The following is a 57,671-nucleotide window of genomic DNA, read 5'->3' as shown; positions in this document are numbered from 1 at the left end:
GGCGACGTACCGTCTGCTCACCGAGGAACGGCAGGTCGGCGGAGAGCACCACCACCAGCTCCGCCGTCGTGCGCCGCAGCCCCGCGTCGAGCGCGGCCAGCGGCCCGCCGCCCGGTGGGTCCTCGCACGCCCACACCACAGGCCGCGCGGTCGGCCTCGGCGCGGCCACGACGACGGTGGTCCCAGCGCCGGAACAGGCGGCCAGGACCCGGTCGATCAGCGCCCGGCCGCCCACGCGCACGCCGGGCTTGTCGGCGCCGCCGAGCCGCGCGGCGCCACCACCGGCGAGCACCACGGCGTCATAGGGGGCACCCTCATTCGCGGTCACCCCCCGAGTATGGGCATACGGGGGATCATTGCCACCCCCGCGAAGGGCCCACCGGGCAGCGGACTTACATCGCCCCCACCCCCATCTCCCCCGTCACACCGACCGCAGCAGCACCGCCGGGTGCTCGACGCAGTCCGCCACGTACCGCAGGAAGCCGCCCGCCGTGCCGCCGTCGCACACCCGGTGGTCGAAGGTGAGCGACAACTGCACCACGTGCCGCACGGCCAACTCCCCCTGGTGCACCCATGGCTTGGGGACGATGCGGCCGACGCCGAGCATGGCCGCCTCGGGGTGGTTGATGATCGGCGTGGAGCCGTCGACCCCGAACACGCCGTAGTTGTTCAGCGTGAAGGTGCCCCCGGTCAGCTCGCCGGGGGTCAGCGTCCCGGACCGCCCCGCCTCCGTGAGCCGCAACAGCTCGGCGTTGATCGACGCGGTCGTCCTCGACTGCGCGTGCCGTACGACAGGGACGACAAGCCCACGATCCGTCTGCGCGGCGAACCCGAGGTGGACGTCGGCGAACCGGCGCACCTCGCGCGCCTCCATGTCCACACTGGAGTTGAGCTCCGGGTACCGGGCCAGCGCGGCCACGGTGATGCGGGCGAACAGCGCGAGCAGCGACACCTTCTGACCGTCCCGCTCCGCCGTCGCCCCGTTCGTCGCGCCGTTCATCGCACCGTTCGTCGCGCCGTCGTTCATCGCGGCGCGGGCCGCGAGGAGTTCGGTCGCGTCGGCGTCGACCCAGCAGGTGGCCTCGGGGATCTCGCGCCTACTGCGGGACATCTTGTCCGCGACGAGGCCCCGGATGCCGGTCAGCGCGTGCCGGGACTCGACGCCCGCGCGCGTGGGCTCCTGCCCCGCCTCGCCCTGGCGGCGCACCTCGGTCGGCACCTCGGCGGGCACCCCGGACGCCGCCCCGATGGCCGCCTCGACGTCGGCCCGCGTGATGAGACCGTCCGGGCCCGACCCCGCGAGCTCCCGCAGCTCCACCCCGTGCTCCCGCGCCAGCCTGCGCACGAGAGGGGAGATCACCGGGACAGGACCGTCCCCGCGCGCGGGAGGCCGCTGCGGGCCGCGTCCCCCGGGAGCCGCGGCAGGCGCCGGCGAGGCGGCCCGCGTCGGCCGCACCCTCCTGCGGCGGGCGGGGGCCGCCCCCGTGCCGTAACCGACCAGGACGTTCCCGGAGGACTCCTCCGCCGCCGCCTGGAGGGCACGCTCGGCGGGCTCCTCAGGGGCGTGCGCCTCGGCCGGGGCGCCCACGGCGACCGTCAACAGGGGTGCCCCTACCGGCAGTTCCGCGCCCTCCTCGCCGAAGCGGGCGGTGACCACGCCTCCGTAGGGGCAGGGCACCTCGACCATCGCCTTGGCCGTCTCGACCTCGACGACCGGTTGGTCCACGGCGACGACGTCCCCGACCTCGACGAGCCAGCGGACGATCTCGGCCTCGGTCAGACCTTCACCGAGGTCGGGCAGTTTGAACTCCATACTGTTCACATCAAAAGCAGGCGCCATCAGTTCTCCGCCTCCCACTGCAAGCGCGCGACCGCGTCCAGGATCCGGTCCACGCCCGGCAGGTGGTGCTTCTCCAGCATCGGCGGCGGATACGGGATGTCGAACCCGGCGACCCGCAGCACCGGCGCCTCCAGGTGATGGAAGCACCGCTCGGTGACCCGCGCGGCGATCTCCCCGCCGGGGCCGCCGAAGCCGCCCGACTCGTGCACGACGACCGCTCGCCCCGTGCGTCGTACGGACGCGGCGACCGTCTCGTCGTCGAAGGGCACCAGCGAGCGCAGGTCGACCACTTCGAGGTCCCAGCCCTCGGCGCGCGCGGCCTCGGCCGCCTCCAGGCAGATGGGCACGGACGGGCCGTACGTGATGAGCGTGGCACTGCGCCCGGAGCGCCGCACCACCGCGCGTCCGATCGGTTCAACGCTCTGCGGGGCGTCCGGGTTCCAGTCGGCCTTGGACCAGTACAGCCGCTTGGGCTCCAGGAAGACGACCGGGTCGTCGGAGGCGATGGAGGCCCGCAGCAAACCGTAGGCGTCGGCGACCGTGGCGGGCGTGACGACCTGGAGCCCCGGAGTCGCCATGTAGTACGCCTCGGAGGAGTCGCTGTGGTGCTCGACGCCGCCGATCCCGCCGCCGTAGGGCACGCGCACGGTGAGGGGCATCGGCATCGCGCCCCTGGTGCGGTTGCGCATCCGCGCCACGTGTGAGATCAGCTGCTCGAAGGCGGGGTAGGCGAAGGCGTCGAACTGCATCTCGACGACGGGCCGCAGGCCGTACATGGCCATGCCGACCGCCGTGCCGAGGATGCCCGCCTCGGCCAGCGGCGTGTCCGTACAGCGGTCCTCACCGAACTCCTTGGCGAGCCCGTCGGTGACCCGGAAGACACCGCCGAGCGCACCGACGTCCTCCCCGAGGACGTGCACGGAGGGGTCCTCTGCCAGGGAGTCACGCAGCGCCCGTCCGAGCGCCTGTGCCATGGTGGCCGGTTTGGTGGCCGGCTTCGCCGCGACCGTGGTCATCGCGTCCCGCCCTCCGATGCGTCCGGCTCTTCCGAGGCCACTTCGAGCTCCGCCCGCAACTGCGCGGCCTGCTCCCGCAGTTGCGTGGTCTGCTCGGCGTACACGTGCGTGAAGAGGTCCATGGGGTCGAGCAAGGGGTCTTGGTTCATGCGCTCGCGCAGGTCGGCGGCCATGGTCTCGGCGTCCTCGGCCGTCCGCCGCCTGCCGTCGTCGTCCAGCAGTCCGCGCTCCGTCAACTCCCGCTCCAAGAGGAGGATCGGGTCATGATCGCGCCAGGCATCCACCTCGGCGTCGGGGCGGTAGCGGGCGGCGTCGTCGGCGTTCGTGTGGGCTTCCATGCGGTAGGTGACCGCCTCCACCAGCGTCGGGCCGCCGCCCTCACGCGCGCGGGCCACCGCTTCGCTCAGGACCTCGTGCATCGCCGCCGCGTCGTTGCCGTCCACCAGGCGGCCCGGCATGCCGTAGCCGACGGCCTTGTGGGCGAGGGAGGGGGCCGCGGTCTGCTTGGCGAGCGGCACGGAGATCGCGAAGCCGTTGTTCTGCACGAGGAAGACCACGGGGGCCTGCCACACGGCGGCGAAGTTCAGTGCCTCGTGGAAGTCGCCCTCGCTGGTTCCGCCGTCCCCGACCATGGCGAGCGCCACCACGTCGTCACCCTTGAGCCGGGCGGCGTGCGCGAGGCCCACGGCGTGCGGGAGCTGCGTGGCCAGCGGGGTGCACAGGGGCGCGATGCGGTGCTCGCGCGGGTCGTACCCGGTGTGCCAGTCGCCGCGCAGCAGCGTCAGGGCGCTCACGGGGTCGAGACCGCGGGCGACCACGGCGAGGGTGTCCCGATAGCTGGGGAAGAGCCAGTCCCGCTCCTGGAGGGCCAGCGCGGCGGCGACCTCGCAGGCCTCCTGTCCGGTGCTGGAGGGATAGACCGCGAGCCTGCCCTGCCTGGTCAGCGCGGTCGCCTGCGTGTTGTAGCGGCGGCCTCGCACCAGCTCGGCGTAGAGGCGGCGCAGGAGCCCCGGATCGGCCTTCGCGGCGGCTTCGGTGCCAAGGACGCGGTAGGGCTCCGCGTCCGGCAGCAGCGGCGCCGGGTCGGTCCTGGGCTGCCAAGCGGGGGGCGGGGTGGGCCGGTAGGCGCCCCGCTGCTCCATGACCGTCATCACGGCACCTCCTGGGGAAGCGGACTCCTCGTGGGAGCGGCAAAAGAGGCGCAGCGATGTGAGGCGCCTCACCTACCGATTGTTCGGTCGTCGGCACATTTTGGCTACAGGCACCGCCAGGCTGTGGACAAACGGTTCTCCACAGCCTGGGATGGATGCAGTACGTCCATGGTAGGGAGGCGGGGGGACATGGCATCTGAACGAATGGCCGACCAGCATGCCGACGACCGGCCGGAGCCCGAGCTTCCGGAACCGCAGCGACCGGAATCCCGGCTACCGGAGCCACGACTCCCGGAACCCCGGCTCCCGGAGCCGCGGCCCCTGGACGCCATCGACCGCGACATCCTCCAGATCCTGCACACGGACGGTCGCGCCTCGATACGCGCCGTGGCCGAGCGGGTGCATGTGTCACGGGCCAACGCGTACGCCCGCATCAACCGCTTGATCGACGACGGCGTCATCCGCGGATTCGGGGCGCGCATCAACCACGAGCGGGCCGGACAGGGCGCGTCCGCGTACATCACGCTCAAGATCGTGCAGAACACCTGGCGCACGGTGCGCGAGCATCTGCGCGCACTGCCCGGCGCCTCGCACATCGCGCTGGTCAGCGGCGACTTCGACGTACTGCTCCTGGTGCACACGCCGGACAACCGCGCCCTGCGGGAGCTGGTGCTGACCCGTCTACAGTCCATCCCCGAAGTCCTCAGCACGCGCACCTTGCTGGTCTTCGAGGAGGAGGACTTGAAGAGCCCCGCGAGCCCCGAACCAGAGCGCTGAGGCGGGCGGTACGGACCCGGGCTCAGCGGTCGGTGCGCAGCCCCGCGAAGGCCAGCTGCACCACGGCGTCGGCGATCTGTGAGCCGTTGGCCGCGCCCCGGCTCTCCGGGCGGTACCACTCCACGATGGAGTTGATCATTCCGAAGAGCAGCCGGGTGGCGAGGCGCAGCTCGACGTCGGAGCGCAGGTCGCCGTCCGCGACGGCCTCCTTGAGCAGCTCGGCCACCTGCTGGTCGAACTCCCTGCGCCGCTCCAGGGCCCACCGCTCGGTGCCGGTGTTGCCGCGCACCCGCAGCAGCAGCGTCACATAGGGCAGCTCGGCGACCAGGACCTCCACCGTGCGGCGCGTGACGTACTCCAGGCGCTCGACGGCGCTGCCCACGCGCGCGTGCTCCTCGGCGAGGATCCCGAAGAGGCCGTCGATCGCCCGGCTCACCGCGCGGCGCAGCAGCTCCTCCTTGCCCGTCACGTGGTGGTAGATCGACGACTTGGAGATGCCGGCCGCCTTGGAGAGGTGCTCCATGGACGTGCCGTCGTAGCCGCGCTCGTTGAAGACGCGGACGGCGACGCTCAGCAGCGTCTCGGGGGTGTACGTGTCCCGCCGGGCGGTGGTCATGAGTACTCCTCTCGCACGGCCTGGCGCCGCAGTGCCTGGGAGGGCGCGTAACGCCCGGTGGGGTACTCGTCGTGCAGGAGGTCCAGCGCCTCGGCGACGCGGTACGCGGTGAGGCGGCGGCCCCATTCGACGGGCCCGAGCGGGTAGTTGACGCCCAGGCGCATGGCGGTGTCGACGTCCTCGGCGTCCGCCACCTCGCGCCCCACGGCGTCCAGGGCGGCATCGACGAGCATCCACACGGTACGGGCGACGACCATTCCCGGCGCGGGGCCGATGACGCTGACCTTTTTGCCGAGCGCCTGGAAGAGGCCGATCGCCTCCTTGAGGGCCGGTTCGCCCACCCTGCTGGAGGGGGCGAGGGCGATGCGGGTCGCGGCGCGGTAGTCCAGGGCCAGGTCGAAGTGGATCGTGGGCTCCGCCGCGGCGTCGGGGGACATCCCGTCGGCAAGCTCCAACCGGGCGCCGCCGGGCAGCTCGATGGAGCCGGGGTGGCTCGGGGTGTCCGTCCCGCGTCCGACCTGGATGCCGGCCTCCCGCATGAGGCCGGGCAGGGCGTCCGCCGCGAACAGGTCGCCGTGGACGGTGACGGACTGCGGGGCCTGCTCGGGGCCGGCGGTGTGCGGCTCCGCGCGCGGGGCGTCGTCCCCGTAGGCGTACCAGCCCTGGCCCGATTTGCGGCCGAGGCGGCGTGACTCGACGAGCCGGCGCTGGGCCAGTGAGGGCGTGAACTTGGGATCCTGGAAGAACGACTCCCACACGGAGCGCGTAACGGCTTCGTTGACGTCCTGGCCGATGAGGTCGGTGAGCTCGAAGGGGCCCATCTTGAAGCCGCCGCACTCGCGCAGCACCGCGTCGATGGTGGCCGGGTCGGCGACCCGCTCCTCGTACAGGCGCAGCGCCTCGGCGTAGAAGGGCCTGGCGACGCGGTTGACGATGAAGCCCGGGGTGTCCGCGCAGCGCACCGGTGTCTTGCCCCAGGCCTGCGCGGTCTCATACGCGCGCGTGGCCGCCGCCTCCTCGGTCGCGAAGCCGCTGACGACCTCGACGAGGGGGAGCAGCGGGGCGGGGTTGAAGAAGTGCAGGCCCACGAAGCGGCCCGGTGCGCGCAGGGCGCCCGCGATGGCGGTCACGGAGAGGGAGGAGGTATTGGTGGCCAGCAGACAGTCCTCGGCGACGACGTCCTCCAGGTCCTGGAACAGCCTTTGCTTGACGTCCAGTTGTTCCAGTACCGCCTCGACGACGAGGCCGCAGCCGGCGAGCTCGGCGAGGTTCTCGGCGGGCGTCAGCCTGGCCGCGGCAACGCGGTCGTCGGCGGTGAGCCTGCCCTTCTCGACGAGCCGGTCCAGGCGGGCACCGATCGCGTCCGCCGCCGCCTTGGCCCGGCCGGGGGCCGCGTCGTACAGCCGCACGGGGTGGCCGGCCACCAGGGCGACCTGTGCGATGCCCTGCCCCATGGTTCCGGTGCCGACCACGGCAACGGCGCTGCTGAGATCGAGTGCTGTCATGTTCGCGATCCTCCCGCACGGTCCGTCGGCCGGAGGTTTCGGGGTGGCCCCGGAGGGCCCGTGGATGGCCGCGATGAAAGTTGTCCACAGGTTTGGCGGACCCTCTTGTCCCGACCGATCGTTCGGTTACTCTAGCTCTGTCAGCCAGTCCCTGCCCACTGGTTCCCACCCGCTGTTCCCGCCCACTCGCCAGCTCGATGGAGAGCTGACCGACGAGGAGTTGGTCCTGTCATGGCCGCCGAACTCACCGCGCACCAGCTGATCGCCAAGCACCGGCCCACCCTCGACCAGGCGCTGGAGACGATCCGCACGCGCGCGTACTGGTCACCCCACCCCGAGCACCCGAAGGCCTACGGGGAGGACGGCAGCCTGAGCCTCTCCGAGGGCAAAGCCGCCTTCGACGCCCTCCAGGGCACCCGCTTCGACCTCGGCCAGCCCGGCACGGACGACTGGGTCGGCGGCGAAGTCTCGCCGTACGGCCTGGAGTTGGGGATCACATACCCCCACCCCGACATCGACACCCTGCTGCCCGCCATGCGCGCCGGAATGCGTGCCTGGCGCGACGCGGGCGCGGAAGCGCGCGCGATGGTCAGCCTGGAGATCCTGGCCCGCATCAGCGCCCGCACGCACGAGCTCGCGCACGCGGTCATGCACACCAGCGGCCAGGCCTTCATGATGGCCTTCCAGGCGGGTGGCCCACACGCCCAGGACCGCGGCCTGGAAGCGATCGCGTACGCCTACGCCGAGCAGGCCCGCACCCCCGACACCGCCGAGTGGCACAAGCCCCAGGGCAAGCGAGACCCGCTCACCCTGAGCAAGCGGTTCACGCCCGTGGCACGCGGCATCTCGCTCCTGATCGGCTGCAACACCTTCCCGACGTGGAACGGCTACCCGGGCCTCTTCGCCTCGCTCGCCACCGGCAACCCCGTCCTGGTCAAGCCCCACCCGCGCGCGGTGCTGCCGCTCGCGCTCACGGTGCGGATCGCCCGCGAGGTCCTCGCGGAAGCGGGCTTCGACCCGAACCTGGTCTGTCTGGCCGCCGAGCGGCCCGGCGAGGGCATCGCCAAGACCCTCGCGGTGCGCCCCGAGATCAAGATCATCGACTACACGGGCTCGTCGTCCTTCGGCGACTGGCTGGAGACCCACGCCCGCCAGGCGCAGGTCTACACGGAAAAGGCCGGGGTCAACACCGTCGTCGTCGACTCGACGGACAACTACAAGGGAATGCTGGCCAACCTCGCCTTCTCCCTGTCCCTCTACAGCGGCCAGATGTGCACCACCCCGCAGAACCTCCTCATCCCGCGTGACGGCATCCGGACGGACGCCGGAGCCAAGTCGTACGACGAGGTGGTGGCCGACCTCGCCGCTTCGGTGAGCGGCCTGCTCGGCGACGACGCCCGGGCGAACGGCATCCTGGGCGCGCTGGTCAACCCCGACGTGAAGGGCCGCCTGGAGGCCGCCGCCGGGCTCGGCGAAGTGGCGCTGGCGTCACGGCAGGTCACCAACCCCGAGTTCCCCGACGCCGTGGTGCGCACCCCGGTGATCGTCAAGCTGGACGGCGCGAAGCCGGACGCCGAGGCGGCCTACCTCAGCGAGTGCTTCGGCCCGGTCTCCTTCGCGGTCGCGGTCGACTCGGCGACGGACGCGGTGGAGCTGCTGCGCCGCACGGTGCGCGACAAGGGAGCGATGACCGTCGGGGCGTACACCACCTCCGAAGAGGTCTCCGCGGCCGTCGAGGAGGCCTGCCTGGAGGAGTGCGCCCAGCTGTCCCTGAACCTCACGGGCGGCGTCTATGTGAACCAGACGGCGGCGTTCTCGGACTTCCACGGCTCGGGCGGCAACCCCGCGGCGAACGCCGCGCTGTGCGACGGCGCGTTCGTGGCCAACCGCTTCCGCGTGGTGGAGATCCGCAAGGACGCGTGACCCGCGCGCGGGAGACGGCTCGGCGGGTTCAGGCCTCCAGGCCCGGAGGTCTGCCCGCCGACCAGTGGAAGAGTGCCATGCCGACGCTCGTCGCCAGGTTGTAGCTGGAGACCTGGGGCCGCATCGGCAGGGACACCAGGTGGTCGGCCCGTTCGCGCAGGGCGGCCGACAGGCCGCTGCGTTCGGACCCGAAGGCGAGCACGGCGTCGTCCGGGAGCTCCAGCCCCCGGATGTCGACGCCCTCCGCGTCGAGCGCGAACACCGGCCCGGGCGGCAGCTCCGCGACCTCCATCCGCTCCACGGCCGTCGCGAAGTGCAGGCCGGCCCCACCGCGTACGACCGTGGGGTGCCAGGGGTCGAGCGTCCCGGTCGTGACGACACCGGTCGCACCGAACCCGGCGGCGAGCCGGATCACCGCCCCGGCGTTGCCGAGATTGCGGGGGTCGTCGAGCACGACGACCGGCGCGGACCTCGGCATGCGCCCCAGCGCTTCGAGGTGGGCCGCCCGCGAAGGACGTACCGCCAAGGCGGCCGTCGCGGTGGGGTGCAGGCGGGGCACCAGGGCGCGCAGCCGCTCCTCGGGGACCTCCACCAAAAGCGTGTCCAGCGCGTCTCTCACATCGGGCGCCAGCTCGTCGGCGAGGGCCAGCGCGCCCGCGCGGTCGCCGGTCAGCGCGACCGGCACCCGCGCGTCGAAACGCAACGCGTGCTTGATCGCGTGGAAGCCGTCGAGCAACACCGAGGTGTCGACAAGCCCGCGCCAGGCGCGCACGGCGTCGTCGGGGTGCGTCGCGTCCGCCCTGGTCATTCGGGGCCCGCCGCAGCCGTCCTGTTCATGGAGTGAAGCCTACGCGCGCGTCCTCGACGGTCTCCTCGTCCCGCCGCGGGCCCCCGGCGGGCCGTCGTGCCAGAGGGCCACGGCGCGTCCGGTGGGAGAGCGGCACGCGCGAGAACGGCACACGGGAGAACGGCACACGGGTTAGCGGGATGCGGGTTAGCGGGATGCGGGAAACCACCGCTCCACGCGCGCGTGCCGCCCATCCGCCCAGGCGCAGCAGGAACGCCGTCGGCAGGAAGACCGCGTCGGCCGTGATCATCGCGAGCGAGAAGAACGGCAGTCCCAGGACGACGGCGATCACGGCGTGCTCGAAGATCATCGCCGCCAGCAGGATGTTCTTCACCCGGCGGTTGATGAGCGTGAAAGGGAAGGCCACCTGCACGGCGACCGTCCCGTATGTCACCAGCATCAGCATCACGCCGTTGGACGACAGCAGGTCGGAGAGGGCGGGCCACGGCGAGAAGTAGTCGAGGTTCAGCGGGTAGTACACGGCCGTGCCGTCCTGCCAGCGGCTGCCTTGGATCTTGTACCAGCCCGCGGTGGCGTAGATCAGGCAGGCCTCGACCATGATCACGAGAAGTCCCGCGTTGTGGACGAGATTGGCGATGACGTCCAGCAGCTTGCGCAGTTCGCTGTGCCGGGCGCGCCGGCCCACCGCCCCCCACAGGCCGTGCACGAGCCACAGCCCCCAGAAGATCACCAGCCACCAGCGGCTGAGCTCCCCCATGAACGTCACGACGGACAGAGCGAGGCCGAGCACCCACCAGAGCGCGAGCCCGACCCGGTCGACCGGCGGGTCGACCGGTGGGGCCACCGGGGGGGCCACCGGTGGGGCGGGGCGGGGTTCGACCGCTCCCCCTTCGCCGACGCGGGCCGCTTCCGCACGCGCACGCGCGCGTGCCGCACGCCGCGCGTCCAGCGACCAGACCTGGCCGCACCGGGTCAACACCAGGTAGGTCGCCATCAGATGGATGACGTTGTCGCCACCGTCGCCGATGAAGATGCTGCGGTTCTGGAGCGACAGCACGCCGATCATGAACAGCACGGACATCGTGCGCGTGCGCCAGCCCAGCATCAACAGGGCACTGCTCAGGATCGCCAGCGCGTAGACGATCTCGAACCAGACCCGTCCGTCCGACCACATCAGAACCGTGAAGGCGTGGTTGCCCGTGATGAGCTGCTGGGCCATGTCCCAGGCCCAGGGGCCGTCCGGCCCGTACATCTCGTGACGGTGCGGCAGCTCCCGCAGCAGGAAGAACAGCCAGGTGGCGGCGAATCCTATGCGGACCACCGCGGTCTGGTACGGGCCGAGGGCCGCGCCCGTGACGTTGCTGATCCCCCGCGTCAGCGGGCGTTCGATGCGGGTCACCGGGCAGTCACCTCGGTGTTCGGACGCGTATCGCTTTCCGAACCGCTTCCTGAGCCGCTTCTCGAACCGCTTTCCGAACCGCTTTCCGAACCGCTTCCCGAGGCGAGCGGGAGGTCGTCGGGCGTCACGGACCACCAGGGGAGAACCCGGTGGATCGGCTTGGGGGACACCTTCTCCTCGCTCCACTTGGGCGGCCGCACGTTCGTGGTCCTGGAACGCAGCTGTACGCGCACCATCTCGTCGCCCTTGTCACCGGGCCGCTCACGGTCGAGCCGCATGTACGCGATGCGGCGGATGTAGCGCTCTGAGAGCTGGCCCCGCAGGCCGACGGGACGATTCTGCGCGTCGTGCGAGCCGACGTAGAAGTCCCAGGCGCGCCGCAACTCGTTCTGCTGCGTGTGGCTGGGCAACAGGTTGCCGTCGATGTCGGCGCCGTCCTGTGCGGAGAGGTCATACCAGTCGGTGGTCCGCACCCCTCCCTCGGCGGTACGGAGCTCCGCCCGGGCCTGCACCGCGACGTTCTGCTGGAGGGGGTTGGGCGCGAAGAGCTTCCAGTTCTGCTCGAACTCGGGGTAGACCCAGGCGTCGACCACGTCGCCGTGCTGCTTGGTCAGGGTGTTCGATGGAGCGACATGCAGGAAGAGCATCCCGATGTGGACGCATGCGGCCACGGCCACGAGCGCGAGGGCACAGGCCGCGGCGATCTGATAGCCGAGCTTCAGACCGGCGATGCCGGGGGGCGGGTTCTCGGGCATGGCCGACGGCGGGGCGCCGGGCGCCGGGTGTATGGCTGCCGGGGCGGGCGGCAGGGGGGCGTCGTCCGAGGCGGGCTGCGGGCGATCCGGGGCAGGCTGCGGCTCGTCCGGGCCGGGCCGTGAAGCATCCGAGGCGGGCCGTGGGGCGTTCGGGACAGGCGGGGAGGCATCCGGGGCAGGCCGTGGGGTGTCCGGGACAGGCTGGGAGGCATCCGGGGCAGGCCGTGGGGTGCCCGGGACAGGCGGGGAGGCATCCGGGGCAGGCCGTGGGGTGTCCGGGACGGGTCCGGCAGGCCTTTCGGGCCCCCCGCCACAGCCCTTGTCGTTCCCGTCCATTCCGCCCCGTTCCCCGATCCCGCTCGACCCCTGCCGCCGGAACGGTACTCAGGCCTGCCCGCCGCGCACAGCGTCCGCGAAGTTATCCACAGGGTTGACACCTTATGGCCAGGCGCCGCACCATTGAATCCAACGAACCGAACGATCGGTCGGTCGGTTGGCTCAGGTCGAGGGGGACCGAGATGGCGACAGCAGCCGCACACAAGGCGGCGAGGACGGAGCCGGGCGAGGCAGCGTCCTCGGCGGTCTCGGCGTCCTCGGCCGCGCGCACGGCCGAGCAGCAGGCCGCCTTCGACGAGGCGGTCGCCGCTGACGAGCGCATCGAGCCGCGCGACTGGATGCCGGACGCGTATCGCACGTCCCTGGTCCGGCAGATCGCGCAGCACGCGCACTCCGAGATCATCGGCATGCAGCCGGAGGCCAACTGGATCACGCGCGCCCCCTCCCTGCGGCGCAAGGCGATCCTCATGGCCAAGGTGCAGGACGAGGCGGGTCACGGCCTGTATCTCTACAGCGCCGCCGAGACGCTCGGCACCAGCCGCGACGAGCTGCTCGACAAGCTGCACTCGGGCCGCCAGAAGTATTCGTCGATCTTCAATTACCCAACGCTGACCTGGGCGGACGTCGGCGCGATCGGCTGGCTCGTGGACGGCGCCGCGATCACCAACCAGGTCCCCCTCTGCCGCTGTTCGTACGGCCCCTATGCCCGCGCGATGGTTCGCGTCTGCAAGGAGGAGTCCTTCCACCAGCGCCAGGGGTACGAGTCCTTGCTCGCCCTCAGCCGCGGCACCCAGGCGCAGCACGAGATGGCGCAGGACGCGGTGAACCGCTGGTGGTGGCCCTCGCTGATGATGTTCGGGCCGCCCGACGACGAGTCCTCGCACTCCGAGCAGTCGATGGCCTGGAAGATCAAGCGCCATTCGAACGACGAGCTGCGCCAGCGCTTCGTGGACATCTGCGTCCCCCAGGCCGAGTCACTCGGCCTGACGCTCCCCGACCCGGACCTCGTGTGGAACGAGGCACGGGGCCACTACGACTTCGGCCCGATCGACTGGACGGAGTTCTGGGACGTTCTCAAGGGGAACGGCCCCTGCAACGAACAGCGCATCACCCAGCGCAGGCGCGCCCACGAGGAGGGTGCCTGGGTCAGAGAGGCCGCGGCGGCCTACGCCGAGAAGCAGGCGGCCGTGCCCCGCACGGACAGTCCGCCCAGCACGCACGCGACCGACACCGCGCGACAGGACACCGCCGCACAGCACGGAGAGGCGACCGCATGAGCAGCTCGACCGACTGGCCACTGTGGGAGGTCTTCGTCCGCTCCCGCCGCGGGCTCTCCCACACCCACGCCGGCAGCCTGCACGCGCCCGACGCGGAGATGGCCCTGCGCAACGCCCGCGACCTGTACACCCGCAGGAGCGAGGGCGTCTCCCTCTGGGTCGTGCCCTCCACAGCGATCACCGCCTCCTCGCCGGACGAGAAGGACTCCTTCTTCGAACCGGCCGGTGACAAGCCCTACCGCCACCCGACGTTCTATGAGATCCCGGAGGGGGTGAAGCACCTGTGACCGCCACCTCGCCTTCGCCCACTGCCACTGCCTCGGCTCAGGCCTCGCCCGCCCTCGCCCTGGGGGACGACGCCCTGGTGCTCTCGCACCGCCTGGGGGAGTGGGCGGGCCACGCCCCCGTCCTCGAAGAGGAGGTCGCCCTGGCCAACATCGCCCTCGACCTGCTCGGCCAGGCCCGCGTCCTGCTCTCCCTGGTCGGCGACGAGGACGAGTTGGCGTACCTCCGCGAGGAGCGTGCCTTCCGCAACCTCCAACTGGTCGAGCAGCCGAACGGCGACTTCGCGCACACCATCGCCCGCCAGCTCTACTTCTCCACCTACCAGGCCTTGCTGTACGGCCAGTTGGCCCCGGGTGACGGCGAGCTCGCGCCCTTGGCGGCAAAGGCCGTCAAGGAGGTGGCCTACCACCAGGACCATGCCGAGCAGTGGACGCTCCGGCTCGGCGACGGGACGGCCGAGAGCCGCGCGCGCATGCAGCGCGGGCTCGACGCGCTGTGGCGCTTCACCGGCGAGATGTTCCAGCCGGTGGGCGGCCTCGACGTCGACTGCCAGGCCCTTCAGGACAGTTGGACGGCGTCGGTGACGGCCGTCGTGGAGCGGGCCACTCTCACCGTGCCCGGCGGGCCCCGGACCGGCGCGTGGACGGCGGGCGCCGGACGCCAGGGCCTGCACACCGAACCGTTCGGACGGATGCTCGCCGAGATGCAGCACCTGCACCGCAGCCACCCGGGGGCGTCATGGTGACGACCGCGCCCACCGCGCTGGAGGCGGAGCTCCTGGCCCTCGCGGGCTCGGTGCCCGACCCGGAGCTGCCGGTGCTGACCCTGGCCGACCTCGGTGTGGTGCGCGGCGTGCGGCTCGTCGCCCCCGGCAAGGTCGATGTCGAGCTGACGCCCACGTACACCGGCTGTCCGGCGATCGAGGCCATGACGTCCGACATAGAGCAGGTGCTGCACGAGCGCGGCATGGCCGAGGTCTCGGTGCGCACGGTGCTCTCCCCCGCCTGGTCGACGGACGACATCAGCGCCGAAGGCCGCCGCAAGCTCGCCGAGTTCGGCATAGCGCCCCCGCGCTCCCACCCGACGGACGGCCCGGTTCCGCTGAGCCTCGCGATCCGCTGCCCGCACTGCGGCTCGACCGACACGGAGCTGCTCAGCCGCTTCTCCTCCACGGCCTGCAAGGCGTTGCGCCGCTGCGTCTCCTGCCGTGAACCCTTCGACCACTTCAAGGAGTTGTGATGGCCCGCTTCCACCCGCTCCGGGTAGCGGCGGTCGACCGGCTCACCGACGACTCCGTGACGCTGACCTTCGACGTGCCGCCCGCGCTGCGCGAGGAGTACCGCTTCGCCCCGGGTCAGCACCTCGCCATCCGCCGCTTCGCCGACGGCACCGAGATCCGGCGTACGTACTCGATCTGCTCCCCCGCTCCACGCCCCGACACTCCGGGCGAGCCCCGGACGCTGCGGGTCGGGGTGCGCCTCGTCGAGGACGGCGCCTTCTCGACGTACGCCTTCAAGGAGCTCGCTGTCGGGGACGAGCTGGAGGTGATGACCCCGGCCGGCCGTTTCACCCTGGAGCCCGCACCCGGACGCTACGCGGCGGTGGTCGGCGGCAGCGGGATCACCCCGGTGCTCTCCATCGTCACGACGCTCCTGGAGCGCGAGCCGCTGGCGGATTTCTGCCTCATCCGCAGCGACCGCACCGCCGCCTCGACGATGTTCCTGGAGGAGGTCGCCGACCTCAAGGACCGCTGGCCGGACCGGTTCCAGCTGGTGACCGTGCTCTCCCGCGAGGAGCAGCAGGCGGGCCTCGACTCCGGGCGTCTCGACGAGGAGCGGCTGACCCGGCTCCTGCCGGCGTTGCTGCCGGTGGCGGAGATAGAGGGCTGGTTCCTGTGCGGCCCGTTCGGCCTGGTGCAGGGCGCGGAGCGGTCCTTGCGCGCGCTCGGCGTGCCCCGGAGACGCATCCACGAGGAGATCTTCCACGTGGACGGCGGTGTCGCCACCGTGACCTCGGCCGCGGCGACCCCGGCCCCGGCCCCGGCCCCGGGGGCCACCGTCTCGAACGGCAGGGTGACGGCCACCCTCGACGGGCGCTCGGGCACCTGGGCCGTCCTGGACGGCGAGACGTTGCTGGAGACGGTGCTGCGCAACCGCGCGGACGCGCCCTACGCCTGCAAGGGCGGGGTGTGCGGGACCTGCCGCGCCTTCCGGGTCTCGGGCGAGGTCCGGATGGACCGGAACTTCGCGCTGGAACCGGAGGAGACGGAGGCCGGTTATGTGCTGGCGTGCCAGTCGCATCCGGTGACGGACACGGTGGAGTTGGACTTCGACCGCTGAGCCGTCCTGGCCGGGCGGCACCACGCGGGGCTCGCCTGTTCCCTTTTTCTAGAACCTGTTCTATCTTGGCGCACCGTCACGCGCCGTCGGGTGCGAGCCGCCGGATACGAACCGGCGGATGCCAGCCGACGGATGCGAAGAGGCCGGCGCACGGGAGGACAGGGGGACAGGCAGTGGACTTCACCTTCACCGAGGAACAGCAGGCCGTGGTCGAGGCGGCCAAGGCGCTCTTCGCCGACGTCGTGCCGGACGGGGTGCCGAGCCCGGCCCTCACGTCCGGCGCCGTCGCCGAGGACTTCGACCGCGCCCTGTGGTCCAGGCTCGCCGACGCCGACCTCCTCGGCGTGCTCATCGGCACCGAGCACGGCGGCGTGGGCCTTGACGCCATCGCCCTGTGCCTGGTGCTCCGCGAGTCCGCGAAGGTCCTCGCCCGGGTGCCGCTCCTGGAGAACAGCGCCGCCACCTGGGCTGTACAGGCCTACGGAAGCGCGGAGTTGAGGCGGCGGGTGCTCCCCCGGGCCGGGCGCGGGGGGCTCGTCCTGACCGTCGCCGCCAACGGCCGGACCGGCCACGACGCCGCCGAGCTGGCCGTCACCGCGCAGCGCGACGGCGACACCTGGCTCCTGGACGGGCTCCAGACGGCCGTCCCCTGGGCGCAGAACGCCGACCTGGCCGTCATACCCGCCCACACACCTGACGGGCGCACCGTCCTGGCTCTCGTCCCGCGGGACCACGAGGGCATCACCCTCGCCGAGCAGTACGCCACCAGTGGGGAGCGTCTCGCCGAGCTGCGTCTGGAGGGCGTTCGCGTCGCCGCGTCCGACGTCATCGAGGCAGACGGTGCCTGGGACCGGCTGCGGGACCTGCTCGCCACCGGCACCTGTGCGCTCGCGCTGGGTCTCGGGGAGGGGGTCCTCCGTATGACCGGTGAATACACCAGCAAGCGGGAGCAGTTCGGCCACCCCGTGGCCACGTTCCAGGCCGTGGCCGTGCAGGCCGCCGACCGCTACATCGATCTGCGCGCCATGGAGGTCACCCTCTGGCAGGCCGCCTGGCGGATCAGCACCGGCGCGGACGGCGCGCTGCCCACCGCCGGGGACGTGTCCGTAGCCAAGATCTGGGCGTCCGACGGCGTACGGAGGGTCGTGCAGACGGCCCAGCATCTGCACGGCGGCTTCGGCGCCGACACCGATTACCCGCTGCACCGCTACCACGCCTGGGCCAAGCAGCTGGAGCTCTCCCTCGGCCCGGCAGCGGCACACGAGGGAGCACTGGGCGACCTGCTCGCCGCCCACGCCCTCGGCTGAGACGCCCGCCAGGGGGAGGCTCAGATGACGGAGCCCGGCTCGCCCTTGTCGTCGACGACGGGGCGGCCCGCGGCGTCCCAGGCCTCCATGCCACCGGCGACGTTCACCGCGTCGATGCCCTGCTGTCCGAGATACATCGTGACCTGGGCGGAGCGTCCGCCGGACCGGCAGATGACGTTGACCTTGCCGTCCTGCGGCGCGGCCTCGATCAATTCGCCGTACCGGGAGACGAATTCGCTCATCGGAATGTGCAGCGCACCCGCCGCGTGGCCGGCCTGCCACTCGTCGTCCTCCCGGACGTCCAGCAGAAAGTCGCCGCTCGTGAGTTCGTCGACACCGACCGTGGGCACATGAGTTCCGAAAGCCATGTCCCCGACGCTACCCGACCTGCGCGGGACCTCGGACACACCCGGCATGATCAGGCCGTCAGGCGAGCAGGCGGACGCGCGAACCGGCGGATATGCGGATACGCGGTCAGGCGATCAGGCGATCAGACCGTCAGGCGATCAGGCGAACAGGCCGTCAGGCGGTCAGGCGGTCAGGCGGTCCAGTTCGGCCTCGCGCTCGGCGACCTGCGCGAGCAGCTGCTCGGCGATCTCGTCGAGCAGCGTGTCCGGGTCGTCGGGCGCCAGGCGCAGCATGCCGCCGATCGCGCTCTCCTCCAGCTCCTTGGCGAGGACCGAGAGGAGCTCCTTGCGCTGGGCGAGCCATTCGAGCCTCGCGTACAGCTCCTCGCTGCGGGTGAGCCGCTGCTCCTCGGGGACCGGCCCCGCGGCCCACTCCTCGGAGAGCTCGCGCAGCAGTGCTTCGTCGCCGCGGGCGTACGCGGCGTTGACGCGCGTGATGAATTCCTCGCGCCGCTGCCGTTCGCTCTCCTCCTGTGCCAGGTCGGGGTGCGCCTTGCGGGCCAGCTCGCGGTAGAGCTTGCGGGCCTCCTCGCCGGGCCGCACCCGCTGCGGGGGCCGCACCGACTGGTCGGTGAGCATCGCGGCGGCTTCGGGGTAGAGCCCCTCGTCGTCCATCCAGCCGTGGAACAGCTCCTCGACGCCCGGCATCGGCATCACCCGCGCCCGCGCCTCTTCCGCCTTGCGGAGGTCCTCGGGGTCGCCGGTGCGGGCGGCGGTGGCCTCGGCGATCCGCGCGTCCAGTTCATCGAGGCGCGCGTACATCGGGCCGAGCTTCTGGTGGTGCAGGCGGGAGAAGTTCTCGACCTCCACCCGGAAGGTCTCCAACGCGATCTCGTACTCGATCAGCGCCTGCTCGGCGGCGCGCACGGCCCTCTCAAGCCGCTCCTCGGGCCGAGCGACCGGCTCCTCGGGCCGAGCGACCGGCTCCTCACGAGGTGCTTCGCTCGCGTCTTCGCCTTCCGCCCCCGCCTCACGACCGCCTTCGGACCGCGCCCTGAGCCGCTCCTTCAGCTGGTCCTTGAGCCGCCCTCCGGAACCCGGCCGCTGCGCCCCCTGACCGGGGGCCTCGGAAGACGGAGGAGCCTCGGCAGACCCGGGGGGCTCAGGGGACTCGGGCGGCGTCGGCTCGGCTTCCGGGATCGTCACTCGTCCAGCGTAGGCCACCCGGCGCCCCGCTCCGGAAGCACGCCGCGAGCGCGGCCGTCACACCCCCGCCTCGGCGGCTGTCCGTCCCTCCTTGACAGCCCGCACCAGCAGCGCGTGATCGGCCTCCGTACGGTCCGCGTACGCCGTGGCGAACCGTGCCATCGCCTCGTCCAACTCCTCGTTCTTGCCGCAGTACCCCGCTATGAGGCGTGGATCGGCGCTGTGCGCGTGGGCGCGGGCCAGCAGGGCGCCGGTCATGCGGCCGTAGTCGTCGAGCTGGTCGGGGCTCAGCGCCGCCGGGTCCACGCTGCCCTTGCGGTTCCTGAACTGGCGTACCTGGAAAGGGCGTCCGTCGACCGTCGTCCACCCGAGGAGGAAGTCGCTGACGACCTGCATCCGCTTCTGGCCGGAGACCACCCGCCGCCCCTCGTGCACGGTGTCGGGCGCCTTGAAGCCCGCCCCGGGCAGCTGCGGCAGGAGAGCGGAGGGCCTCGCCTCCTTGACCTGGAGCACCAGTGGCTCGCCCCGGTGGTCGAGCAGCAGCACCACGTACGACCGCAGGCCGACGCTGCCCGTGCCCACCACCCGGAACGCCACGTCCTGGATCGCGTACCGCCCGAGGAGCGGCAGGCGGTCCTCGGCGAGCGTCTCCCGGTACTCCCCGAGGGAAGCGGCCACCGCGGCCGCCTCCGCGTCCGGTACGCGCCGCAGCACGGGCGGGGCGTCGACGAAGCGACGCCCCTCGGAACCGTCGCCGCCCTCGACCCGCTCCGTCGACTTCGCGGCGAACCGGGCGCTCGTGTTCTGCCGGGCCTTCTCGGAGACGCGCTCCAGCGTGCCCATGAGGTCACGCGCGTCCGTGTGCGAGACCAACTCCTCGTCCGCGATGGCGTTCCACGCGTCAAGGACCGGAAGCTTGGCGAGCAGCCGCATGGTGCGGCGGTAGGCCCCCGCGGCGTCCAGCGCGGCGGCCGCGCAGACGTCCTCGCCCGCGCCCGCCTCGCGTCCCGCCAGCACCAGAGAGGTGGCCAGCCGCTTGAGGTCCCACTCCCAGGGGCCGTGCACCGTCTCGTCGAAGTCGTTGAGGTCGATGACGAGGCCGCCGCGCGCGTCCCCGTAGAGCCCGAAGTTCGCCGCGTGGGCGTCTCCGCAGATCTGCGCGCCGATACCGGTCAGCGGGGCATGCGCGAGGTCGTACGCCATGAGCCCCGCGGAGCCCCGCAGGAAGGCGAAGGGGGAGGCGGCCATCCTGCCCACCCGGATCGGCGCGAGTTCCGGGAGCCGGCTGCGGTTGGTCTCCTCCACCGCGGCCACGGGGTCGGGACGCCCGACGTCCACCGTGAACTCGCCGTGCGAGGCCCGGGGCACGCGCCGACGCAGCGCCTTGCCCTCCCTTTTGGGCGAGCTCTTGGGTGAGCTCTTGGGTGAGCTCTTGGGTGAGCTCCGTGCGGGCCACTCGACGAAGCCCGGCACCCGAGGTATCCGCTGCTCCTGCTGCTCCTGGCGCCCCTGCCGGTCAGAAATCTTGCCGTCGTGCTCCGCCATGCTCATCGCCCCACCCCGTCGGCCACCGGTCAACCCCGATCCGACTTCGACGGTACCGCCACACGCCGACCGCCCTCAGAGCCTGTGGATAACTTCGCCTCCGAGTCGTAGGTCGCCGATCTGGTCGAGAATCCTCTCCGACGACGCCATGTGGTGGCCGGCGGTGAGGACATCGCGCAGGCACCGGTCGAGCGGGGTGCGCCCGGTGTACACCGCGGCCGATCCCACGACGTCGTACAGGAGTTGGACCGCCTCCCGACAGGACCGGTGTGCGAACTGGCGGGCGAGCGCGGTCGTCCCGGGTTCGGGGGCGCGGCCCGCCGCCTGTGCGGCCCAGGCGTCGTTCAGCGTGGCGTATACGTAGGCGTCCGCCGCACCGATCAGCGACTCGGCGAGCGCGAGGTCGGCCGGGGCGCCCGGCCGGGGCAACGCGGTCCGCCTGTCGGTGAGGATCTCCCTGGCGGCGTTCAGCGCGGACCTGCCGATACCCAAGGGCACGCCCGCCATCTTGAGGGCGAGGTTGTCGGCCCGCAGGTGGAGCGGCTCCTGCCGGGAGCCGGGCGGCACGAGTTCGAACGTGTGCCGCTCCGGGACGAACAGGTCGGTGACCTCGAAGTCGTGGGAGCCCGTGCCGCGCAGCCCCGTGGTGTGCCAGGTGTCGAGCACCCGTACGTGCGCGGCGTCGAACACGGCGATCCGCGAGGTGCCTTCCGGAGTCTGGAATCCGGCCACCACGCGGTCGGCGTGGGTGATGCCGCTGCCGTAGGTCCAACGGCCGGAGAGGACGTAACCGCCCTCCCGCCGGACCGCCCGGCCGGCCGACGGCAGCACCGTCGCGGTGATCAGGTCCGGGTCCGGGAACAGCTCGGTGAAGACCTCCTCGGGCAGCGAGACCACAGCGAGCGAAGCGTTCAGCGCGACGGCCGCGCACCAGGCGACCGAGGCGTCCCCCTCCGCCAGCACATCGACCGCCCGCGTGATGTCCGGCACGGTCATCTCGACACCGCCGAGGGCCGGTGGCAGTGCGGCGCGCAGCAGGCCGGTGGTCTTCAGGCCGTCGAGTACGGCACGGGGGAGGCGGCCTGTCCGCTCGATTTCCGGTGCGGCCGCCGGGAGGCCCGAGGCGTACGCCCGTACCCGGTCCATGACCGTGGTGGCGGTGAGGCACGTCTCCGCCCGGATCGGCAGTTCTATGGTGGTCATCCGGTCCTCCGGCGTCGGTTGTCTCGTGCTCCGGCTTGCTTCTCTTGGTCCTGCGCGTACGGCAGATCCTGCGCGTACGACAGGTCCTGCGCGTACGGCAGATCCTCCAGGGCCTTGCCGAGTTCGGCCGCCAGCGTCTGGAGGTGCGGGGGGCGCATGACGCTGTAGTGGTCGCCGGGTATGTCAACGCTCTCGGCGCCGTCACCGAGGAGGTCCAGCCACTGCCGGGTGGTCGCGGGGGTGGCCCCGTCCATGGCGCGCAGGAGCCGGACCCGGCCCCGGTACGGGGTGGGTTCGTGGTCGGCCAGCGCGCGGCTGAGGCGCAGGAACCGGCCCGCGAGCCGTTCCAGGGTGGCGGCGTCGATGTCCGGCAGGACGCCCGCCTGCCGGGCCCGCGTCAGCAGTTCTTCGGCCGTGGAGTGGTCGTCCGTGGGTTCGAACTCGGCGGGCTCGGGGTTCCCCTCACCACCCGAGAGGCCGGTCAGGTCGCGGGTGAACCGGGCCAACAGCGCGGCGTCGGAGGCCGGTTCAGCCCGGCCGGGCGGTTCGAGCAGGTCCACAGCCGCGACCAGCTCGACTGTGCCGCCCCGCGCGGTGAGCAGGCGGGCGATCTCCAGGGCGATGACGCCGCCCATGGACCAGCCACCGAGCCGGTACGGGCCCGCCGGGAACCGTTCGGTGATGGCGTCGGCGTAATGCGCGGCCAGGTCCGCGACGGTCACCGGCGCCGGTCCGAGCAGGTCGTCCGGATCTCCGAGGTCCGCATATCCGCGGTCCGGGTACCGGAGGGCGTGGAACGGCTGGTCGTCGTCCAGGAGGGCGGCGAGTCCGGCGTAGCAGAGCACGTTGCCGCCGACCGGGTGGACGAAGAACAGCGGCGGCCGGGTTCCGGACGCTCTGAGTGTGACCAAGCCCGTCCGGTCCGCGTCGTCGGGCTGATCGCGCAGCGACCCGGCGGGTACGTCGGCAAGGACCTCGGCGGGTGCCTCGGCAGGCACCGCGGCCGGCACCTCGGCAAGCGCTTTGGCCAGCGATTCGATGGTCGGCCGGGCGAGCAGCGTGGCCACCGACAGCGACCGGCCGGTGCGCTGCCGGATGCGGGCCATCATCCGCACCGCGATCAGCGAGTCGCCTCCGAGGTCGAAGAAGTTGGCCGTGACGCCCGCGCCGAAGCCGACCGGTTCGACCGGTTCGACTGGTTCGACTGGTTCGACCGGTTCGACCGGGCCGTCCGGGCCGTCCGGGCCGTCCGGACCGTCGGCAGGCGCGAAGAATTCGGACCAGATCTCGCCGAGGAGCCGTTCGGTGGCATCGCGCGGTGCGACTGCCTCCGCCGAGCGTGGAGCCCGCTCCTCGGGTGAGGGCAGACGGCCGCGGTCCACCTTGCCGTTGCCTGTCAGCGGCAGCTCGTCCATGAGGACGATGCGGGCGGGCACCATGTAGCCGGGCAGTTCCCGGCCGAGTGCCTCGCGCAGTTCGTCCTCGGGGGTGCCCGACACGGCGTAGGCGACGAGCCGCCGGGGGCCGCCCCGCTCGCCCTCGGCCACCGCGGCCACCGCGCGGACGTCGGGTCGGCGCAGCAGCGTCGCCTCGACCTCACCGAGTTCGATCCGATGCCCCTGGACCTTGACCTGGGAATCCGCGCGCCCCAGGAACTCGATGGTGCCGTCCGGCAGGTAACGCCCGAGGTCACCGGTCCGGTAGAGCCGTTCCCCCGTCACCGGGTGGCGCGGGAACGCCGCGCGCGTCTTCATCTCGTCGCCGAGATAGCCGCGGGCGAGGCCGGTACCGGCGATGTACAGGTCACCGGGCACCCAGGCCGGACGTGGCCGCAACGCCTCGTCCAGCACATGGAAGCGCTGATTACGCATCGGCCTGCCGTACGGGATGCTCGTCCACTCGGGGTCCACGACGGTGATCGGATACTGGATCGACCAGATGGACGCCTCGGTCGCGCCGCCCAGGCTCCAGGTCTGCGCGTTCGGCAGGACCTTGCCGATGGCCGCGGGGAGGGTGACGGGGATCCAGTCGCCGCTCATCATCACCACGCGCAGCGACGACGGCCCGCCGATGGCCCGCGCGTGTTCGACGAACATGTCCATGAGCGCCGGGACGCTGTTCCAGATCGTCACGCCGTGCCGGTTCACCAGGTCCAGCCAGGCGGCCGGTTCACGTTGCGCCGACGCCTCGGGCAGGACGACGGCTCCGCCGACCGAGAGCAGGCCGAACACGTCGTAGACCGAGAGGTCGAAGTTGAACGCGGACAGGCCGAGGACGCGGTCGCGTGTGGTCACGCCGAAACGGTCGTTGATGTCCCGGATCGTGTTGACCGCCGCGGCGTGCTCGATCATCACGCCCTTCGGGACCCCGGTGGAACCCGAGGTGAAGATGACGTAGGCGAGGTCGTCGGGGCCTGCCGGGGAAGCCGGCGGGGTGGGGGTGCAGGGAGCGTGCGCGCCGCTGCCGGCGTCCGGCTCCGTCTCGACGTCCCGCGCCGTGTCGACGCCCCGCTCGGTGTCGACGTGCAGCCGGCGGGTTCCGTCCGGCAGGTCGAGTCCGTTCGCGACCGCCGACCGGGTCAGCACCAGCTCGATGCCGGCGGTCTCCATGATCACCCGGAGGCGGTGGCCGGGCACAGCGGCGTCCACCGGTACGTAGGCGGCCCCGGCCTTGAGGACGCCGAGCGCCGCGACGACCTGCTCCCAGCTTTTGTCCATAACGATGCCGACGAGCACGCCGGGACCCGCCCCGTGGTCGGTCAGCCACCGGGCGATCCGGTCGGAGCGGCGGTCCACCTCGCCGTAGTCAAGGGTCCGGGTGGCCGTGATGACGGCTGGTGCGGCCTGCCGGGACCGGGCCTGCCGCAGGAACGCGTCGTGCAGCAGCTCGCGGGTGACGGGGGCGTCCGTGGCGTTGGCCGCCCGTCGCGTCTCCAGGTCGGCCGCCGGCACGGGCACGGACGGCGGGCGGTGCCACGCTCTCTCGCCGCACAGGTCGCCCACCAGGTCGAGGTAGGCGGCCCACATCCCGTCGACGACGCCGTCCGGGAACATCTCCTCCACCACGTCCCAGTTGAGGAGCAGTTCCCCGGCCTCCTCCACAGCCTGGTGGTCGAGCCACACCTGCGGCGTCCGTACGGAACTGGAGGCCAGGCTGCCGGAGGCGCCGAGCGTGGTCAGGGCCGTGATCCCGCCGTGCTCACCGTCGCCCCGGCCCGCGAAGCCGAGGGTGCTGGTGAAGACCACGGGCATGCTCGCCAGGCCGGTTCCGCCGCGCGTGCGGTTGAGCTCGCGCAGTACCTCGACGCCGCTGACGTGCCCGTGGTCGAGGTCGGTCAGCAACTGGTTCTGCAGTCGCACCGCGCATGAGGTGAAGTCCTGGGCGGGGGTGGCGTCGACCTCCAGGAGAGTGGTCGTGCTGAGATTTCCGACGATCCTGCCGACGTCCTCGTGCAACGGTCGCCGGTTGAACGCGAGCAGGTTGAGCGTGAACCGTGGCGAGGCGCTCCAAGCGCCAAGGACCTGGGCGTACGCCGTGCACAGGGCGGCCGAGGGCGAGACACCCGCCGCGGCGGCATGGTCCTTGAAACGCTGCCATGCCCCGCGCTCGATCCGGCCCGTCCGGTGGGTGAACACCGGACGCCGCGGTGCCGGGCCCGCGCGCAGCGGCAGGCCGGGCGCGGGCGGAAGGGTCGCCGCGCGGGCCTGCCAGTAGGCGAGCGACTTCTCGCGCTGCGCGGCATCCGTCCCGGTGGCGGCGAGCACGTAATCGCGGTAGGTGATGGCGGGGCCGGCGCCACCGGCGTCCCGGAACGGTAGGTCTCCGCCCATTCCTGGAAGAGCAGCCCCGCGCTCCGGCCGTCCACGATCAACGCGTCGAAGTTGAGGTGCAGCCGGGTCGTGTGCGCGTCGAGCAGGGTCGCCCGGACATCGAACAGCGGCCAGACCTCGGTGTCGAAGACCTGATGCCGCATCTCCTCGTGGATCTCCGCCAGGCGGCGCTCCCGTTCGGCGTCGTCGCGCCCCCGCAGGTCGACGGTGGCGATCCGGTACTCGGGGACTTCGGCGAGCACCCGCTGGCGCCCGTCTCCGGACACGACCGCGCGGAGCATGTCGTGCCGGTCGACGAGGTGCCGGAAGGAGGCGGCGAGCCGGTCGAGGTCCGTCTCCCGCAGGTCGATCTCGACGAGGAAGGACGTGGATACGTTGCCGAGCTCGAAGGCGTCGGTCCGGCCGACCAGGTAGGCCTGCTGGAGGTCGGTGAGGGGGAACGGTTCGTGGCGGGAGGTGGGGTTGGCGGCGGGGTTGGCGGTGAGGTTGGCGGCCGGGGCGGTGGCCGGGTTTGAGGGCGGGGCGGTGGGCAGGTCGGTGGCCGGGTTTGTGGCCGGGTTTGTGGCCGGGTTTGTGGCCGGTGGCACCGCCGTGGGGCGGGCGACCGGTGCCGGCCCGGTCCGCTCCGTGCCGCGCGGCGCCTGGGCGGTCCGCGCGATCTCGGCGACGGTCCGCGCGATCTCGGTGACGCTCCGGCCGTCCAGCAGCTCCCGCAGCGGGAGGTCGACTCCCAGCCGCCGGGCGAGGGTATGCCGGATGTCCATCGCGATCAGCGAGTCGATGCCCAGGCTCCGCAGCGTCCGGTGCAGGTCGTCGCCGGTGACGGCCGCGCCGCGCGCCCGGCCGACGATGCCGATCGCGAGTTCGGCGGTGTTCTCGGGCTCAGGTGCTCCCGGGGGCTCGTGCGTCCCGGGTGCCGTGGGCCTCCTCTCCGTGCCGCCGACGGCCTCCGCCTCCGGTGCGGGTTCAGCGGCACCGGGGCACACCGCGCCGGGCACCGCTTCCAGGCGTACGCCATCGGCGAGCGCCACGGGTGTGCCGTCGGCGGCGACGAGCCGGACCTGCGCGACCAGCGGTCCGGCGACGGGGGAGGCGGAGGCGGTGGCGGTGGCGGTAGCTGTGGCAGCCGGCGCCTGTTCCCAGCGGTCGGCTTCGGCTTCGGCTTCGGCTCCTGCTCCTGCTCCCGTCCAGAGCCAGTAACGCTCGCGCTGGAACGGGTATCCGGGCAGCACCGCGGGTGGCCCGGCGACCTCGCCGTGCACGTGCGACCAGTCGATCCGGGCGCCTTGGGTGTACAGGGCGCCCAGGCTGTCGAGGAGAGTGCGCCGGGCGCCTTCTCCCTCACGGAGCGACGGCAGGACAGCGATGTGCCCGGCCGCACGGAGCTCGTCGTGGTCGTGGTCGTGGTCGTGGTCGACGAGCTCGGTCATGCGTACACGGTCGAGGAGCGCCGACGCCGACGCGGGACCGATCTCCACGAAGGTCCGGTGTCCGTCTCGCAGCAGCCTGGCGATGCCGTCGGCGAACCGCTCTCGGTCACCGGCGTCCGCCGGGGTCCGGGCCGCCGCCCGCTGCGCGTCCGCCATGCCCATCGTGCCCATGACGCACGCTGCCACGGGATCTCCGATGCCGTGTCCCAGGGCGGCGGCGGGCTCCACGCCCCACGACCGCCAGAGCTCGGCGAGCGCGTAGGCGACGGCGAACGGTGAGGGGTTGTCGCCGCCGTCCGTCCCGACGCAGCGGTCCAGGGCGCCGCGGAAGACCGGCTCGGCCTCCGCCAGCTCGGCGGCCCGTGCGGCGGAGAGCGAGTCCGCCCCGCCGGTGAAGAGGAACACCGGCCCCCGGCCGGTCTCCGGGGCCCGCGCGCCGACGCGCACACCGTGCGGCGGTGCCGCGGCCACCCGCGTCCGCGTGAGGAGGTCCCGCAGCTCGGCGCGTGAGGACGCGACGGCCGTGAGCCGGTGCGCGAAGTGCGAGCGCCCGAGGCTGGTGGTCCGGCAGATCGACGCGAGCGAGGCGGTACGGGCGACGGGTGAGCCGTCGGCGACGAACGAGTCGCCGCCATGCGGAAACCGGCCGTCGTGGTCCGGAAGCCGGCCGTCGTCGTCCGTGAGCAAGTCGGCGTAGCGCGCGGTGAGCGCTTCGAGCGCGACCGGCGTCTTGGCCGACAGGGTCAGCAGACACGGCCGGCCCTGCGCGGCGACCGTACCTTGCCAGGCGGTGGCCGGAGCGTGCGCGGCGGGGGCGGACGCCTGCCCGGCGGCGGCCGGGGCTTGCCTGGTAGTGGCCGGGGCCTGCCGGGCGGAGGCCAGAGCTTGCCCGGCGGCGGAAGCCTGTCCGGAGGCCAGGGCCAGCCCGACGGATCCCGGAGCTTGCCTGGTGCCGGCCGGAGCTTGCCCGGCGGTGGCCGAAGCCTCCCCGACGGAGACGAGGCCTTGCCCGACAGCGGCCGGAGCCTGCCTGACGGTGGTCGAAGCCCTCCCGGCGGTGACCGGAGCCTGCCCGCCAGCCACCGACCCCTGCCCGACGGCCACCGGGCCCTGCCCGACCGAGACCGGCGCCTGCCCGACCGAGACCGGCGCCTGCCCGACGACCACCGCAGCCTGCCCGCCAGCGGCCGAGGCCTGCCCGACGGCCACCGGAGCCTGCCCGACCGAGACCGGCGCCTGCCCGACGACCACCGCAGCCTGCCCGCCAGCAACCAACCCCTGCCCGACGGCCACCGGGCCCTGCCCGACCGAGAACGGCGCCTGCCCGACGACCACCGCAGCCTGCCCGCCAGCAACCGACCCCTGCCCGACGGCCACCGGAGCCTGCCCGACCGAGACCGGCGCCTGCCCAACAGCTGACGAAATCTGCCCCGCAGCTGCCGAAGCCCGCCCCACAGCGAGCGGTGCCTCCTCGATGATCACGTGTGCGTTCGTTCCGCTGATGCCCTGTGAGGACACCGCGCCACGCTTCGGGCCCGATGTCTCGGGCCACGCCGTCTCCTCCGCGACGAGTTCCACCGCGCCCGTCGACCAGTCGACATGCGGGGTGGGCTCGGCCACGTGCAAAGTGGCGGGGAGCCTGCCGTGCCGTATCGACAGGACCGTCTTGATGACGCCGGCGACGCCCGCCGCCGCCTGGGCGTGTCCGATGTTGGGCTTGAGGGAGCCGAGCCGCAACGGCCGGTCCCGGTCGCGCCCGTACGCGGCCAGCAAGGCGCGCGCCTCGATGGGGTCGCCGAGCGGGGTGCCGGTGCTGCTCGCCTCCACCACCTGGACGTCCTCGGGCGAGAGCCGCGCGTCCGCCAAGGCCTTCCGGATGACCTGCTGCTGCGCGGCCCCGCTCGGCGCGGTGAAGCCGTTGCTCGTGCCGTCCTGGTTCACCGCGCTGCCGCGCACCACGGCCAGCACCGGGTGGCCGAGGCGCCGCGCGTCCGACAGCCGTTCCACCAGCAAAACGCCCACGCCCTCGGAGAACCCGCTGCCATCGGCGGTGGCCGAGAACGGGCGGCACCGGCCGTCCGGCGACAGCCCCTGCATACGCGTGAACTCGGTGAACAGCTGCGGTGTGGACATGACCGTCGCGCCACCCGCCAGTGCCATCGCGCACTCGCCGCGACGCAGCGACTGCACGGCCAGGTGCAGCGCGACCAGCGAGGACGAACAGGCCGTCTCCACAGTGATCGCGGGCCCGCGCAGGCCGAGCGTGTACGAGATCCGGCCGGACGCGGCACCGCCCGCCGTCCCGGTCGCCAGGAAGCCCTCGGCCTCCTCGGGCACCGCACCGCGCCCCATTCCGTAGTCACCGCAGGACAGCCCGGTGAACACGCCGGTCTCGGTGTCACGTACCGACTCGGGGTCTATCCCGGCGTCCTCGAAGGCCTGCCAGGCGGTTTCGAGGAGCAGCCGCTGCTGTGGGTCCATGGCCAGGGCCTCACGCGGGCTGATCCCGAAGAAGCCGGCGTCGAAGTACGCGGCGTCGTAGAGGAAACCGCCGGAGCCGGTGAGGCTACGACCGGCCTGCCCGGGCTGGGTCTCGTGCAGATCCTCGTCCCAGCCCCGGTCGCGTGGGAACGCGCCGACGGTCTCCCCGCCCGAGGACAGCAGCCGCCACAGGGCGTCCGGCGAGTCGACCCCGCCCGGGTACTTGCACGCCATGCCGACGATCGCGATCGGCTCGCGGTCGCCCTCCTCCAGTTCACGCAGGCGCTCGCGTGCCTGGTGCAGGTCGACGGTCAGGCGCTTGAGGTATCCGAGCAGCTTGTCGTTCGTGTCTGACATGTCTGATCCGATGTCGGATCGGGGTGCTGATCCCATGCGGATCGGCCTCCGTAAGCGGGTCAGGAGCCGGAGAGCTCGCGGTCGATGAAGTCGAGCAGTTCCTCGGCGGTCGCGGCCTCGACGAGTGCCGTCACGTCCGACGCGGGCTCCCCCTCGGCCCCCAGTTCGAAATCCCTCCGGAATTCCCTCCGGAACTCGCTCTGGGGCTCGCTCTGGGGCTCGCTCTGGGGCTCCCTCTCGGAATCCCCCTCGACCTTCTCCGAGACGGGTGTGGGAGGTTCGGAAGGCACGAGTTCGGAGTCCAGGGCGGCGACGAGCTCGGGGAGCGTCGGGGCCTCGAAGAGCAGGGTGAGGGGAAGCTTGAGGCCCGTCGCCGTGCCGAGGCGGTTGCGGAACTCGACCGAGGTGAGCGAGTCGAATCCCAGCTCGCCGAACGGTCGGTCGTCCACGATCACCTCGGGCCGGGCGCCCAGGACGGCGGCCATATGAGTGCGGATCAGTTCGGCCAGGCGCGCCGCGCGTTCACCGGCCGGCAGGCCAGCCAGTTCCTCCCGCAGCGGACGCCGTCGTCGGTGTTCCGGTTTCGGTTCCGGTTCCGGTTCCGGCACGTTCCCGGACCGCTCCGCCACGACCTCGCGAAGGACCGGCGGAAGATCCGCCCCGAGGTCGCGCAGCGCCCCGCGGTCGAGCCGGGCCGGCGCCAGGACGGCGTGCGGCGACGGCAGTGCCGCCTCCAGCAGGGCCAGCCCGTGGTCGGGGGCCATCTCGACGAGCCCGGCCCGTGCGAAGCGGGCCCGGTCGGCATCGGTGAGGGCGCCCATCATGCCGTCCGGGTCGTCCCACAGACCCCACGCCAGCGCGAGGGCGGGCAGTCCCTGCGCCCGGCGGTGCCGGGCGAGTGCGTCGAGGAAGGCGTTGGCGGCGGTGTAGCCGCCCTGCCCGGCGCCGCCGAGGGTCCCCATGACCGAGGAGATCAGGACGAACGCGTTGATCGGATGACGTGCCGTCAATTCGTGCAAATGCCAGGCGCCGTCTGCCTTGGCACGCATCACCCGGTCGATCTGCGCGTCGGTGAGCGAGGTGATCGGCGCGTCGTCCACGATGCCCGCGGCGTGGACGACGGCGGTCAGCGGGTGCCGGTCCGGTATGGCCTCGATCATCGCGGCGACGGCGTCACGGTCGGCGACGTCCACGGCCGCGAACCTCACCTCGGCGCCGAGCCCGTTCAGGTCGGAGGCCAGTTCGGCCGCGCCGGGCGCGTCGCCGCCCCGCCGTCCTGCCAGCAGGAGCCGCCGCGCGCCGTGTTCGGCGACCAGGTGCCGTGCCAGGGCCCGGCCGATGGCGCCGGTCCCGCCGGTGATCAGCACGGTTCCTTCCGGGTCGAGGGCCGGCGGGACGGTGAGTACGACCTTGCCGACGTGGGTCCCCTGACGCAGTCGCCCGAAGGCTTCGGGGGCTCGGCGGATGTCCATGTCGGTGACGGCCGGCCAGGTGAACACGGACTCGGCGAACAGTTCGACCGTCCGGTTCAGGAGGCGAGCGAGGTGCTCCGGCGGCAACCCCAGGAGGTTCGACGCCTGATACCGCGTACCGGGGAACGCGGCGGCCACCTCGGCCGGATCGCGCGGATCGGTCCTGCCCAGCTCGACCAGGAGCCCGCCGGGACGCAGCAGCCGCAGCGACTCGTCGACCAGCTCACCGGTGAGCGAGTTCAGGACGACCGCCATGCGCCCGCCGTCCGTGCCGGAGCCCGTGCCGAGGCCCGTGCCCGAACCCGTGCCGGAGCCCGCGCCGAAGCCCTCGTCGGAGCCCTCGTCGGAGCCCGGACCCACGCCCGCGCCGAAGCGTGCGCCGAAGCCGGACTCGCGCGACGAGGCCAGATGGGCGTCGTCGACACCGAGGGCGTGCAGCGCGGGCCATTTGGCGGGACTCGCGGTCGCGTAGACCTCCGCGCCCAGGTGCCGGGCCAGCTGGACAGCGGCCATGCCGACGCCGCCTGCCCCCGCGTGGATCAGGACGGGGTCGCCCGCGCGCACGCCGCCCAACTCGGTCAGGGCGTGCAGAGCCGTCATGTGGGCGACGGGTACGGCGGCGGCCCGGGTGAACGACCAGCCGTCGGGCATCTTCACCACGGTGCGGTGGTCGGCGTGGGCCACCGTGCCGAACGCGGCAGGGAAGAGGCCCATGACCCGGTCGCCGACGGCCAGGCCGGTGACGCCGGGCCCGGTCGCCGTGACCACGCCGGCGCCTTCCAGGCCGAGCGGTCCGGGGTCGCCGGGGTGCATGTCGAGCGCGCCCAGGACGTCGTGGAAGTTGAGCCCGGCGGCACGGACCGCGATCCGGACCTGGCCGGGGCCGGGTTCGACGGTGGCTTCGGGGCAGGGCCGGAGGGACAGGGCGGCGAGGGTGCCGCGTTCGGACATGTCGAGACGCCAGGCAGGCGCGCCGTCGGGGATCCGAAGAGCGGACTCGTCCGCTGCGGACACGAGCCGGGGCACCAGGACGGTGCCGCCGCGGACCACCACCTGGTTCTCGTCCGCCGCGAGTGCCGCGGCCGGAATGCCGGCCACGCCGGGCACGCCGGGGACGCCGGGGACGCCGGACACGTCAGCCACGCCGGGCACTTCAACCATGTCGGCCACGTCGGCCACTTCGGCCACGCCGGGCACTTCAACCATGTCGGCCACGTCGACCACTTCGGCCACGCCGGACACGTCAGCCACGCCGGGCACGCCGGGCACTTCAACCATGTCGGCCACTTCGGCCACGCCGGGCACGCCGAGCACGCCGGGCACGCCGAGCACGCCGGTCACGCCCGGCACATCGGCCACGCTGGTCACGCCCGGCACGTCGGCCGCTTCGGGCGCGCCGGTCACATCGGCCCCGTCGGGAGCGAGGTCCACCAGGACGAACTGGCCCGGATGCTCGACCTGTGCTGTCCGCACCAGGCCCCAGACGGCCGCCTGAGCCAGGTCGCGCACGGTCTCGCCGGGCAGGGCGGCGACAGCGCCGCGGGTCACCAGCACCAGGCGGCAACCGGCAGGCCGGTCCTCGGTGAGCCATCGGCCGATCAGTTCCCGCGTCCGGCGGACCGCGTCCCTGGCCGCCGCCGCCACGTCGGCACCGCCCTCGCCGGCCGGGCAGTTAACGACGACGTGCTCGGCCGACCCGCCCGAACCGCCCGACGCCGCCGCCCCGGTCAACGGCTGCCAGTCCAGCGCGAACAGCGCATCGCGCGCCACGGCCGCCGGATCCGCCGGGCGGGCCGCCGCGGCCGGGTGGAGTTCCACCGACTCGACGAGGCCCACCGGCTCTCCCGAGGCATCCAGCAAGGTCAGCGGGTGGCCGCCGTGCGCAGCGGGCGCCGCGTGCACCCGCAGGGCCACTCGGCTCCCCGTGCCGAACAGCGTCACCCCGCGCCAGCGTGACGGCTGCATGCGCCGCCCGGCACGGCCCGGGGCGTCGGCGAGCAAACCGTGCAGGGACGCGTCGAGCAGGGCGGGGTGCAGGTGGTAGGCGCCGGCGTGCGCGCTCTCCGGCTCGGGCAGGACGGCCTCGGAGAACTGCTCGCCCTCGCGTCGCCAGACAGCCCGCAGGCCCCGGAACACCGGGCCGTGCTCGTACCCCTGAAGGCCCAGGTCCTCGTACACGCGGGTCGTCGACACCGGTGTCGCCCGGTCCGGAGGCCAGTGGACGGCGGCCGGTGCCGCGGCTTGTGCCGCGGCTTGTGCCGCGGACGTGTCGGGGGCGAGCGTGCCGATGGCGTACTCGGTCCACTCCCCGTCGCTCGCGCGGCCCGATATCCGGCAGCTCCGCAGACCGTCGCCGTCCGCGCCAGCCACCCGTACGCGCAGGTCGACGACGCCGTCCGGCGGGAGTTCCAGCGGCGTGCGGACCGTCAGCTCCTCGATCCGTGCCGTGCCGGATCCCGCGCCCGCGTGCAGGGCGAGCTCCAGGAGTGCGGTGTTCGGTACGACGACTGTCCCGCGTACGGCGTGGTCGGCCAGCCAAGGGTGGGTACGGGTCGACAGGCGGCCGGTGAACACCGTCTCGCCGTCGCCGAGTTCGACGGCCGCGCCGAGCAGCGGATGGCCGGCCGGGGCCTGGCCGAGCTCGGCCGTACCGGAGGGGCCGGCCGCGCTCCCGAGCCAGTAGCGGCGCCGCTGGAAGGGGTAGGTGGGCAGGTCGACATGGTCTGCGGACGTTCCGGTGAACCGCTTCCACGCGATCGGCAGGCCCTTGACGTACGCCTCCGCGGCGGAGGTGAGGAACCGGGCCAGGCCCCCGTCGTCGCGGCGCAGCGAGCCGGTCACGATCCCGTCGACGCCGGCTTCCTCCAGGATCTGGCCGATACTGCCGGTCAGCACGGGGTGCGGGCCGACCTCGACGAACGTGGTGTGGCCGGAGGCGATCAGCGCTTCGACCGCTTCCTGGAAGCGCACGGTGTGCCGCAGGTTCCGGTACCAGTAGGCGGCGTCGAGTGCACCGCCTTCCTGCCAGTCGGCGGTGACCGAGGACATCAGCGCGATCTCGCCGGTACGCGGTGTCAGTGATGCCAGCCCGGCCAGCATCTTCTCCCGGATCGGCTCGACCGCCGGGCAGTGCGAGGCGTACGCGGCCGGGATCACGCGGGCGTTGACTCCCTCGGCCTGGTAGGCCTCGACCAGGGCGGCGATCGCGTCGGCGGCGCCGGCCACCGCGGTGGTGGCCGGTCCGCTGACGGCGGCGACGCTGAGTGTGCCGAGCCGTTCCCGTACCCGTTCCGCGGGGAGCGGGACCACGGCCATCGCGCCCTGGCCCATCAGGTCGACGGCCATGCCGCTGCGCAGCGCGATGGCGCGGGCGCCGTCGTCGAGGGAGAGCGCCCCGGCCACGACGGCGGCGGCGATCTCGCCCTGGGAGTGGCCGATCACGGCGTCCGGGACGACCCCGGCCGACCGCCACAGCTCGGCCAGCGACACCATCACGGCCCACAGGGCGGGCTGTACGACGTCGATCCGGTCGAGCAGCGGCGCCCCGTCCAGGACGTCGGAGAGCGACCAGTCGAGGTACGGCGCGAGCGCGCGCTCGCACTCGGCGAGGCGGGCGGCGAAGACGGGGCTCTCGGCGGCGAGCGCCGATGCCATGCCCCGCCACTGGCCGCCCTGCCCGGGAAACACGAGGACGGTCCGGCCGGTCCGGCCGGGCTCGCCCGCGCGGCCGGTGACGAGGCCGGGGGCCTCTTCGCCGTGGGCGAGCGCGCTCAGGGCCCGGTCGGCCGCCGACCGGTCCCGGGCGATCACGACGGCACGCTCGGCGAGCGAGGCCCTGGCGGCCAGGGCGGGCGCCGCGACGACCGGATCGACCGCCCCGGCGACCAGCCCCCGGGCCCGCTCCCGCAACGCCGCGGGGCTCCGAGACGACAGCACAACCGGCACCACGACCGCCCGCCCGGCCTCCCCGACGACCCCACCCTCGTTCGGCGGCTCCGCCACGACCCCACCCTCGGCCGACGGCTCCGCCACGACCCCACCCTCGGCCGACGGCTCCGCCACGGGCCCAGCCTCAACCGGCGGCACCGCCACGGGCCCAGCCTCAACCGGCGGCACCGCCACGGGCGCGGCCTCACCCGGCGGCTCCGCCACAACCCCGACCCCGGCCTCACCCGGCGGTTCCGCCAGAATCACATGTGCGTTGGTGCCGCTGATGCCGAACGAGGAGACGCCGCCGCGCCGGGGCTCGCCCGTGGTCGGCCAGGGGCGGGAGTGGTCGAGCAGGGACAACGACCCGGTGGCCCAGTCGACGTGCGGGGACGGCTCGTCGACGTGCAGGGTGGCGGGCAGGGACGCGTTCCGGATGGCCTGGACCATCTTGATGACGCCGCCGACGCCCGCCGCCGCCTGCGCGTGTCCGATGTTGGACTTGAGGGACCCCAGCCACAGGGGCCGGTCCTTGTCCCGGTCCTGCCCGTAGGCGGCCAGCAGGGCGTTGGCCTCGATCGGGTCGCCCAGCGCGGTGCCGGTGCCGTGCGCCTCCACCGCGTCGACCTGCCGCGGCGCGATCCCGGCGTCGGCGAGCGCGTCGGCGATGACGCGCTGCTGGGCGACACCGCTCGGCGCGGACAGCCCGTTGGACGCGCCGTCGGAGTTGACAGCGCTTCCGGCGATGACCGCGAGGCCGGGGTGGCCGTGGCGCCGGGCGTCCGAGAGCCGTTCGACCACGAGCATGCCCGCGCCCTCGCCCCACCCGGTGCCGTCCGCCTGGGCGGAGAAGGCCTTGCAGCGGCCGTCGGGGGCCAGCACCCGCTGCCGGGAGAGTTCCACGAACATGCCGGGAGTCGCCATGACCGTGACCCCGCCGGCCAGGGCGAGCGAGCACTCCCCCGTCCGCACCGCTCGTACCGCCTGGTGCAGCGCGACCAGCGACGCCGAACAAGCGGTGTCGACGGTCAGCGCGGGCCCGTTCAGGCCGAGGACATAGGCGATCCGCCCGGAGATCACACTGGTGCCGGTACCGGTCAGCAGGTGCCCCGCGACGCCGGGCCCGGCCGCTTCCATGCTCGGCCCGTAGCCGGAGTGCATCGCCCCGGCGTACACACCGGTACGGCTGCCCTTGAGCGTCAACGGATCGATGCCCGCGCGCTCCAGCGCCTCCCACGTGACTTCCAGGAGAAGCCGTTGCTGCGGGTCCATGGCGAGGGCTTCACGCGGGCTGATCCCGAAGAACTCCGCGTCGAAGTCCGCCACGTCCGGTACGAAGCCGCCCCGGCGGACGTACGACGCACCGACGCGCTCGGGATCCGGGTGGTGGAGGGCCGCCAGGTCCCAGCCCCGGTCGTCGGGGAAGTCGCCGGTGGCGTCGGTCCCGGTGGCGACCAGATGCCACAGGTCGTCGGGCGAGTGCACCCCGCCCGGGAACCGGCAGGCCATGCCGACGATGACCACGGGGTCTTCGGCGTCGGTGGCGTCGGTGGCGTCGGTGGGATTGACGGGGTGGGCGGGGGCGGCGGTCGGCCCCGCCTGCAACTCGCCGATCGCCGCGGCCAGCGCGGCCGGGCTCGGGTGGTCGTAGAGGAGGGTGCTCCGCAGCCGCAGGCCCGTCGCGGCCGACAACCGGTCGCACAGTTCGAGCGTCATGGCCGAGTCCAGGCCCATCTCGCGGAACGTCCGGCCCGGCCGGACGTCCCCGGCCGATCCGGCGCCCAGCACGACCGCCGTAAGGCTCTGGACCAGCTCCCCCACCGGTGCCGGACGCCGGTCGGCGCCCTCGACCGGTGCCGCGTCGGACACGGGAACGGATACCGGCACAGCGGGCACAGGCACAACGGGCACAGGCACAGGCCGGGGCCCGGCGTCCCCGGACCGCGGCCAGTAGGAGCGGCGCTGGAACGGGTAGGTCGGCAGGTCGGTCAGCGGCGCCGAACCGGGCAGCAGCGCGGCCCAGTCCACGGCGACACCGCGTACGTACGCCTCGGCCGCCGCCACCAGGAACCGGTGGTGGCCGCCGTGACCGCGCCGGAGCGTGCTCAGCGCGGCGCCGTCCCCGTCGCGCAGGGCGATCGCCTGCCGGATGCCCGTCGTCAGCACCGGATGCGGGCTGACCTCAAGGAACGTCGTGTGGCCCGCGTCCAGCAGCGCCTCGATCGCCGGCCCGAACCGCACCGGCTCACGCAGGTTGCGGAACCAGTGGTCCGCGTCCAGTTCGGCGGTGTCGTCAACCGGTGCGGCGGTCACGGACGAGTGGAACGGCACTTCGACGGAGCGCGGGGCGATCCCGGCGAAAGCGGTGAGCAGCTCCTCGCGCAGTGCATCGACGTCCGCGCTGTGTGAGGCGTAGTCGACTTGAAGTCGCCGGGTACGCACGCGCGTCCCGTAGTGGGCGGCCAGCGCGTCGAGGGCGGCGCACGGCCCCGCGACCACCGTGTGCGCGGGGCCGTTGACCGCCGCGACCGACAGGGAGGCGGCCACCGCCGCGAGGTCCACGCGCACCCGCTCGGCCGGCAGGTCCACCGCCAGCATCCCGCCGCGGCCCGCGATCCGGGCCAGCGCCCGGCTGCGCAGCGCCACGATCCGCGCGCCGTCCTGGAGCGAGAGGGCGCCGACGGCGGTGGCGGCGGCGATCTCACCCTGCGAGTGGGCCACCACGGCGGCGGGCTCCACCCCGGCCGAGCGCCACAGCGCCGCCAGCGACACCATCACCGCCCACAGGGCGGGCTGGATCACCTCGTCGGCCTCCAGCGCCGGTGCACCGGGGGCACCGCGCAGGACATCGGGCAGTGACCATTCCACGTACGGGCGCAGGGCGTCGGCGCAGGCGGTGATCCGGTCGGCGAAGACCGGGGAGGTGTCGAGCAACTCGGCGGCCATGCCCGCCCACTGCGAGCCCTGGCCGGGAAAGACGAAGACGGGCCGGACCGGCGGCCCTTCGTGCCGGCCCTCCACCACGGCCGCCGACTGCCGGCCCTCCTCGCAGGCCGCCAGCTCGGCGAGGAAGCCGTCGCGGTCAGCGGCCACGACGACGGCGCGGTGTTCGAACCTGGTGCGGGTGACGGCCAACGACCGGCCCACCGAGCCCGCCCCCAGCTCCGGACGTGCCGCCACATGCGCGCGCAGCCGGCCGGCCTGGTCGCGCAGCGCGGATGCGTCACGCGCCGACAGGAGCCAAGGCAGCGCCCCGCCGGTGTCCTCGTCCTCGGCGGGCGCCGTGCCCTGCCCGCCTTGCCAGTCCGAGAGGATCATGTGGCAGTTGGTCCCGCCGATCCCGAACGAGCTGACCCCCGCGAGCAGCGGACCCCGCCGCGCGGGCCAGGGCCGGGCCTCGGTGTTCACGCGCAACCCCAGCTCCTGGAGGGGGATGCGGTCACCCGGACCGGCGTGGTTCAGGCTGGGCACGAGTTCGCGTGCGCCGACGCACAGGACGGCCTTCACGAACCCCGCGATCCCGGCGGCGCCCTCCAGGTGCCCGATGTTCGTCTTCACCGATCCGACCAGCAGCGGGGCGTCCTTCGTGCGGGCGGCCCCCAGCGTCGCACCCAGCGCGGCGGCCTCGATCGGGTCGCCGACCCGGGTGCCCGATCCGTGCAGCTCGACGTACTGGACCTCGTCCGGCTCGACACCCGCGTCGGCGCAGGCGGCGAGCAGCACCCGCTCCTGCGAGGCACGGCCCGGCGTCGGCAGCGTCTCGGTCGCGCCGTCGTTGTTCAGGGCGCTGCCGCGGATGACGGCATGGATGCGGTCGCCGTCGCGGACGGCGGCGTCCAGGAGCTTGAGAACGACGACTCCGCCGCCCTCGCCCCGGACATATCCGTTCGCGCGGGCATCGAAGGTGAAGCACCGCCCGTCCGCCGACAGTGCTCCGGCCCGCTCCAGCGCCAAGGTGCTTTCCGGCGCGAGGATCAGGTTCACGCCGCCCGCGAGCGCCAGGTCCGACTCGCCGCCGCGCAGGCTCGCGCACGCCAGGTGCAGGGCGGCCAGGGACGACGACTGCCCGGTGTCCACCACCAGGCTCGGTCCGGTCAGGCCGAGCGCGTACGAGATCCGGTTGGCGATCACACCGCGTTGCAGTCCGGTCAGGGTGTGCCCGGTCACCGCGTCGGGGCCGAGGCCCCGCCACAGCGCCGCGTAGTCGTCGGCGATCACCCCGAGGAAGACACCCGTGCGGTCGGCGGTGAGCTCACCCGGCAGCATCCTGGCGTTCTCCAGGGCCTCCCAGGCCAGTTCGAGAGCCAGCCGCTGTTGAGGGTCCATGGACACGGCCTCGCGCGGCGAGATGCCGAAGAACTCGGGGTCGAACCCGTCCACCCGGTCGAGGAACCCACCACGCGCCGCGCCCCGGCCACCGCCCCGGTCGTCACGCTGGCCGTCACGCTGGGCGTCACGCTGGCCGTCACGCTGGCCGTCACGCTGGTCGTCACGCTGGCCGTCACGCTGGGCGCCGGGCCGGTCGTCGCCCCGGTCGGTGATCGCGTCACCGCCGTCGCGCAGCAGCTGCCAGAACGCGTCCGGCCCGTCCGCCTGCGGGAACCGGCAGCCGATCCCGACGACCGCGACCGCGCGTGAAGAAAGATCACGTATGCCGTGACCGGCCATTCCCATCGTTCGATGCACCCCTGTGTCCGTGCTGCCGCTACCGGTACCGCTACCGCTGTCGCTCTACCGCCGCCGCTACCGCGCGCTGCTCACCGGGGCGCTCGGGTGCACCTCGCGTTCGATGCGCGGCATGATCTCGGGCACGTAGATCTTCTGGATGGCGTCGCCCGCGTCGTGCGCCTCCCAGTGGGCGCGGCTCGCCCAGCGCTCGACGAGCACGAAGCGGCCCGGCTCGCCCTCCGACTGATACGCCTCCCAGCTGACGCACCCGTCCTCGCCGAGGCACAGGGGGCGCATCCGGGCGAGGGCGTCGGCCACCGGCGCGATGTTGTCGGTCTCCGGGACCCGGACGATGACGATGAGGTCGAACATGACTGCTCCTGACGGGAGTTGGGGGTAGAGAGAGTGGAGGGAGTGGAGGGAGTGGAGGGAATCGGTCTAGGCGGTCGCCGCGGCGCGGACGACCGTGGGGAGCCACTGGGCGATCGGCGTGAAGGGGTAGCCGAGCGCGGTCGCCCGGTCGTTCGCCATGCCGAAGTCCGCCGGGCAGGAGAAGGGGGACAGATCGGGGTCGCCGGCCGGGTCGTCCTTCTCGATCACGTGGGCCGTGAGCCCGGTCGCGCTCTCCACCGCGGCGCAGAAGTCATAGACGTCGGCGGTGTCCGGCGAGGCGACGTTGACCGCTCCGGTGGCGTCGGAGAGGGCCGCCCAGGCGAGGAAACCGGCGGCCTCGTCGGCCCGCACCAGCGAGGTCCTGCCGGGCGAGGCGTGGGCGACGACGGGGCGTCCGTCCCTGACGTGGTCGAGGTGGAACTGAAGCCGGCCGGTGAAATCGCCCTCCGCGGCCAGGACATGGGCGACACGGGCCAGCAGGACCGGGACCTTCGCCGAGCGGACCAGCGCGGCTTCGGCCTGCCGCTTGCCCTCGCCGTAGTGGACGTCGAGGTAGCCGGGCGAGTACCAGGGCAGCTCGGTGTCGAAGTCGTATGTCGCCGGGTCGAGTTCCTCCTCGCGGGCGCGGGCACTGAACGACGGGGCGGGCGTCCGGCCGCGGAAGGTGTCCTTGTTGTACACCTCGATGGTACTGGTCAGGACGATCTTGCCGACGCGGTCGCCGAAGGCCTCGCACACCTCGACGGCGGCGATCGGCGTGTAGCACATCTGGTGGACCACGGCGTCGAACCGCTCCCCCGCCACCGCGGCGGCCAGTTCGCCGGAGACGGTGACGTCGGCGCGCAGTCGCCGTACCGCGTCGCCGAAGGGATCGGGGGTCTGCCCGCGGTTGACGACAGTGACCCGGTGCCCCTCGTCCAGCAGTTGCTGCACCAGCACCTTGCCGAAGTACCGGGTGCCCCCGATGACGCAGATGTCAGACATTTTCCGTTACCTTCTCTTGTTTCGCCGTGGCTTCAGTGGCCTCGGTCTCGCCGGCCTCGGTCTCAGTGGCCTCGGTCTCGCCGGCCTCGGTCTCATCGGATGCGCCGGAGTCTCCGGACTCGTCTGAGCCGTCGGAGTCGTCGGAGCCGCGACCGCTCAAGCAGATGAGCGCACAGCCCGCCGCCAGCAGAGCGGCGACGTACCAGTTGCCGCCCGCGACATCGAGGGAGCGCGACAGGTCGAACAGAATGCCCGCGGCGAGGGAGCCGACCATGTTCCCGGCGCTGCGGAAGAAGTGCATCGCCCCCATGGCCTTGGCCAACCGGTGCTCGGGCACCCGGCGGGCGATCCACAGGTCGAACGACGGCACGAAGAGGATCTCGCCGAGCACGACCGTCAGACAGCCGACCACCACCCAGGGACCCGTGCGCCCGGCCCCGAAGGCGATGAACGCGATGGTCATCCCGGCCAGGCCGAAGGCCATGACCGCGCCGGGGCCGAACCGCTTGTTGAACAGTTTGAACAGCGGGTACTGGAGCACCAGGATGCTGAGGCCGGTGATCCAGAACGGCGAGGAGGGCGCCCACTGGGGGACGTACTCCGCCATGTGCAGCGGGATGCCGACGACGAAGCCCAGGGACAGGAACCAGAACGCCGCGGACAGCAGGAAGTAGCGCGTGGCGCCGCGCACTTCGATGCCCTTGAACGCGGTCAGGCTGAACAGCGGGACGCGTTCGCCGCCGGCCGCCGCGCTCTCGAAGCCACCGCGCGGGATCAGCGCCGAGGTGATCAGGCAGAAGCCGATGAAGAAGGCGAAGACCACCGAGAACAGGGTGCGCAGCTCCACGTCGGCCAGTACGCCGCCCAGCAGCGCGCCACCGAAGAGGCCGACCTGCCCGGCCATCTGGAACGCGGAGAACGCCCTGGGCCGTTCGGCCTCGGGAAACGAGACCAGGACGTTCTTCAGTCCGGGGAAGGAGACGCCCGATCCGAAACCGATGAAGAACGCCAGCAGGCTGTAGGCGAGCACACCGTCGGTGAACCCCATGAGCCCGAGCGCCACGGCTTCCAGCGCGGTGCCGAGGAAGACGCCCCCGCGGACGCCGGTACGGGCGGCGATCCCTTCGTAGAAGAAGGTGGCGAGCAGCCGGCCGACGTACGTCATACACATGACGACGCCCGCCCAGAAGCCGCTGTCGGTGCCGCCGAGGGTGGCGACGAGCACGGGGAACCAGATGTAACTCCCCACGTTCGCCAGGAGGATGCCGCCGGTCACGCCGACGAGGGCGCGGGTGCGTTCCTTGATCACAGCTCCTCCCCCCGTTCCGCCCCGGCGGTTCCCGCGGCGCCACGCAGCTCGGCGATGGCACGCGCGACGGCCTGCCGGTCGATCGGCACGCCCCCGATGACGGTGCTCAGCGGGAGAGCGGACAGCGGCCGGCCCGGGGCGTGCAGGTTGTAGGTGGCGGTGGCGCCGACGCGCAGCGGGTGGGCGCCGCTGGTGTCCCCGCTCAACTCGTCGAAGTAGCGGCGGCCGCCGACCGTCGCCTGGTGCCGCAGCGGCCCTTCGAGCGAGGCGTCGTCGCCGCGCAGCAGGTCGAGCTCGCTCAGGAAGGAGTAGCCGTGGTAGGCGCCCGTGTTGCCCGAGTCGGTGCCGATCAGCAGCTTGCCCTCGCGCAGCGTGGCCAGGGCGTTGCGGCGCATGTCGGCGAGGGCCGCGGTGCGGGTCTCCTGGCAGCCGAACTCGATGCCGTACGGCTTCTCGATGGCCTGGGCGAACTCCAGGTTGCGGATGTCCTGGGTCTCGGCGAAGCCCTCGCGCCCGTACTCGGCCCGGAACTCGTCGCCCGTCATGATCATGGGCCGCAGCCCCGCCAGGGTGGAGACGAACCGGGCTCCCTCGAACTCCTTCCAGTCGGCCGCGTCGAGGGTGCGGTCGCGCACGGTGTGGGCGAAGAGGCGGAAGCCGCACTCGTAGGCCCAGCGGGTCTCCTGGAGGGTGTTGCAGTCGATGACGGCGGTGATGCCGCGGTCGGCCGCGATCCGGGCGGTGAACTCCAGCACCCGCCGGGACAGCCGGGAGAACTTCACCGGGCTGTCCGGCTGTTCGGTGCCGTCCGTGAACATCACCTTGAGGAAGGTGCCGCCGCGGTCGACGTTGGAGCGTATCGCGTGTTCGAGGTCGGTCTCGGTGGCGATCATGTGCACCGGGGCCGGGAACTCGACGCCGTGACCGGTGAGTCCGGCGGCGTTCGTCATCGCGGTGGCCGCGTAGCCGCAGTGGACGAGCTCGGGGTACGGCACGGCGGACGCCTCGCGGCCCGCCGCCCAGGCCTCGTCCACCAGCGGGAAGCCGAACATGTCCACCACGTGGGTGACGCCGTGGTAGACGTACTGGAGCGCGACGATCCGGGGGTCGTCGGCCGTGTCGTCCCAGTTGGCGGGCAACGAGACGTGGGCGTGGGTCTCGGTGTAACCCGGCCACAGCTCTGTCTCGCCGCCGCCGCGTGCGCCCGAGGGCTCGATGCGGGTGAAGACGCCGTCCTCGACGGTGACGTCGTACACGGCCTCGGGGTCGAGGGAGGGGATCGCCACCCCGAGCAGGTCCTGCGCTGCCACGTCCGTGGTCATCGGGCGACCTCGACCTTCAGCCGCAGGTCGATGCGGTCCAGGGCCTCCGCGCAGCGCTTGTTGACCTCGGTGCGGTCGGCGCCGGTGAAGATGGTGTGCCCGATCCAGTCGAAGTTGCTCCGGGAGAGCCGGTTGACCGCGGTGCCGGGCTTCTTGTACGCGAGGGCGCTGTGGAAGCCGGGCAGTTCCGCGAGGCCGTCGAAGCCGATGGACTCGACGACTCCGTCGATCGGCGCGCCGAACCAGTGGCCGCCCGCGGTGGTCTCGCCGGGGTAGGGCAGCTCGGGACGCTCGCCGAGCGCCTGCCGGATGACCTCCAGGTAGGGGTCGACGCCGGAGGTCAGCTCCATCAGGCTCGGCACGATGCCGCCGATCAGCCGGCCGTTGACCTCGCACAGCACCGGGCCGTCGGCGCCGAGGAGGAACTCGGTGTGGATGAAGCCGAAGTCCACGCCCAGCTCGTTCAGCAGGCGCGTGGTCATGTCGAACAGTTCGTCCTGGAGCGGGTGGCCGCTGAAGTACGTGGCGCCCATCTCGATGAAGTGCGGGAAGCCGCTCATCGGACGGTCGGTGAGGCCGAGGTTGACCACCTCGCCCTTGCCGAGGACACAGGACTCCACCGAGATCAGCTCGCCGGTGACGAACTCCTCGATCAGCAGGTCGGGGATGCGGACCACACCGCGGCCGTAGTCGGCCACGTCGGCGAGCTCGGCGAGGTAGGCGCGCAGGTCCTCCTCGTCCTTGAGGTGCAGGACATGCAGGCTGGCCGTGCCGTCGGACGGCTTGACCACGCAGGGGAAGCCGATCTCGCGCACGGCCGCCTCCACGTCCTTCGGGTCGGCGACGTGGGCGAAGCGCGGCTGGCGGACACCCGTGCCGTCCAGGGTGAGCCGGGTCAGGTGCTTGTGGCGGGCGTTGCGCGCGCCTTCGACGCTCATGCCCGGCAGCCCCAGCGCCTCGGCGACCGCCGCCGTGTGGACGGTGTGGTACTCGCTGTACGTGGTCACGCCGTGGATCGGCTTCCGGGCGTGCAGCTGACGGGCCAGCGCCGTCAGCTCGTCGATGGAGAAGGCCTCGGCGCTCTTGACCACCTGGCAGTTCGGGTGGGCGTAGGCCGCCTCGGCCAGGGGCGAGGCCGCGAGGTAGAAGTCGGGGTCCACCGACACCAGCGTGACGTCGTGGCCGAGCTCCAGGGCGTTGGCGATGCCGGCGATGCCGTTGGGGTTGCATTCGATCATCAGGATGTGCATGTCACGCTCCGTATGTTCCTGAAGTGAAGAAGTGAAGGGGAGGGGGAGAGGGAGAGAGGGGGGACCCGGGGCCCCGGGGGGAGGAGGGGGAAGGGGCCCCGGGGGCCGGGGGGACGCTCAGTGAGCGCCGACGCCGGGGGCGTGCCGCGCTCTGTCCACGGCCGCCAGTACGGCGGGCAGATCGAGGCCGAGCGCCGCCATGACCTCCTGGTGGTCGCCACCGGTCGAGGGCCAGCCCTGACCGGCGCCCACCGAGGTGACCTCGCAGCCGGGCAGCAGCAGCGCGAGCGCCTCGGCCACTCCCCCTGGCTGCGGTGTTCCTCGACGACGACGAACCGGGTGTGCCGGCCCGCCAGCTCCGCGGCCGCCGCGGACAGGTGCTCGTGGTCCAGGTAGACCAGATGCGCGTGGGAGGCCCCGGTGGCGGCGCGGGCGGCCAGCGCCAGGCGCGTGCCCTCCTCGCCCACCGACACCAGGCAGACGTCGTCGGTGTCCGCCGCCGAGAACTCCCAGTTCACCAGGGGCAGTTCGCCGCCGGGCAGGTCCAGCGACTCGTACGTGGCGTTGCGGCCCGTACGGATGTAGTGCGGCCCGCCGTCGCGCACCGCGGAGCGGACCACCGCGCGCATCTCGGCCTCGCCGTAGGGGGCCGCGATGGTCACGCCGGGGACGCTGCGGAGCACCGCGAGGTCCTCCAGGCAGTGGTGGGTGGTGCCGAACCAGGCACCGGAGACGCCCGCGTACGGTGCCACGACGGTGACCCCGGCGTTCAGGTAGCCCAGCGTCAGCTTCAGGCTCTCCGCGGCCCGCAGCGCCGCGAAGGGGGCGAAGGTGCTGACGAACGGCTTGTACCCACCGGCGGCCAGTCCGGCCGCCATGTCGACCATCGCGCCCTCGGCGATCCCCACATTGAAGAACCGGTCCGGGTGGGCGATCTGGAAGGGGTGCTTCTTGCCCCCGAGGTCCGCCTCCAGGCAGACCAGGTCGGTGCGGTCCGCGGCGAGCGCGGCCAGCTCGTCCCGGTAGGCGTCACGACCGGAGAGGGGCGCCGGAAGAGGAACCCCGGGAGCCGTCGCGGCAGTCGTGTCAGCGGCCGTCGCGGCACTCGTCACAGCAGTCATCGCGGCACTCATCGGATCGCTCGCTTCCACTTCGCGGCGCGCAAGGCGTCGATGGTCACGTAGTGAGAGCCGGCCTTGCCCTCCACCGCGGGCACGCCCTTGCCCTTGACGGTGTGGGCGACGACGGCCAGCGGACGACGCGCGGCGGACCGGTCGGCGGCGAACAGCTCGACCAGGGCGGCCGGGTCGTGCCCGTCGACCTCCACGGCCTCGAACCCGAAGGCGGCGAACCGCTCGGTGAGGTGCGGCAGCGGCGAGATGTCCGCGACCATCCCGTCGTTCTGTCCGCCGTTGCGGTCCACGATGAGCACGAAGTTGCCCAGTTCCTGTGCCGCGGCCACCTGGCAGGTCTCCCACACCAGGCCTTCCTGGAGCTCTCCGTCGCCCGCCACGGCGATGCCCAGGCCCCGCTGCCCGCCGATCCGGCGGGCCAGCGCCCACCCCGCCGCGTACGGGACGCCGTGCCCGAGACTGCCGGTGGGGAACCGGACACCGGGCACCTTGGGGCCCGGGTGGCCGGTGTAGGGCCGGCCCGCCTTGCCGTACAGCGGGGCGGGGTTCTCCGGCAGCATGCCGGTGACGTACAGCGCGGCGTACAGGCCCGCGGCGGCGTGCCCCTTGCTCAGCACGACCTCCGTGCCGTCCCCGGCCGATGACCGGTGCAGGGCGGCGATCAGGATGTCGAGCACCGAGAGGCTGCCGCCCAGGTGGCAGCCGCGCTCGGACGCCGCCATGTCGACGACCAGCCGCCGGGCCTCCAGGGCCCGTTCGGCCAGGACGGACGCGACCGCCTCCGTGCCGGTGGGACTGTCGAGCACGGCAGTCATCGGCGGCTCCCTTCCGGAAGGGCGAACCAGCGGTTCACCGCGTCGGCGAGCAGCGAGCGTGCGGCGCGGTACTCGTCGCCGCCGATGCGCTCCTCATCGGTGTGGTCGAGGGCGGAGTCGCCCGGCCCGTACGCCACCATCGGCACGTCGTGCCACGTGGTCGCCAGGGTGTTCATGTCCGAGGTGCCCTTCTTCACCACGAAGCGCGGCCTGATCCCCGCCTCGGCGAAGGCCCGGGTGAAGGCCTTGGCCAGGGGGCCCGAACGGCCGCCCTGGTGGCCCGGGGTGGCGCGCTGCGGCTCGATCTCGACGCCGTCGCCGACGTGCTGGAGGGCGGCGCTCCGCAGTGCGGCGAGATCGGCGCCGGGCGGCACCCGGAAGTTGAGGACGCCGTGGGCCCGGTCGCGCTCCCGGCCGCGCTCGCAGCGGATGTCGATGACCGCGCTGAGCGCCTCGGGAGCCTGTTCCAGTACCGACGCGCGGATCTCGCCGAGGACGCGGATGAGGCGGTCCGGGGCGGAGACCGCGTCCATGCCGGCCGAGTGGCCGGTGGGCACCGAGGCGGTCACCGCCAGTTTGAAGAGGCCGAAGTAGCCGAGGGTCAGCTTCCCCGAGCCGCTGGGTTCACCGACGACGACCGCGTCGGCCGTGTGGTGATCGCGTACGTGGAAGGCGCCCTTGGAGGAGGAGATCTCCTCCTCGACCGCGCCGACGACGACCAGTTGACCGTCCTCGGGCACGTCCGCGTCCGCGAGGACCTCCAGGAAGGCGGCGAGGCTGCCCTTGGCGTCGACGCTGCCGCGCCCCCACAGCTGGCCGTCACGCCACTCGGCGGGCCAGCGGTGCGGCACCGTGTCGAGGTGGCCGAGGAGCAGCAGCCGCCGGGAGCCGGTGCCCCGGGAGGCGACGAGGTTGCCCGCCGGGTCGATGTGGGCCTCGATGCCCCGCTCGCGGCACCACTCGGCGAGGCAGGAGGCGAGTTCCGCCTCGTCGCCGGAGACCGAGGGCACGCAGACGGCGCGGGTGAGCAGGTCGAGGTCGTCGGCGGGGCCCCGGGTGCGCCAGAACCGGGTCCAGCCCGTGGCCTCGCTCATGGTGTGCGGGCCGGTGATGGCGACGTCGGCGCTGCTTCCCTTCAGGGCGATCTCCGCGGCGCGCACCTTCTGCCGCATGCGCCCGCCGGCGTACTGCTCCCCGTCGCCCGGGTAGGCGTCGCGCAGCGTGGAGCCGGGTACGGCGGGATCGGTCAGCAGCCCGGCGGTGCCGGTGACCAGCCGGAGGTGGTCGGCGTCCAGGGCGACCGCGAGGACGGCGGCCAGCACGTCGGCGTCCACGTTCAGCGGGGCCCCGCCGTCCCGGTCCGCGACCGGCGGGGAGAGGCAGACCACGTCGTACGCGTCGAGCAGGGCCTTCAGCGCCGCGGTGTCGACGTCGGCGGGTACGCCTGCCCGGTGGTCGCGGACGACGACGGGGCGTCCCTCGGCGGACAGCGCCTTCAACGGGCGGTTGCCGCGGCCGGCGACCAGGCTGCCGCGCGCGGCGACGGCCGTGTACGCCCGCAGGCCGAGGGCCCGCAGGTCGCGCTCGACGGCGGGCAGGGTGACCCGCTCGTAGGCGTCGACGATGTGGTCCATCTCCCGCGGCGGGCAGTAGCGCACCTCGTCGCCGTTGGTCAGCCGGAGGGTGGGGACGGGACGGCCGATGGCCGTGTAGTGCCGCTGGATGCCCGTGGCCCCGCCCGCCACCAGGAGGACCCGGGCGCCGCGGGCGACGATGTCGGCGATCTCCTTGTGGATGGTCTCGCGGTCGAGCGTCGCGCTGCCGACCTTGACGACGTACAGCGGTCGGTTCATGGCGACACCGCCGTGACCGGCAGTCCGGCCGTCTCGTCGAAGCCGTGGAGGAGGTTCATGGCCTGGATGGCCTGGCCTGCCGCGCCCTTGATCAGGTTGTCGAGGGCGGCCACGGTGACGCACTGGCCGTCGCGGACGGAGACCGCCACCTCGGCGACGTTCGAGCCGGTGACGGCCTTGAGCATGGGGAAGTCCTGCGGTGCCTTGGGCGCCGGGCGGACGCGGACGAACGGCTTGCCGACGTACGCCTTGGCGTAGGCGCGCTTGACGTCCAGGGCGGTGACCCCGGGCCGCAGCTCGGAGTAGGCGGTCACCATGATGCCGCGCGCCACGTCCAGGCTGTGCGTGGAGAACCGCAGGTCGACCGCGGCGCCCGTGAAGTCGGCGAGGGCCTGCTGGACCTCCGGCGCGTGCCGGTGGCCGTGCAGCTTGTGCACCCGGAAGTTGCCACTGCGTTCGGCCGGCGGTTCACCGCCGCCGCGCCCGCCGCCGGTGGAGCCGGTCTTGGCGTCGACCACCACGCGGTCGGCGACGAGCGGGCCGGTGCCGGCGAACAGCGGGTACAGGGCGTAGACGGTGGTGACGGCCATGCACCCGGGCAGGCTGATGAACCGGCTCTCGGGGATGCCGGTGCTCAACTCCGGCACGAAGTAGGCGAAGTCCTCCAGCGGCGGGTGGGCGGCCGTCCTCGGGTAGTGCCTGCTCACGTCCTTCTCGTCGCGGAGCCGGAAGTCGCCGCCCAGGTTCAGTACGCGCTTGGCGCGGTCGGCGACGAGCGGCAGCTGCTCGGGCAGGGTGCCGGTGGGCAGACAGCCGAAGGCGACGTCGACGGTGTCGGTCTGCGCGAGCTCGGCCAGCGGCCGGAACGTGAGGCCGGCCGCCTTGGGGTGGTTGCGCAGCCAGGGGTGGCTGCTGCCGACGGTGGCGCCCGCGGCCCGCTCCGCCGAGAGGAAGGCGAGTTCGACCCGCGGGTGCTCCAGGAGGAGCCTGATCACCTCGCCGCCGGTGTAACCGCTGGCGCCGAGGACGGCGACGCGGATCTTCTCGTGCGCTGACTCAGCCAAGGCGGGCCGCCTTGTCGTAGGGGCGACGGTAGTCGCGGGTCTCGACGAGCTTGCGGATGGCGTCCGGACGGCGGGCGACCTTCCGGAAGGCGTCGGCGTAGCGCAGGATCCGCTCGTACTCCACCGGGGAGCGCAGCTCGCGGCAGAGGACGAGAGTGCTGTCGAGCATGCCGAGGGTGACGGGGAAGTCCTCGGGCCGGTGGTCGCGCACGGCGCCGGGGTTGAGGGAGAACGGGTAGCCGTTGCCGAAGCCGTCCCGGTGCTGGAAGGGCAGGTGGCACGGGATCGGGGTGTTCTGCCACTCGCGGGCCGGGACGCCCTCGGCGACCAGGAGCTCGTGCACGGCCTCCTTGACCGCGAACACCGGTATGTCGCCCAGGCCGACGGCCTCGGGGTGCAGGGTGGTGCGGTACATGTTGTACGCGTGGACGTGCCCGCTCGGCACGTGGGGCGGGGTGAAGAGCCCGGTCTCGCGCAGGGCTTCGCCGAGCAGGGCGGCGTTGCGGGCGCGGATCTCGTCGTAGTACGGCAGCCGCTTGAGCTGGCTGGCGCCGAAGGCCGCCGCGACCCACGACATGCCGTAGTCGATGCCGTTGTGCTCCAGGTGGGCGCGGGCCCGCTCGTAGCTCTCCTCGGTGGCGAAGAAGGCGATGCCGCCCTCGCCGCCGAGCGGGAAGTTCTTGTCGGCCATCAGGCTCTGGCCCGCGGCGTCGCCGAGGAGCCGGCCACCCGGTCGCCGACCTTCGCCGAGTGGGCGTGCGAGGCGTCCTCGACGAGGGCGATGCCATGCTTGTCGGCCAGGGCGCGCAGGGCCGTCACGTCGGCGGGCAGGCCGTGCACGTGGACCGGCATGAGCGCACGGGTGCGGTCGGTGATCGCGGCGGCGGCGGCCGTGGGGTCCATGCAGTAGGTGACGGGGTCGATGTCGACGAACACGGGGATCGCGTGCGCGGCGACGACGGCCTGCGCGGTCGCGATGAAGGTGAACGCCGGCACGATGACCTCGTCGCCGGGCTGCACGCCGGCGCCGACGAGGGCCATGTGCAGGCTGGAGGTGCCGCTGGCCGTGGGCAGCGCGTGGGCGGCGCCGACGTAGGCGCGGTACGACTCGGCGAAGTCGGCGACGACCTTCTCGGGCGTCTGTCGCTGAGCGAGCATCAGGTTGAAGACGTCTTCCTTGGTGATGACCGGGAAGAGCGTGCGGCGCGAGGTCTTGGGGATCATGGCCCCGCCGCCGAGGGCGGCGAGTTCGGCGTCCCGTTCGGCCGGGTCGGGCAGGGGCAGCGGTACTGCCGGGAAGTCAGTGATCATGAGCGTGCTCCGGTGGGAGTGGCGGGACGTGCCGCCTGGGTCAGGGCCATCCGCACGCAGGCGGCCACGAGGGGGCTGAGCCGGTAGTTGAACTGGACGCCGGGCACCACTTCGGCGTCGGCCTCTTCCTGCGTCCACATCGTGCGCAGGTCGTAGGCGCCGAAGATCTTCAGCCGCTCGGCCCTGGCCCACAGTCCCGCGTCGTCGGTGAGGACGGCGGCGGCCGGCCCGAAGCCGAGACCGGTGAGGTCCACGACGAGTGCGGGGGCCGCGGAGTCGCGGGTCAGCTCGCCGAGCCGGTCGGCGTTGGCGGGGTCCAGCGACACGTAGTCGTACGCGACCGGCCCACCGTCCTGGACGGTGACGCCGAGCCACTGGAGGAAGCGGCCGGCCGCCGCGTCCGGCTCGGGGACGGCGGCGGTGTCGCCGTGGCCGATGCCCTGGCCGGCGAGTGCCGCGTGGAGGGCGGCGGTGCGGCTGTTGACGAGGACGGCCCGTGCGCGTCCGGTCTGCTTGGTCAGCAGCCTTTCGAGGCCGGGCAGTTCCCGGTCGCTCTTCTCGATGCTCATGACCACGCCGGTCGTGAGGACGCGGGCGAGCACCGTTGCGGTGTCGAACAGTTCCATGGATCTTCTCCGTGTCACACGGCCGAGGCCGTGAGGGTCTGGGCGACGTAGGCGGCGAGGTGGCCGGCGACGTTCACTCCGTGTCGGGCGGAGGAACGGGCGAATTCGGGGTTGGCGTTCACTTCGAGGACGAGCAGCTCGCCCGTGGACCGGTCCTCGACGAGGTCCACCCCGTAGAAGCCGGGGCCGAGGGCGTCGACGACCTGGCCGCAGAGCTTCTCCAGCTCCACGGTGACCTCGACCCGCTGGACCTCGGCACCCAGGTGGGTGTTGGTGCGCCAGTCCTCCGAGACCCGCTGGATGGCCACCACCGGGGTGCGCCCGACGACCACCACCCGCAGGTCGTGGCCGGGCTTGTCGACGTACTGCTGTACGACGACGGGGAACTGCTTTCCCGTGGCGTCGACGGACTCGCGGCCCGCGGCCCACGCCTCCACGCAGTCGGCGTGGGTCATCTTGCTGACCCCTCGCCCCCAGGAGCCGCTGACCGGCTTGACGACGGCGGGCATGCCGAGGTCGGCGACGGACTTGCGGACCTGGTCGAAGCTGAAGGCGTGCCGGGTGACGGGGTGCGGGATGCCGTGCTGCGCGAAGAGCAGCGCCTGCAATCCCTTGTCGTTGCAGGTCTCGATCGTCGCCGCGCGGTTGAGGGTGGTCACCCCCGCGTGTTCCAGGCGGCGGGAGACGCTGATGGCGTCCCGATGGGAGAGGTTCCTGATCAGGGCGAGAGCGGGCGGGCCGGTGTGGCCCGCCACGATCTCGGCCAGATCCTCCATGAGCAGCGGTCGCGCTGTCAGGCCCTCGTCACGAAGCGCGCCGAGAAGCAGTTTCTCCTCCGGGCGCAGCATCGTGACCGAGAGCAGGACCTGGTCGGAGGTTGTCACTCGCCCCAGTCCTCTTCCACCTCAGGGGCGAGGTCCAGGCGTACGCCCGACGCGGACTTCTCGACGACCTCGTGCTCTTGGCCGCAGGCCCCGCACTCGGTGATTTCGCCCTTCTCCCAGTCCTCGCGCACCTCGAATTCGGTGTCGCATACGAGACAGCTGGCGACAGCGGTCGCAAGTGTCATGCCCATGACTCCTTTTTCGGAATTACATCGCCCGTTTCGCCGGCACCGCTATTTGCTCGCGAATTTGCGGTACGCAAGCAAATGAGGGCCGCCTCCTCCGGCACCGGTAGATGCCTCGGGATGTACGGAGGAGCGCCACTTTGGGTGGCGGAAAGGAGCCTGCCGGACGGTGATACCGCTCACCTACCGCTCCGGTACCACTCGATGACGGTGCCACCTAAGCTGTCATTGGCGCATGTTTCCTGGCATTTCCAGGCAGCACGGGGGGAGTGCACGTTGATGGGTACAGAGAGTGGCGGGTTGCGGTTCAACGTTCTGGGGTCACTGGAATGCTGGGCCGAAGAACGCCGGATCAAGCTCGGCGGACCGCTTCAGGAGCGCATTCTGACGTCTCTGCTGCTGGAGTCCGGGCGGACGGTGCCCATCGAGCGCCTCATCGAGACGGCTTGGGGAGAATCCTCACCGGATACCGCAAAGCAGCAAGTCCGCAAAGCGATAGCCGACCTCCGGCGGCGTATACCCGACGGCCCCGCACTGATCGTGACCGAGGATTGCGGATACCGCGTATCCGTGCAGCCGCTCCGCGTCGACCTGCACCTCTTCTCGCACCATGTGCAACAGGCCGCTTCCGACCGCGCCGAAGGAGAACTCGGCGCGGCCGTCGCGCAACTGCGGAAATCCCTCGCCCTGTGGCGGGGCCCGGTCCTGAACGGCACGGGCGGGCCCGTCCTCGACGCCGCGTCCACCATCCTGGAGGAGCGGCGCCTGGCCGCGGTGGAGGAGCTCTTCGCCCTCAGGCTCCAGCTGGGCGAGGACAGTGACATCGTCAGTGAGATACGGGAGTTCACCCACGCCCATCCGCTGCGCGAGGCATTGCGCGCCCAGCTGATGCTCGCCCTGTACCGGACCGGCAGACAGGCGGAGGCCCTCCACGAATACGCCGCCGTGCGGGACCTGCTGGCCGAGGAGCTCGGCATCAGCCCCGGCCCCGACCTCGCCACCCTGTTCGAGAAGATTCTCCAGGCGAGCCCTGAGCTGGACAGACCCGTACCGGCGACGCTGGACAGACCCGTACCGGCGACACGCCCCGAGGTGGACGCGCCGAGCCAGGGGCCGGCCGCCCCCGCCGCCCGGCCGCACGAGGCCGACGTGGTGCCGGCCGCCGGGCGCGTCCCGTGCACCCTGCCGTACGAACTGCCCGACTTCACCGGCCGGGACTCCGAGTTCCAGTACCTGCTGGACCAGGGGACGGCGGGGGACGGCGTGCGGATCATCGGCGTCGACGGGATGGGCGGCGCCGGCAAGACCACGCTCGTCGTCCATGCCGCGCACCGCTTGGCCGCCTCCTACCCCGACGGACAGCTCTACATCGACCTGCGCGGTTTCACCCCGGGGGAACGCCCCCTCGCGCCCGAGGAAGCGGTGCGCATCCTGCTGCGCGCGCTGGGGGCCCCCGACAGTTCGATCCCCGATGACACCGAGAGCCAGCTCGCGATGTGGCAGACCGCCCTGGCCACGCGCAGGCTGCTCGTCGTACTCGACAACGGCGCCGAAGCCGCCCAGGTACGCCCGCTCCTGCCCGTCACGCGCCCGCCCGGCTGCCTGATCCTCGTCGCCAGCCGCGGCCGGCTGCTCGACCTCGACGGAGTCCGCTGGACCACGCTGGGCACGCTGGCACCGCGGGACAGCGCCGCGCTCCTGGTCAGGACACTCGGCGAGGAACGCGTGGCCGGCGACCCCGAGGCGGCCCAGACGCTGGCCACCCTCTGCGGACACCTGCCGCTCGCGCTGCGCATCGCCACGGCCAGGCTCCACAACCGCCCCCGCTGGACGTTGCAGTACTTCGTCGACCGGCTGCGCACGGAAGGCGCCCTGCTCACCGAGCTCCGCTCCACCGAACGCAGCGTCGCCACGACCATCCAGCTCTCGTACGAGGCTCTGGAAGAGGACCACCGCCGGGCGTTCATGCTCCTCGGCGTCCACCCCGGACCCGACTTCGACCCCTACGCGGCCGCGGCCCTCATCGGAGTGACGCCCAGGGAGGCCGAGCTGACGCTGGAGGACCTCCTCGACGCCCAACTGCTGCTCCAGCACGAGGCGGGGCGCTACTCCTTCCACGACCTCGTCCGCAGCTTCGCCCACAGCCTCTGGAACGACGCCGTGCGGCACCAGAAGGACACGGCCGCGGGAAGGCTGCTGAACTACTACCTCGGCGCGACCAACGCGGCGTGCCGGATCCTCTTTCCCGGCCTGCGCCCATGCGATCCCGCGCCGGCCGGCCACGCCCTGGGCCTGCCGAGCCTCCCCACGTTCTCGGGCGGTCAGGCCGCCCGCGGGTGGTACGAGCGGGAGAGCAGAAACCTCCAGGCCACGGTCCGGCTGGGCCAGCGGCACGACTTCCACCGCCTGGCCAGCTACTTGGCGAGGAACACCGTGCTGCACCTGCACGCGCAGGGGGCCATCCGGGACTACCGCGAACTGGCGGAGGTCGCGGTCGCCGCGGCGCGAAGATCGGCGGACCCCCAGGCTCTCTGTCTGAGCCTCGGCAACCTGGCCTCGGCCCACCAGATACTCGGTGAATTCTCGCTGACGATGGACGTCGCGGCGGAAGGACTACAGGTCGCCCGGACGCACGGGGACCACCTGAGCGAAGCCGCCTTCATGGATCAGATCGGCTGGGCACACATCGTGCTGGGCAACCTCTCCGAGGGCTGCGACCTGCTGTTGCGCGGCATCGGGCTCCACCGCGAACTGGGCAGCGTCCGGCGGGAATCCATCGCCCTGTGCAATCTCAGCACCCTGCACCTGTGGCAGGGCCGCCCCGCGGAAGCCATCACCGCCGCCGAGCGAGCCGCCGCTCTGTGCCGGGAATCCGGCGAGCACGAGCACGAGATAGCCGCCCTCAACGACCTGGTCATCGCCCACCTGGACGCCGGCGAGGACACGACGGCGCGGACCCACCTGGACCGGGCCCTGAAACTCGGCGAGAACTCCACCATGCCGAGAAACCGTGCCATGTCACTGGCCCTCCGTGCCGTCCTGTGCCAGCGCAGCGGCGAGGGCGACGAGGCACTGACCCACATCGGCCGGGCGCTCGCGCTCCTCAAGCCGCTGGGTACGGCGACGTGGCAGTGCGAGGTCGAGAACGTCGCGGGGCTGGTCCACCAACTGGCGGGGAACCACGAGGAGTCGCTCAGGCTCCACCGCAACGCCTACCAGCGCGCGTCGAACATCGGGTACCGCATCGGCATGGCCCATGGCCTGCACGGACTGGTGAGCGCCGAGCAGGCGCTGGGAAAGCACGAGGCGGCCCGGAGACACCTGCACGAGGCAGCGGAGTTGTTCGCCACCATGGGCATCCGCCGGGCCATCCTGGACTCACCGGACGGCACGCCTGTGCGCCGCACCCCCGAACCGGGTCGCTGCGGCGCACAGGTGTAGGCCACCGGTCAGTAACCAGGTCCCTCGTTGGTGGCCACAACGGTCAACGCCCGGCCCGGCGAGCCCGGCCCCTCGTTGGTGGCCACATAGTCGTGCCGACCGCCGACATCGGCCTTGAGGTCCTCCCCGGCCACTCCCACCCCACAAGTAACGGCCAAGGCCAAGGCGACAAAGCCGATGAGTCCGGTCATCCTCGTACGCACGTTTCCCCCAAAATCAACATGATCGTCTCGAACGGGAACGATCATCGAGGAGGCGCAGTCCGTTTGTGTTCCCTCTGGATACCAGCCCCCGGGAGACCCATCTCACACGGCGGCTGCCTGGCTGCCTGCTCACCTACTTGGCCGGGGCATAGCAAAGCGGGCTCATCGTGATCACGATGAGCCCGCTTCGTCAATGCAACCAGAGCACCTTCAACGGCGTTCTGTGGTGCGCGAGGGGGGAGTTGAACCCCCACGCCCTTTCGGGCACTGGAACCTGAATCCAGCGCGTCTGCCTATTCCGCCACCCGCGCATGGGTGTTGTCTTTGGGTCTCTCACTGTGTGGTGCGAGCGCCTGCCGACATCCAGAAGATTAGCACGCTGCGAAGGGTGGATTCACATCCGTATTCGGCGGGCACCTGCCAAGGGAACCACCCCGGGCCGTCAGCCCCCGGACCCCCCGCGCTCGCGTCCCCCGCACCCGGCCCGCGCCACCCGCCCCACCCCGCACCGAGCCGCCGAGGTCTGCCGCCGGGTGCGGGACACTGGCTTTGGGGCCCCTCTACGATCCCTGGTAAGAGGATCCCTGAGGCCCGGTACGGGCATGCCTTGTGAGAGGCGACACTCGTCGACGGGGCGGACAGGGGGAACCAGCCGATTTCCCGGCGCGTGGATACGATCAGTAAGCAGTACCAGGATGACTACGACGGAGGAGGTGCCCCATGGGAGTCCTGAAGAAGTTCGAGCAGCGACTCGAAGGTCTGGTCAACGGCACCTTCGCCAAGGTGTTCAAGTCCGAGGTCCAGCCTGTCGAGATCGCCGGCGCCCTCCAGCGCGAGTGCGACAACAACGCGACGATCTGGAACCGCGAGCGGACCGTCGTCCCCAACGATTTCATCGTGGAGCTCAGCGCGCCCGACTTCGAGCGCCTGAGCCCCTACTCCGGGCAGCTCGGTGACGAGCTCTCCGGCATGGTGCGCGACTACGCCAAGCAGCAGCGCTACAGCTTCATGGGGCCCATCAAGGTCCACCTGGAGAAGGCCGAGGATCTCGACACCGGCCTGTACCGCGTCCGCAGCCGCACACTCGCCTCCAGCAGT

General features: G+C 72.4%; 37 protein-coding genes, 1 tRNA gene and 4 pseudogenes (2 of these 42 cut by a window edge). 10 read left to right on the top strand and 32 right to left on the bottom strand.

The genetic code is table 11. From position 1 onward, the window contains the following. From ACOBQB_RS29035 to pdhA, 4 genes and pseudogenes are all read right to left on the bottom strand, one after another. Positions 1-328, bottom strand: a pseudogene (locus tag ACOBQB_RS29035) (NTP transferase domain-containing protein) (its annotated part extends 701 nt beyond the left edge of the window); the annotation flags it as partial. A gap of 93 nt (positions 329-421) precedes the next feature. Next, on the bottom strand, positions 422-1,813 hold the full coding sequence (locus tag ACOBQB_RS29030; RefSeq protein WP_423595723.1) for a dihydrolipoamide acetyltransferase family protein: 1,392 nt from the start codon (positions 1,811-1,813) through the stop codon (positions 422-424). Positions 1,814-1,839: 26 nt separating this feature from the next. Further along, entirely contained in the window at positions 1,840-2,856 is a 1,017-nt protein-coding gene (locus ACOBQB_RS29025) for an alpha-ketoacid dehydrogenase subunit beta (RefSeq protein WP_423595721.1), read from the bottom strand. After that, a complete protein-coding gene (pdhA, locus tag ACOBQB_RS29020) occupies positions 2,853-4,007 on the bottom strand; it encodes a pyruvate dehydrogenase (acetyl-transferring) E1 component subunit alpha (RefSeq protein ID WP_423595719.1) in 1,155 nt (384 codons plus the stop codon). Before pdhA ends, ACOBQB_RS29025 begins: the two co-directional genes overlap by 4 nt. 189 nt (positions 4,008-4,196) lie before the next feature. On the opposite strand from pdhA, the gene ACOBQB_RS29015 reads away from it, so the two are divergent. After that, on the top strand, positions 4,197-4,784 hold the full coding sequence (locus tag ACOBQB_RS29015; protein WP_423595717.1) for an Lrp/AsnC family transcriptional regulator: 588 nt from the start codon (positions 4,197-4,199) through the stop codon (positions 4,782-4,784). Between the two features lie 22 nt (positions 4,785-4,806). On the opposite strand, the gene ACOBQB_RS29010 is transcribed toward ACOBQB_RS29015, so the two are convergent. After that, on the bottom strand, positions 4,807-5,400 hold the full coding sequence (locus ACOBQB_RS29010) for a TetR/AcrR family transcriptional regulator (RefSeq protein ID WP_423595715.1): 594 nt from the start codon (positions 5,398-5,400) through the stop codon (positions 4,807-4,809). Further along, positions 5,397-6,905 carry a 3-hydroxyacyl-CoA dehydrogenase gene (locus ACOBQB_RS29005; protein WP_423595713.1) on the bottom strand — a complete coding sequence of 503 codons (1,509 nt, stop codon included), beginning with the start codon at positions 6,903-6,905 and terminating at the stop codon, positions 5,397-5,399. The genes ACOBQB_RS29010 and ACOBQB_RS29005 overlap by 4 nt, the downstream gene beginning before the upstream one ends. A gap of 231 nt (positions 6,906-7,136) precedes the next feature. On the opposite strand from ACOBQB_RS29005, the gene paaN reads away from it, so the two are divergent. After that, complete coding sequence (gene paaN, locus ACOBQB_RS29000; protein ID WP_423595711.1) at positions 7,137-8,828, top strand: phenylacetic acid degradation protein PaaN; 1,692 nt, start codon at positions 7,137-7,139, stop codon at positions 8,826-8,828. A gap of 28 nt (positions 8,829-8,856) precedes the next feature. Here paaN and ACOBQB_RS28995 read toward each other — a convergent pair whose 3' ends face one another. From ACOBQB_RS28995 to ACOBQB_RS28985, 3 genes are read right to left on the bottom strand one after another with little or no spacing between them, the layout of a single operon-like run. Next, the gene (locus ACOBQB_RS28995) at positions 8,857-9,636 is read right to left on the bottom strand and encodes a TrmH family RNA methyltransferase (RefSeq protein ID WP_423595709.1); all 780 of its coding nucleotides are present in this window, start codon (positions 9,634-9,636) and stop codon (positions 8,857-8,859) included. 25 nt (positions 9,637-9,661) lie between these two features. Continuing rightward, a complete protein-coding gene (locus ACOBQB_RS28990; RefSeq protein ID WP_423595707.1) occupies positions 9,662-11,035 on the bottom strand; it encodes an HTTM domain-containing protein in 1,374 nt (457 codons plus the stop codon). After that, positions 11,032-11,790 (bottom strand): DUF5819 family protein, encoded by a 759-nt coding sequence (locus ACOBQB_RS28985; protein WP_423595705.1) that lies wholly within the window; start codon positions 11,788-11,790, stop codon positions 11,032-11,034. The genes ACOBQB_RS28990 and ACOBQB_RS28985 overlap by 4 nt, the downstream gene beginning before the upstream one ends. 518 nt (positions 11,791-12,308) lie before the next feature. On the opposite strand from ACOBQB_RS28985, the gene paaA reads away from it, so the two are divergent. The 6 genes from paaA (at position 12,309) to ACOBQB_RS28955 (ending at position 17,334) form a co-directional block, all read left to right on the top strand. After that, positions 12,309-13,403: a 1,2-phenylacetyl-CoA epoxidase subunit PaaA gene (gene paaA / locus ACOBQB_RS28980; protein WP_423595703.1), complete on the top strand. Its 1,095-nt coding sequence runs from the start codon at positions 12,309-12,311 to the stop codon at positions 13,401-13,403. Beyond that, complete coding sequence (gene paaB, locus ACOBQB_RS28975; RefSeq protein WP_069171673.1) at positions 13,400-13,690, top strand: 1,2-phenylacetyl-CoA epoxidase subunit PaaB; 291 nt, start codon at positions 13,400-13,402, stop codon at positions 13,688-13,690. Before paaA ends, paaB begins: the two co-directional genes overlap by 4 nt. Continuing rightward, entirely contained in the window at positions 13,687-14,433 is a 747-nt protein-coding gene (gene paaC, locus ACOBQB_RS28970; RefSeq protein ID WP_423595700.1) for a 1,2-phenylacetyl-CoA epoxidase subunit PaaC, read from the top strand. The genes paaB and paaC overlap by 4 nt, the downstream gene beginning before the upstream one ends. Then, entirely contained in the window at positions 14,427-14,927 is a 501-nt protein-coding gene (paaD, locus tag ACOBQB_RS28965) for a 1,2-phenylacetyl-CoA epoxidase subunit PaaD (RefSeq protein ID WP_423595698.1), read from the top strand. Before paaC ends, paaD begins: the two co-directional genes overlap by 7 nt. Further along, a complete protein-coding gene (locus tag ACOBQB_RS28960) occupies positions 14,927-16,027 on the top strand; it encodes a 2Fe-2S iron-sulfur cluster-binding protein (RefSeq protein ID WP_423595696.1) in 1,101 nt (366 codons plus the stop codon). Before paaD ends, ACOBQB_RS28960 begins: the two co-directional genes overlap by 1 nt. A 173-nt stretch (positions 16,028-16,200) precedes the next feature. Next, positions 16,201-17,334, top strand: coding sequence for an acyl-CoA dehydrogenase family protein (locus tag ACOBQB_RS28955; RefSeq protein ID WP_423595694.1), 1,134 nt, complete (start codon positions 16,201-16,203; stop codon positions 17,332-17,334). A gap of 20 nt (positions 17,335-17,354) precedes the next feature. On the opposite strand, the gene ACOBQB_RS28950 is transcribed toward ACOBQB_RS28955, so the two are convergent. The 21 genes and pseudogenes from ACOBQB_RS28950 to ACOBQB_RS28850 all read right to left on the bottom strand — a co-directional run bounded on the left by ACOBQB_RS28950 (position 17,355) and on the right by ACOBQB_RS28850 (position 52,929). Further along, positions 17,355-17,702: a rhodanese-like domain-containing protein gene (locus tag ACOBQB_RS28950; protein ID WP_423595692.1), complete on the bottom strand. Its 348-nt coding sequence runs from the start codon at positions 17,700-17,702 to the stop codon at positions 17,355-17,357. A gap of 162 nt (positions 17,703-17,864) precedes the next feature. Then, positions 17,865-18,887: a hypothetical protein gene (locus tag ACOBQB_RS28945; RefSeq protein WP_423595691.1), complete on the bottom strand. Its 1,023-nt coding sequence runs from the start codon at positions 18,885-18,887 to the stop codon at positions 17,865-17,867. Between the two features lie 57 nt (positions 18,888-18,944). Next, complete coding sequence (locus ACOBQB_RS28940) at positions 18,945-20,432, bottom strand: DUF2252 domain-containing protein (protein WP_423598829.1); 1,488 nt, start codon at positions 20,430-20,432, stop codon at positions 18,945-18,947. A gap of 75 nt (positions 20,433-20,507) precedes the next feature. Next, on the bottom strand, positions 20,508-21,635 hold the full coding sequence (locus tag ACOBQB_RS28935) for an acyl-CoA dehydrogenase family protein (RefSeq protein WP_423595689.1): 1,128 nt from the start codon (positions 21,633-21,635) through the stop codon (positions 20,508-20,510). Then, on the bottom strand, positions 21,632-25,465 hold the full coding sequence (locus ACOBQB_RS28930; protein ID WP_423595687.1) for a non-ribosomal peptide synthetase: 3,834 nt from the start codon (positions 25,463-25,465) through the stop codon (positions 21,632-21,634). Before ACOBQB_RS28930 ends, ACOBQB_RS28935 begins: the two co-directional genes overlap by 4 nt. Continuing rightward, positions 25,450-28,350: pseudogene (locus ACOBQB_RS28925) on the bottom strand (condensation domain-containing protein); the annotation flags it as partial. The gene ACOBQB_RS28930 and the pseudogene ACOBQB_RS28925, both read right to left, overlap by 16 nt. A 6-nt stretch (positions 28,351-28,356) precedes the next feature. Beyond that, positions 28,357-29,691, bottom strand: a pseudogene (locus tag ACOBQB_RS28920) (type I polyketide synthase); the annotation flags it as partial. A 101-nt stretch (positions 29,692-29,792) separates the two neighbouring features. Beyond that, on the bottom strand, positions 29,793-39,800 hold the full coding sequence (locus ACOBQB_RS28915) for a type I polyketide synthase (RefSeq protein ID WP_423598827.1): 10,008 nt from the start codon (positions 39,798-39,800) through the stop codon (positions 29,793-29,795). A gap of 75 nt (positions 39,801-39,875) precedes the next feature. Further along, positions 39,876-40,172, bottom strand: a complete 297-nt coding sequence (locus tag ACOBQB_RS28910; protein WP_423595685.1) for a putative quinol monooxygenase — start codon at positions 40,170-40,172, stop codon at positions 39,876-39,878. Between the two features lie 66 nt (positions 40,173-40,238). Next, a complete protein-coding gene (locus ACOBQB_RS28905; RefSeq protein ID WP_423595683.1) occupies positions 40,239-41,177 on the bottom strand; it encodes an NAD-dependent epimerase/dehydratase family protein in 939 nt (312 codons plus the stop codon). Further along, complete coding sequence (locus tag ACOBQB_RS28900) at positions 41,170-42,486, bottom strand: MFS transporter (RefSeq protein ID WP_423595681.1); 1,317 nt, start codon at positions 42,484-42,486, stop codon at positions 41,170-41,172. The genes ACOBQB_RS28905 and ACOBQB_RS28900 overlap by 8 nt, the downstream gene beginning before the upstream one ends. After that, on the bottom strand, positions 42,483-43,808 hold the full coding sequence (locus tag ACOBQB_RS28895) for a hydrolase (protein ID WP_423595679.1): 1,326 nt from the start codon (positions 43,806-43,808) through the stop codon (positions 42,483-42,485). Before ACOBQB_RS28895 ends, ACOBQB_RS28900 begins: the two co-directional genes overlap by 4 nt. Beyond that, on the bottom strand, positions 43,805-45,058 hold the full coding sequence (locus ACOBQB_RS28890) for an ATP-grasp domain-containing protein (RefSeq protein WP_423595677.1): 1,254 nt from the start codon (positions 45,056-45,058) through the stop codon (positions 43,805-43,807). The genes ACOBQB_RS28895 and ACOBQB_RS28890 overlap by 4 nt, the downstream gene beginning before the upstream one ends. Continuing rightward, positions 45,046-46,179 (bottom strand): hypothetical protein, encoded by a 1,134-nt coding sequence (locus tag ACOBQB_RS28885; protein ID WP_423595675.1) that lies wholly within the window; start codon positions 46,177-46,179, stop codon positions 45,046-45,048. Before ACOBQB_RS28885 ends, ACOBQB_RS28890 begins: the two co-directional genes overlap by 13 nt. Positions 46,180-46,187: 8 nt before the next feature. After that, positions 46,188-47,006 carry a 1-deoxy-D-xylulose-5-phosphate synthase N-terminal domain-containing protein gene (locus ACOBQB_RS28880; protein WP_423595673.1) on the bottom strand — a complete coding sequence of 273 codons (819 nt, stop codon included), beginning with the start codon at positions 47,004-47,006 and terminating at the stop codon, positions 46,188-46,190. Next, on the bottom strand, positions 47,003-48,859 hold the full coding sequence (locus tag ACOBQB_RS28875) for a M20/M25/M40 family metallo-hydrolase (RefSeq protein ID WP_423595671.1): 1,857 nt from the start codon (positions 48,857-48,859) through the stop codon (positions 47,003-47,005). The genes ACOBQB_RS28880 and ACOBQB_RS28875 overlap by 4 nt, the downstream gene beginning before the upstream one ends. Beyond that, positions 48,856-49,923 (bottom strand): N-acetyl-gamma-glutamyl-phosphate reductase, encoded by a 1,068-nt coding sequence (argC, locus tag ACOBQB_RS28870; RefSeq protein WP_423595669.1) that lies wholly within the window; start codon positions 49,921-49,923, stop codon positions 48,856-48,858. The genes ACOBQB_RS28875 and argC overlap by 4 nt, the downstream gene beginning before the upstream one ends. Then, positions 49,916-51,081, bottom strand: a pseudogene (locus ACOBQB_RS28865) (DegT/DnrJ/EryC1/StrS family aminotransferase). Before ACOBQB_RS28865 ends, argC begins: the two are co-directional and overlap by 8 nt. A 149-nt stretch (positions 51,082-51,230) precedes the next feature. Next, on the bottom strand, positions 51,231-51,860 hold the full coding sequence (locus ACOBQB_RS28860) for a degT/DnrJ/EryC1/StrS aminotransferase (protein ID WP_423595667.1): 630 nt from the start codon (positions 51,858-51,860) through the stop codon (positions 51,231-51,233). 14 nt (positions 51,861-51,874) lie between these two features. Further along, entirely contained in the window at positions 51,875-52,744 is an 870-nt protein-coding gene (locus ACOBQB_RS28855) for a RimK family alpha-L-glutamate ligase (protein ID WP_423595665.1), read from the bottom strand. Continuing rightward, on the bottom strand, positions 52,741-52,929 hold the full coding sequence (locus ACOBQB_RS28850; RefSeq protein ID WP_423595663.1) for a lysine biosynthesis protein LysW: 189 nt from the start codon (positions 52,927-52,929) through the stop codon (positions 52,741-52,743). The genes ACOBQB_RS28855 and ACOBQB_RS28850 overlap by 4 nt, the downstream gene beginning before the upstream one ends. Positions 52,930-53,499: 570 nt before the next feature. Between ACOBQB_RS28850 and ACOBQB_RS28845 the strand changes: the two genes are divergently transcribed. Continuing rightward, complete coding sequence (locus ACOBQB_RS28845; protein WP_423595661.1) at positions 53,500-56,370, top strand: BTAD domain-containing putative transcriptional regulator; 2,871 nt, start codon at positions 53,500-53,502, stop codon at positions 56,368-56,370. Positions 56,371-56,378: 8 nt separating this feature from the next. Here the strand turns inward: ACOBQB_RS28845 and ACOBQB_RS28840 are convergent, their stop codons facing one another. Continuing rightward, positions 56,379-56,573 (bottom strand): hypothetical protein, encoded by a 195-nt coding sequence (locus ACOBQB_RS28840; protein WP_423595659.1) that lies wholly within the window; start codon positions 56,571-56,573, stop codon positions 56,379-56,381. A gap of 224 nt (positions 56,574-56,797) precedes the next feature. Continuing rightward, positions 56,798-56,884 (bottom strand) — tRNA-Leu (locus tag ACOBQB_RS28835). A gap of 409 nt (positions 56,885-57,293) precedes the next feature. Here ACOBQB_RS28835 and ACOBQB_RS28830 point away from each other — a divergent pair. Further along, on the top strand, positions 57,294-57,671 hold the beginning of the coding sequence (locus ACOBQB_RS28830) for an FhaA domain-containing protein (protein ID WP_423595657.1). The gene runs 537 nt beyond the window's last position; the window shows 378 of its 915 coding nt (coding positions 1-378); its start codon is at positions 57,294-57,296; the stop codon falls past the right edge of the window.

The sequence above is a fragment of the Streptomyces sp. G5(2025) genome (assembly GCF_049542075.1).
GTDB lineage: Bacteria > Actinomycetota > Actinomycetes > Streptomycetales > Streptomycetaceae > Streptomyces.
This window is presented reverse-complemented; position numbering and strand designations above follow the sequence as displayed.

Bases quoted from the DNA above. Each gene is read 5' to 3' on its own strand.
- paaN (WP_423595711.1), top strand. From the start codon at position 7,137: ATGGCCGCCGAACTCACCGCGCACCAGCTGATCGCCAAGCACCGGCCC.
- ACOBQB_RS28910 (WP_423595685.1), bottom strand. From the start codon at position 40,172: ATGTTCGACCTCATCGTCATCGTCCGGGTCCCGGAGACCGACAACATC.
- ACOBQB_RS28860 (WP_423595667.1), bottom strand. From the start codon at position 51,860: ATGGAACTGTTCGACACCGCAACGGTGCTCGCCCGCGTCCTCACGACC.
- ACOBQB_RS29010 (WP_423595715.1), bottom strand. From the start codon at position 5,400: ATGACCACCGCCCGGCGGGACACGTACACCCCCGAGACGCTGCTGAGC.
- paaD (WP_423595698.1), top strand. From the start codon at position 14,427: ATGGTGACGACCGCGCCCACCGCGCTGGAGGCGGAGCTCCTGGCCCTC.
- paaB (WP_069171673.1), top strand. From the start codon at position 13,400: ATGAGCAGCTCGACCGACTGGCCACTGTGGGAGGTCTTCGTCCGCTCC.
- ACOBQB_RS28880 (WP_423595673.1), bottom strand. From the start codon at position 47,006: ATGACTGCCGTGCTCGACAGTCCCACCGGCACGGAGGCGGTCGCGTCC.
- ACOBQB_RS28875 (WP_423595671.1), bottom strand. From the start codon at position 48,859: ATGAACCGACCGCTGTACGTCGTCAAGGTCGGCAGCGCGACGCTCGAC.
- ACOBQB_RS28890 (WP_423595677.1), bottom strand. From the start codon at position 45,058: ATGCACATCCTGATGATCGAATGCAACCCCAACGGCATCGCCGGCATC.
- ACOBQB_RS29030 (WP_423595723.1), bottom strand. From the start codon at position 1,813: ATGGAGTTCAAACTGCCCGACCTCGGTGAAGGTCTGACCGAGGCCGAG.
- ACOBQB_RS29015 (WP_423595717.1), top strand. From the start codon at position 4,197: ATGGCATCTGAACGAATGGCCGACCAGCATGCCGACGACCGGCCGGAG.
- ACOBQB_RS28950 (WP_423595692.1), bottom strand. From the start codon at position 17,702: ATGGCTTTCGGAACTCATGTGCCCACGGTCGGTGTCGACGAACTCACG.
- ACOBQB_RS28915 (WP_423598827.1), bottom strand. From the start codon at position 39,800: ATGGCCGGTCACGGCATACGTGATCTTTCTTCACGCGCGGTCGCGGTC.
- ACOBQB_RS28940 (WP_423598829.1), bottom strand. From the start codon at position 20,432: ATGGCGGAGCACGACGGCAAGATTTCTGACCGGCAGGGGCGCCAGGAG.
- ACOBQB_RS28930 (WP_423595687.1), bottom strand. From the start codon at position 25,465: ATGGGCGGAGACCTACCGTTCCGGGACGCCGGTGGCGCCGGCCCCGCC.
- ACOBQB_RS28895 (WP_423595679.1), bottom strand. From the start codon at position 43,808: ATGACCACGGACGTGGCAGCGCAGGACCTGCTCGGGGTGGCGATCCCC.
- ACOBQB_RS29025 (WP_423595721.1), bottom strand. From the start codon at position 2,856: ATGACCACGGTCGCGGCGAAGCCGGCCACCAAACCGGCCACCATGGCA.
- ACOBQB_RS28850 (WP_423595663.1), bottom strand. From the start codon at position 52,929: ATGACACTTGCGACCGCTGTCGCCAGCTGTCTCGTATGCGACACCGAA.
- ACOBQB_RS28885 (WP_423595675.1), bottom strand. From the start codon at position 46,179: ATGACTGCTGTGACGAGTGCCGCGACGGCCGCTGACACGACTGCCGCG.
- ACOBQB_RS28985 (WP_423595705.1), bottom strand. From the start codon at position 11,790: ATGCCCGAGAACCCGCCCCCCGGCATCGCCGGTCTGAAGCTCGGCTAT.
- ACOBQB_RS28905 (WP_423595683.1), bottom strand. From the start codon at position 41,177: ATGTCTGACATCTGCGTCATCGGGGGCACCCGGTACTTCGGCAAGGTG.
- ACOBQB_RS28935 (WP_423595689.1), bottom strand. From the start codon at position 21,635: ATGACCACCATAGAACTGCCGATCCGGGCGGAGACGTGCCTCACCGCC.
- paaA (WP_423595703.1), top strand. From the start codon at position 12,309: ATGGCGACAGCAGCCGCACACAAGGCGGCGAGGACGGAGCCGGGCGAG.
- ACOBQB_RS29005 (WP_423595713.1), bottom strand. From the start codon at position 6,905: ATGACAGCACTCGATCTCAGCAGCGCCGTTGCCGTGGTCGGCACCGGA.
- pdhA (WP_423595719.1), bottom strand. From the start codon at position 4,007: ATGACGGTCATGGAGCAGCGGGGCGCCTACCGGCCCACCCCGCCCCCC.
- ACOBQB_RS28960 (WP_423595696.1), top strand. From the start codon at position 14,927: ATGGCCCGCTTCCACCCGCTCCGGGTAGCGGCGGTCGACCGGCTCACC.
- ACOBQB_RS28995 (WP_423595709.1), bottom strand. From the start codon at position 9,636: ATGACCAGGGCGGACGCGACGCACCCCGACGACGCCGTGCGCGCCTGG.